The sequence below is a fragment of the Bacillus yunxiaonensis genome, assembly GCF_037104695.1.
Lineage (GTDB): Bacteria > Bacillota > Bacilli > Bacillales > Bacillaceae_G > Bacillus_A > Bacillus_A yunxiaonensis.
The window spans coordinates 1-57,671 of sequence record NZ_JBAWSV010000008.1 but is presented as its reverse complement, the minus strand read 5'-3'; the positions used below and the strand labels follow the sequence as shown (position 1 = coordinate 57,671).

The 57,671-nt window shown below is 36.3% G+C and carries 53 protein-coding genes, 1 rRNA gene and 1 pseudogene (1 of these 55 running past the window's edge); 34 read left to right on the top strand and 21 right to left on the bottom strand.

Going from position 1 to position 57,671, the window contains the following annotated elements:
• Positions 1-1,312, top strand: the 3' portion of a protein-coding gene (gene rlmD / locus WAX78_RS20140) for a 23S rRNA (uracil(1939)-C(5))-methyltransferase RlmD (protein WP_336483788.1). Its footprint begins 74 nt before the window's first position; only the last 1,312 of its 1,386 coding nucleotides appear in the window; its start codon lies beyond the left edge, outside the window; it ends in the stop codon at positions 1,310-1,312.
• A gap of 211 nt (positions 1,313-1,523) precedes the next feature.
• Here rlmD and WAX78_RS20135 read toward each other — a convergent pair whose 3' ends face one another.
• Positions 1,524-2,696 carry an MFS transporter gene (locus WAX78_RS20135; RefSeq protein WP_336483787.1) on the bottom strand — a complete coding sequence of 391 codons (1,173 nt, stop codon included), beginning with the start codon at positions 2,694-2,696 and terminating at the stop codon, positions 1,524-1,526.
• 81 nt (positions 2,697-2,777) lie between these two features.
• On the opposite strand from WAX78_RS20135, the gene yeiL reads away from it, so the two are divergent.
• Entirely contained in the window at positions 2,778-3,449 is a 672-nt protein-coding gene (yeiL, locus tag WAX78_RS20130; RefSeq protein WP_336483786.1) for a transcriptional regulator YeiL, read from the top strand.
• A gap of 231 nt (positions 3,450-3,680) precedes the next feature.
• On the opposite strand, the gene WAX78_RS20125 is transcribed toward yeiL, so the two are convergent.
• Complete coding sequence (locus WAX78_RS20125; RefSeq protein ID WP_336483938.1) at positions 3,681-4,112, bottom strand: MarR family winged helix-turn-helix transcriptional regulator; 432 nt, start codon at positions 4,110-4,112, stop codon at positions 3,681-3,683.
• 117 nt (positions 4,113-4,229) lie between these two features.
• Between WAX78_RS20125 and WAX78_RS20120 the strand changes: the two genes are divergently transcribed.
• The gene (locus WAX78_RS20120; RefSeq protein ID WP_336483937.1) at positions 4,230-4,817 is read left to right on the top strand and encodes an NAD(P)H-dependent oxidoreductase; all 588 of its coding nucleotides are present in this window, start codon (positions 4,230-4,232) and stop codon (positions 4,815-4,817) included.
• Positions 4,818-5,180: 363 nt separating this feature from the next.
• Positions 5,181-5,951 carry a COG4705 family protein gene (locus WAX78_RS20115; protein WP_336483785.1) on the top strand — a complete coding sequence of 257 codons (771 nt, stop codon included), beginning with the start codon at positions 5,181-5,183 and terminating at the stop codon, positions 5,949-5,951.
• Between the two features lie 177 nt (positions 5,952-6,128).
• Here WAX78_RS20115 and WAX78_RS20110 read toward each other — a convergent pair whose 3' ends face one another.
• Complete coding sequence (locus WAX78_RS20110) at positions 6,129-7,577, bottom strand: L,D-transpeptidase family protein (RefSeq protein WP_336483784.1); 1,449 nt, start codon at positions 7,575-7,577, stop codon at positions 6,129-6,131.
• A 477-nt stretch (positions 7,578-8,054) separates the two neighbouring features.
• Here WAX78_RS20110 and WAX78_RS20105 point away from each other — a divergent pair, with 477 nt between their 5' ends.
• The 3 genes from WAX78_RS20105 (at position 8,055) to WAX78_RS20095 (ending at position 11,162) form a co-directional block, all read left to right on the top strand.
• Positions 8,055-8,741, top strand: a complete 687-nt coding sequence (locus WAX78_RS20105; RefSeq protein ID WP_336483783.1) for a DnaD domain-containing protein — start codon at positions 8,055-8,057, stop codon at positions 8,739-8,741.
• Positions 8,742-8,964: 223 nt separating this feature from the next.
• Positions 8,965-9,702, top strand: coding sequence for a tRNA pseudouridine(38-40) synthase TruA (gene truA, locus WAX78_RS20100; RefSeq protein WP_336483782.1), 738 nt, complete (start codon positions 8,965-8,967; stop codon positions 9,700-9,702).
• 176 nt (positions 9,703-9,878) lie between these two features.
• Positions 9,879-11,162: an acetylornithine deacetylase gene (locus WAX78_RS20095; RefSeq protein WP_336483781.1), complete on the top strand. Its 1,284-nt coding sequence runs from the start codon at positions 9,879-9,881 to the stop codon at positions 11,160-11,162.
• 90 nt (positions 11,163-11,252) lie between these two features.
• Here the strand turns inward: WAX78_RS20095 and WAX78_RS20090 are convergent, their stop codons facing one another.
• Entirely contained in the window at positions 11,253-12,668 is a 1,416-nt protein-coding gene (locus tag WAX78_RS20090; protein WP_336483779.1) for a sigma-54 interaction domain-containing protein, read from the bottom strand.
• A 282-nt stretch (positions 12,669-12,950) separates the two neighbouring features.
• Here WAX78_RS20090 and WAX78_RS20085 point away from each other — a divergent pair, with 282 nt between their 5' ends.
• Together WAX78_RS20085 and WAX78_RS20080 are read left to right on the top strand one after the other, a co-directional pair.
• Positions 12,951-13,205: a biotin/lipoyl-containing protein gene (locus WAX78_RS20085; RefSeq protein ID WP_336483778.1), complete on the top strand. Its 255-nt coding sequence runs from the start codon at positions 12,951-12,953 to the stop codon at positions 13,203-13,205.
• A gap of 329 nt (positions 13,206-13,534) precedes the next feature.
• Positions 13,535-14,956 (top strand): amino acid permease, encoded by a 1,422-nt coding sequence (locus WAX78_RS20080; protein ID WP_336483777.1) that lies wholly within the window; start codon positions 13,535-13,537, stop codon positions 14,954-14,956.
• 214 nt (positions 14,957-15,170) lie between these two features.
• Here WAX78_RS20080 and WAX78_RS20075 read toward each other — a convergent pair whose 3' ends face one another.
• Positions 15,171-15,839, bottom strand: a complete 669-nt coding sequence (locus WAX78_RS20075) for a DUF1232 domain-containing protein (RefSeq protein ID WP_336483776.1) — start codon at positions 15,837-15,839, stop codon at positions 15,171-15,173.
• 138 nt (positions 15,840-15,977) lie between these two features.
• Here WAX78_RS20075 and ytaF point away from each other — a divergent pair, with 138 nt between their 5' ends.
• Together ytaF and WAX78_RS20065 are read left to right on the top strand one after the other, a co-directional pair.
• The gene (gene ytaF / locus WAX78_RS20070; RefSeq protein WP_336483775.1) at positions 15,978-16,589 is read left to right on the top strand and encodes a sporulation membrane protein YtaF; all 612 of its coding nucleotides are present in this window, start codon (positions 15,978-15,980) and stop codon (positions 16,587-16,589) included.
• Positions 16,590-16,751: 162 nt separating this feature from the next.
• Entirely contained in the window at positions 16,752-16,910 is a 159-nt protein-coding gene (locus WAX78_RS20065) for a hypothetical protein (protein ID WP_020061179.1), read from the top strand.
• Positions 16,911-16,985: 75 nt separating this feature from the next.
• On the opposite strand, the gene WAX78_RS20060 is transcribed toward WAX78_RS20065, so the two are convergent.
• Together WAX78_RS20060 and glsA are read right to left on the bottom strand one after the other, a co-directional pair.
• Positions 16,986-17,327, bottom strand: a complete 342-nt coding sequence (locus WAX78_RS20060; RefSeq protein WP_336483774.1) for a DUF3969 family protein — start codon at positions 17,325-17,327, stop codon at positions 16,986-16,988.
• Positions 17,328-17,510: 183 nt separating this feature from the next.
• Positions 17,511-18,440, bottom strand: a complete 930-nt coding sequence (gene glsA, locus WAX78_RS20055; RefSeq protein WP_336483773.1) for a glutaminase A — start codon at positions 18,438-18,440, stop codon at positions 17,511-17,513.
• 344 nt (positions 18,441-18,784) lie between these two features.
• Here glsA and nagE point away from each other — a divergent pair, with 344 nt between their 5' ends.
• From nagE to WAX78_RS20035, 4 genes are all read left to right on the top strand, one after another.
• The gene (nagE, locus tag WAX78_RS20050; RefSeq protein ID WP_336483772.1) at positions 18,785-20,284 is read left to right on the top strand and encodes an N-acetylglucosamine-specific PTS transporter subunit IIBC; all 1,500 of its coding nucleotides are present in this window, start codon (positions 18,785-18,787) and stop codon (positions 20,282-20,284) included.
• A 277-nt stretch (positions 20,285-20,561) separates the two neighbouring features.
• Positions 20,562-21,761: a serine hydrolase domain-containing protein gene (locus WAX78_RS20045; RefSeq protein ID WP_413789216.1), complete on the top strand. Its 1,200-nt coding sequence runs from the start codon at positions 20,562-20,564 to the stop codon at positions 21,759-21,761.
• A 90-nt stretch (positions 21,762-21,851) separates the two neighbouring features.
• Positions 21,852-22,670, top strand: coding sequence for a sugar ABC transporter ATP-binding protein (locus tag WAX78_RS20040; RefSeq protein ID WP_336483771.1), 819 nt, complete (start codon positions 21,852-21,854; stop codon positions 22,668-22,670).
• Between the two features lie 93 nt (positions 22,671-22,763).
• Complete coding sequence (locus WAX78_RS20035; protein ID WP_336483770.1) at positions 22,764-23,414, top strand: DsbA family oxidoreductase; 651 nt, start codon at positions 22,764-22,766, stop codon at positions 23,412-23,414.
• An 84-nt stretch (positions 23,415-23,498) separates the two neighbouring features.
• Here WAX78_RS20035 and pyk read toward each other — a convergent pair.
• Positions 23,499-24,908 (bottom strand): annotated as a pseudogene (pyk, locus tag WAX78_RS20030) (pyruvate kinase); the annotation flags it as partial.
• A gap of 598 nt (positions 24,909-25,506) precedes the next feature.
• Between pyk and pflB the strand changes: the two are divergent.
• The 3 genes from pflB (at position 25,507) to WAX78_RS20015 (ending at position 30,130) form a co-directional block, all read left to right on the top strand.
• Complete coding sequence (pflB, locus tag WAX78_RS20025) at positions 25,507-27,756, top strand: formate C-acetyltransferase (protein WP_336483769.1); 2,250 nt, start codon at positions 25,507-25,509, stop codon at positions 27,754-27,756.
• A 66-nt stretch (positions 27,757-27,822) separates the two neighbouring features.
• A complete protein-coding gene (gene pflA, locus WAX78_RS20020) occupies positions 27,823-28,554 on the top strand; it encodes a pyruvate formate-lyase-activating protein (RefSeq protein WP_336483768.1) in 732 nt (243 codons plus the stop codon).
• 412 nt (positions 28,555-28,966) lie between these two features.
• Positions 28,967-30,130, top strand: a complete 1,164-nt coding sequence (locus WAX78_RS20015; RefSeq protein WP_336483767.1) for a diglucosyl diacylglycerol synthase — start codon at positions 28,967-28,969, stop codon at positions 30,128-30,130.
• 224 nt (positions 30,131-30,354) lie between these two features.
• Here WAX78_RS20015 and WAX78_RS20010 read toward each other — a convergent pair whose 3' ends face one another.
• Positions 30,355-31,824, bottom strand: a complete 1,470-nt coding sequence (locus WAX78_RS20010; protein WP_413789215.1) for an MDR family MFS transporter — start codon at positions 31,822-31,824, stop codon at positions 30,355-30,357.
• Positions 31,825-31,983: 159 nt separating this feature from the next.
• On the opposite strand from WAX78_RS20010, the gene WAX78_RS20005 reads away from it, so the two are divergent.
• Positions 31,984-32,559: a TetR/AcrR family transcriptional regulator gene (locus WAX78_RS20005; protein WP_336483765.1), complete on the top strand. Its 576-nt coding sequence runs from the start codon at positions 31,984-31,986 to the stop codon at positions 32,557-32,559.
• A 629-nt stretch (positions 32,560-33,188) separates the two neighbouring features.
• Here WAX78_RS20005 and WAX78_RS20000 read toward each other — a convergent pair.
• The 4 genes from WAX78_RS20000 to WAX78_RS19985 form a co-directional block, all read right to left on the bottom strand.
• The gene (locus WAX78_RS20000; RefSeq protein WP_098306877.1) at positions 33,189-33,311 is read right to left on the bottom strand and encodes a YfhE family protein; all 123 of its coding nucleotides are present in this window, start codon (positions 33,309-33,311) and stop codon (positions 33,189-33,191) included.
• Positions 33,312-33,378: 67 nt separating this feature from the next.
• Positions 33,379-33,936: a GNAT family N-acetyltransferase gene (locus WAX78_RS19995; RefSeq protein WP_253628525.1), complete on the bottom strand. Its 558-nt coding sequence runs from the start codon at positions 33,934-33,936 to the stop codon at positions 33,379-33,381.
• A gap of 250 nt (positions 33,937-34,186) precedes the next feature.
• Positions 34,187-35,311: an amidohydrolase gene (locus WAX78_RS19990; RefSeq protein ID WP_336483764.1), complete on the bottom strand. Its 1,125-nt coding sequence runs from the start codon at positions 35,309-35,311 to the stop codon at positions 34,187-34,189.
• Positions 35,312-35,366: 55 nt separating this feature from the next.
• Positions 35,367-36,269 carry a TIGR01777 family oxidoreductase gene (locus tag WAX78_RS19985; RefSeq protein ID WP_336483763.1) on the bottom strand — a complete coding sequence of 301 codons (903 nt, stop codon included), beginning with the start codon at positions 36,267-36,269 and terminating at the stop codon, positions 35,367-35,369.
• Between the two features lie 80 nt (positions 36,270-36,349).
• Between WAX78_RS19985 and recX the strand changes: the two genes are divergently transcribed.
• The gene (gene recX / locus WAX78_RS19980; protein ID WP_336483762.1) at positions 36,350-37,162 is read left to right on the top strand and encodes a recombination regulator RecX; all 813 of its coding nucleotides are present in this window, start codon (positions 36,350-36,352) and stop codon (positions 37,160-37,162) included.
• An 8-nt stretch (positions 37,163-37,170) separates the two neighbouring features.
• On the top strand, positions 37,171-37,491 hold the full coding sequence (locus WAX78_RS19975) for a YfhH family protein (protein ID WP_336483761.1): 321 nt from the start codon (positions 37,171-37,173) through the stop codon (positions 37,489-37,491).
• Positions 37,492-37,553: 62 nt separating this feature from the next.
• Here the strand turns inward: WAX78_RS19975 and WAX78_RS19970 are convergent, their stop codons facing one another.
• Positions 37,554-37,706 (bottom strand): YpzG family protein, encoded by a 153-nt coding sequence (locus WAX78_RS19970; RefSeq protein ID WP_336483760.1) that lies wholly within the window; start codon positions 37,704-37,706, stop codon positions 37,554-37,556.
• 38 nt (positions 37,707-37,744) lie between these two features.
• On the bottom strand, positions 37,745-37,903 hold the full coding sequence (locus WAX78_RS19965; protein WP_242220646.1) for a small, acid-soluble spore protein K: 159 nt from the start codon (positions 37,901-37,903) through the stop codon (positions 37,745-37,747).
• Between the two features lie 114 nt (positions 37,904-38,017).
• Between WAX78_RS19965 and WAX78_RS19960 the strand changes: the two genes are divergently transcribed.
• Entirely contained in the window at positions 38,018-38,284 is a 267-nt protein-coding gene (locus WAX78_RS19960) for a YfhJ family protein (RefSeq protein ID WP_336483759.1), read from the top strand.
• Positions 38,285-38,310: 26 nt separating this feature from the next.
• Here the strand turns inward: WAX78_RS19960 and WAX78_RS19955 are convergent, their stop codons facing one another.
• A complete protein-coding gene (locus WAX78_RS19955; protein ID WP_336483757.1) occupies positions 38,311-39,291 on the bottom strand; it encodes a metal-dependent hydrolase in 981 nt (326 codons plus the stop codon).
• A gap of 146 nt (positions 39,292-39,437) precedes the next feature.
• Between WAX78_RS19955 and mutY the strand changes: the two genes are divergently transcribed.
• On the top strand, positions 39,438-40,532 hold the full coding sequence (gene mutY, locus WAX78_RS19950) for an A/G-specific adenine glycosylase (protein WP_336483756.1): 1,095 nt from the start codon (positions 39,438-39,440) through the stop codon (positions 40,530-40,532).
• Positions 40,533-40,583: 51 nt separating this feature from the next.
• Here mutY and WAX78_RS19945 read toward each other — a convergent pair whose 3' ends face one another.
• A complete protein-coding gene (locus WAX78_RS19945) occupies positions 40,584-40,769 on the bottom strand; it encodes a hypothetical protein (protein WP_336483755.1) in 186 nt (61 codons plus the stop codon).
• A gap of 121 nt (positions 40,770-40,890) precedes the next feature.
• On the opposite strand from WAX78_RS19945, the gene WAX78_RS19940 reads away from it, so the two are divergent.
• From WAX78_RS19940 to WAX78_RS19925, 4 genes are all read left to right on the top strand, one after another.
• A complete protein-coding gene (locus WAX78_RS19940) occupies positions 40,891-41,187 on the top strand; it encodes a gamma-type small acid-soluble spore protein (protein WP_336483935.1) in 297 nt (98 codons plus the stop codon).
• Between the two features lie 418 nt (positions 41,188-41,605).
• Complete coding sequence (locus WAX78_RS19935; protein WP_336483754.1) at positions 41,606-41,851, top strand: YgaB family protein; 246 nt, start codon at positions 41,606-41,608, stop codon at positions 41,849-41,851.
• A gap of 166 nt (positions 41,852-42,017) precedes the next feature.
• Positions 42,018-42,548, top strand: a complete 531-nt coding sequence (gene ntdP, locus WAX78_RS19930) for a nucleoside tri-diphosphate phosphatase (protein ID WP_336483753.1) — start codon at positions 42,018-42,020, stop codon at positions 42,546-42,548.
• Between the two features lie 56 nt (positions 42,549-42,604).
• Positions 42,605-44,362, top strand: a complete 1,758-nt coding sequence (locus WAX78_RS19925; RefSeq protein ID WP_336483752.1) for an ABC transporter ATP-binding protein — start codon at positions 42,605-42,607, stop codon at positions 44,360-44,362.
• 20 nt (positions 44,363-44,382) lie between these two features.
• Here the strand turns inward: WAX78_RS19925 and WAX78_RS19920 are convergent, their stop codons facing one another.
• From WAX78_RS19920 to hemL, 3 genes are all read right to left on the bottom strand, one after another.
• Positions 44,383-45,471 (bottom strand): FUSC family protein, encoded by a 1,089-nt coding sequence (locus WAX78_RS19920; protein WP_336483751.1) that lies wholly within the window; start codon positions 45,469-45,471, stop codon positions 44,383-44,385.
• A 347-nt stretch (positions 45,472-45,818) separates the two neighbouring features.
• A complete protein-coding gene (locus tag WAX78_RS19915; RefSeq protein ID WP_336483750.1) occupies positions 45,819-50,258 on the bottom strand; it encodes a glutamate synthase-related protein in 4,440 nt (1,479 codons plus the stop codon).
• A 263-nt stretch (positions 50,259-50,521) separates the two neighbouring features.
• Entirely contained in the window at positions 50,522-51,811 is a 1,290-nt protein-coding gene (gene hemL / locus WAX78_RS19910; protein ID WP_336483749.1) for a glutamate-1-semialdehyde-2,1-aminomutase, read from the bottom strand.
• Between the two features lie 256 nt (positions 51,812-52,067).
• Here hemL and WAX78_RS19905 point away from each other — a divergent pair, with 256 nt between their 5' ends.
• From WAX78_RS19905 to perR, 6 genes are all read left to right on the top strand, one after another.
• Positions 52,068-53,081 carry an ABC transporter ATP-binding protein gene (locus tag WAX78_RS19905; RefSeq protein WP_154709357.1) on the top strand — a complete coding sequence of 338 codons (1,014 nt, stop codon included), beginning with the start codon at positions 52,068-52,070 and terminating at the stop codon, positions 53,079-53,081.
• On the top strand, positions 53,074-53,865 hold the full coding sequence (locus tag WAX78_RS19900) for an ABC transporter permease (RefSeq protein WP_336483748.1): 792 nt from the start codon (positions 53,074-53,076) through the stop codon (positions 53,863-53,865). Before WAX78_RS19905 ends, WAX78_RS19900 begins: the two co-directional genes overlap by 8 nt.
• A 6-nt stretch (positions 53,866-53,871) precedes the next feature.
• The gene (locus WAX78_RS19895) at positions 53,872-54,657 is read left to right on the top strand and encodes an ABC transporter permease (protein ID WP_336483747.1); all 786 of its coding nucleotides are present in this window, start codon (positions 53,872-53,874) and stop codon (positions 54,655-54,657) included.
• 141 nt (positions 54,658-54,798) lie between these two features.
• Complete coding sequence (locus WAX78_RS19890) at positions 54,799-55,203, top strand: ion channel (protein WP_336483746.1); 405 nt, start codon at positions 54,799-54,801, stop codon at positions 55,201-55,203.
• A 46-nt stretch (positions 55,204-55,249) separates the two neighbouring features.
• A complete protein-coding gene (gene bcp / locus WAX78_RS19885; protein ID WP_336483745.1) occupies positions 55,250-55,705 on the top strand; it encodes a thioredoxin-dependent thiol peroxidase in 456 nt (151 codons plus the stop codon).
• Positions 55,706-56,271: 566 nt separating this feature from the next.
• Positions 56,272-56,697 (top strand): peroxide-responsive transcriptional repressor PerR, encoded by a 426-nt coding sequence (gene perR, locus WAX78_RS19880; protein ID WP_336483744.1) that lies wholly within the window; start codon positions 56,272-56,274, stop codon positions 56,695-56,697.
• A 68-nt stretch (positions 56,698-56,765) separates the two neighbouring features.
• On the opposite strand, the gene WAX78_RS19875 is transcribed toward perR, so the two are convergent.
• Positions 56,766-57,122: a YgzB family protein gene (locus WAX78_RS19875; RefSeq protein ID WP_336483743.1), complete on the bottom strand. Its 357-nt coding sequence runs from the start codon at positions 57,120-57,122 to the stop codon at positions 56,766-56,768.
• Positions 57,123-57,547: 425 nt separating this feature from the next.
• Between WAX78_RS19875 and WAX78_RS19870 the strand changes: the two genes are divergently transcribed.
• A 16S ribosomal RNA gene (locus WAX78_RS19870) occupies positions 57,548-57,671 on the top strand; the annotation flags it as partial.

Sequence of the window (57,671 nt, the reverse complement as noted above, 5' to 3'; positions counted from 1 at the left end):
TAACGGAGAGGGCGTAGGTTACTTTAAGAGACAAGTTGTCTTCATTCCAGGAGCATTACCGGGAGAGGAAGTTGTTGCAGAGGCAACGAAAATGGGGCGTGGTTTTGCAGAAGCAAAAGTGAAAAAAATTCGTAAAGCTTCACCGCACCGCGTGAAGCCGCCATGTCCTGTATATGATGAATGTGGCGGTTGTCAGCTGCAACATTTAGATTATCAAGAGCAGTTGAATCAAAAGCGTGATATTGTTGTACAAGCATTTGAAAAGTATATGAACGGAAGTATGGAAGCGGATATTCGTCCGACACTTGGTATGGGAGATCCGTGGCATTATCGCAATAAAAGTCAATTGCAAGTAGGGCGTAAAGACGAAAAAGTCATTACAGGCTTATACAAACAAAACTCACATCAATTAATTGATATTTCTCATTGTATGATTCAGCATAAAGCAACAAACGAAGCAACAAAAGTTGTAAGACGTATATTAGAAAAACTGAACATTTCTATTTACAATGAGAAAAAACAAAAAGGTCTTGTACGTACAATTGTGACACGTGCTGCGGTTCAAACAGGGGAAGTACAAGTCACATTAATTACAACAAAAGAAGAATTGCCAAATAAAGATCAATTTATCGCAGAAGTACAAAAACAGATGCCAACTGTAAAATCGATTATGCAAAATGTGAACTGGCGTAAAACATCAGTTATTTTTGGTGATAAAACATTCCGCTTAGCTGGAAAAGAAATCATTCAAGAAACGCTTGGTGATTTATCATTTGAATTATCTGCGCGCGCATTTTTCCAGTTGAATCCTGAACAAACAGTTGTTTTATACAACGAAGCGAAAAAAGCAGCTGCTTTAACAGGAAAAGAAAAAATTGTAGATGCTTATTGCGGCGTTGGTACAATTGGACTTTGGCTTGCAAACGATGCAGCGGAAGTACGCGGAATGGATGTTATTCCAGAAGCGATTGAAGATGCGAAGAAAAATGCGAAGCGTCATGGATTTACAAACACGAAGTACGAAGCTGGAAAAGCAGAACAATGGTTACCAAAATGGGTGAAAGAAGGATGGCGTCCAGATGTAATTGTTGTTGATCCACCGCGTACAGGCTGTGACGATAAATTACTTGAAACAATTTTAAAAGTAAGCCCTAAAAAAGTTGTGTATGTATCGTGTAACCCATCATCGCTGGCGCGTGATGTGAAAACATTAATGAAGAGTTATGATGTGGAGTATGTACAACCAGTTGATATGTTCCCACATACGGCACATGTGGAGAATGTGGTTAAGCTTGTTAGAAAAGAAAAGTAAATGAATAATAGGTCTTATCGAAAAAACGATAAGGCCTAATTTTTATTTAGGATTGATTACGCTGAATAGTATCATAAGTAAATGTGGTTTTCTTATACGCAGCAAAGTTCCGTTAAAAAATGACTAGGCTTATCCACAACGGATAAGCCTGTTTTATCCCGCACTAACAGGCAGTAAGACTCCAACCTCGAGATTCTGAGAAAACAAAGAACTAAATAGAAACTAAAATTTCCTTTCTAAGTTCCAGTTTTCGATATAAAAGTGCAAGCAGCATCGACGGTATGGTACAAACAATCATCCCGATAAAGGCGTATCTTGGCTCGATTTCGTATAAATAACCGCCGAACATCGTGAACACCGCAGTACTCCAGCTAAGTGCCAGTGCTGAATACATGCCTTGTGCTTTTGGAATCTGCGCATGTGGAATATTTTTGATTAAATATTTCATAAAGGCATAATGCCCCATTGCAAATGAGCATGCATGCAATGTTTGTGCGATACAGAAAACAATAACATTTGGAAAGGAAAATACTAATATCCAACGTACGGATGAACCAAGTGCCGCTAGTGTCAGTAAGGAGCCTACTGAAAATTTATGAAAGCTCTGATCTGCGATTGAGAAGAAAATGATTTCTGCGATCACGGCAATGTTAATAATTAACCCAATTAAATATTTGGGTGCGTGAATATCTTGTAAAAAAATATAGCCATAGCTGTAATAAGAAGCGTGTGCCGCTTGCAGTAAAATCACAATGACGAGCACCAAACCAAAGTGTTTGATGCGAAATAATTCCAGCATACCGCCTTTTTTTGTTTGATTCGCTTGCGGTTTTTTAGATAAAACAACGGGTGCACGCATAAAACCAAGGCACACGAATACCAATGTGCCGAGTAACAGTGCCCATAAAATCACTTCATCCCCAAACGCTCCTGTAAAGATGGTTAAGATCATACCTGCCACGACAAACCCAATGGATCCCCATGAGCGGCTCTTCCCATAATGTCTTAATTGATTACTTTGTGCAAGTACGCCAGCTGTGCTATCTAAAGCAGGCATCAGCGCTGGGTAAACAAAATTCAAAAGTAACGTTACCACAAGTAAGCTAACAAAGGAACTCGCTGGAATACAACACAGAATAGCAATTAGTGTGCCGATTGCCATCCCATTTAATAAGATTTTACTACTAAATTTCCTCGATAAATAAGGAAACGCAATTAATGTAGAAAGGCCTCTTGCAACCAAACCTAAGCTCATAATCAAACTAGTTTGTGAAAGCGTAAGCCCTTTTGTATGAATCATCCATCCTGTCCAATAGGGTAGAAAAATGCCCCATGTCATATAAAAACTAAAAAACTGTCTACTCATCCAGCGTTGTGTGTCCATTCTGTATCCCCCTCATTGTTTGCATGATAACATGGAGATACGTACAATAATATGAGATATCTCACATTTTTGAGGTGGATTATGGAAATTTATAAAAATGAGAAAAGGAAAAGATATTTGAATGAGTACTCCATTGCGCATTTATTTTCTTTTCCGATTGAAGAGTTTATAGAAGTGCATGAATATAAACGCGATGAATGGATTATTCAAGAAGGCATGCGACCGGATTTTTTATTTTATGTCATTGAAGGAAAAGCAAAAATTTATGTAACGCATCAAAATGGGAAAGTTTCCTTAATTAATTTTATCAATGCGAATGATTATATTGGGGAAATGGAATTATTAAATGAGGTGTACTATACAAAAGGGATCCAAACCTCCACTAAGACCATTTGCTTTGCGCTTCCTTTTCATCGCTGTCGCACACAAATGTTAGAAGATGCAAAATTTCTACGTGAACTAACCAAATTTTTAAGTGTAAAAGCAACACAAATGGCTGCAAAGTATTCGTATAGTCTCGCCTTCCCGCTTGAAAACCGGCTTGCGGATTTTATTTTGCAAACCTCGGATGAAGAGGTCTATAAGGAGAAACACGTAACTGTTTGTGATTTTTTAGGCGTCTCCTATCGACATTTATTACATGTGCTTGCACAATTTTGCGACAAAGGGTATTTGCAAAAGGAAGGACGATACTATCAAATTAAACAGTACCATTCCTTATATGAACTTGCAGAGATGTTGAAGAATAAGTAACGTGGGAAGATATTACTGAATTTACTATTTTGCCAGCTTAAAGCTTTGTTGGGTGTTATTAATTTAGAAAACACCTGAAAAATTGATTTTTGTAAAAGAATACTTATATACAAGGGTTTCCTTGATTGAAAGATGATTAGTTGTGAACAATCAATTTTCAATTAAGGGAGCCCTTGTCGTGTAATTTATCCTGCTATTCGTATGTAGTGAAGCCCCCCGCTGATGGTATGCTTATTCATAAAATAGTTTTGTTTGAAGAATATTTATTGCACGTTCAATATCATCTAAATCTTCTTTCGAAGCATTTTGTATTCGTTTTAGAAAATTTGATTCTATAGTTGCAAAAGCTTCGTTCATCATAGTTTCTCCATCATTCGAGAGACGAATATATTGTTTTCTTCGATCTTGGCTATCATTTATCTTTTCAATTAATTTTTTTTCACTTAACTTTCTAAGCTCACGACTTGTGTTCGGCATAGACATATTCTGACAATCATTAATCTCACTTGGAGTGATAGGTTGATTAACTGCAACGCATTCAAGAATGTTGTATTGAATTTGCGAGATTGAATCTGACTTCGCATTTTTTGTTAATTCATGTGTTACACGATGAACAGAAGTTGTAAATGATACAAGTTTATAAAAAAGAGCATGTTTGTCTATTTTTCTCACCTCTCATAGACAAGATAACAGAATTATTATCATGATACAATTATCATTTGATAATAAAAGTGAAGGGTGTTACTATTTAGTTATCAAATGATAATTAAGGGGTGCGTTATGAAGGTACTAATAATTTATACATATCCTAATCATACAAGTTTAAACTATGCATTTTTACAAAATGTTATAAAAGGAAGTAAGGAAAATTCTAATATAGAGGAGTTACAGGTCTTAGATTTATATGAAGAGGGTTTTAATCCACTTCTAGTGTTTAATGAGCAAAGACGAAGACGTGATATGCATACTGACCCTAGTATCGAAAAATATAGAAAACAAATTATGTGGGCTGATAAGCTTGTTTTTATCTATCCAATTTGGTGGGGGAGACCTCCTGCAATGCTTATGGGATATATTGATCAATTATTTGCTGCCAATTTTGCCTATAAAGATAAGGAGGGACTTTTCCCAGAAGGGCTTTTGACAGGAAAGTCCGTTGTGTGTGTGTCTACTATGAAGGGGCCTACTCACTATCCACTTTTCTGGTTAAATAATGCACATAAGATTCTAATGAAAAGAGCCTTATTTAATTTTGTGGGAATCAAAAAAGTGAAGTTTTTTGAATTTGGGAATATGGAAAGTCCGAAGGGAAACCAAATGAAAAAGCTAGAAAAGATTTATAATTATTTCAAAAAAATAGACCAGTAAGAAAAACATTTTTTCTTTGTAATGTAGTGAAACTTCATTTAGATATACCGAGGAGAATCATGTCACAAGTAACAGTAAACGATATTCTTTTTGAGTAAATGAATTTTATTTAATAAATTTTTAATATAATTCTCATTTTCCTTTCATGCAGTGAAGGGGGTTTCCATGTAACATATTTTTATGTTCTGATGCAGTGGTAGTTGTACAAATGATTATTTCTGCAAATCCGTTTGTTGAACGGCTAACAGACTGGATTATACAAAAATCCCAATTCAGAAAAAATAATAGACTTTAAAAATAATTTCTTTTGCATCCAAATTGTTTTTTGTAAAGGAAAGAATCATTGGAGGGAAAAGTGAGCATATGAATAAGTCCTTATCGGCCGCTAAGCCGATCCTTTCGAAAGTTCCGGAAGTTACAGTCTATTTCTGGATTACTAAGGTGCTGACTACTGGAATGGGCGAGGTGTTTTCTGATTACCTAGTCAATCATATGAACCCGTTCATTGCAGTTGCTCTTGGGGGAATTGGTTTAGCAGCCTCATTGGCACTGCAATTCTTAGTACGAAGATATGTGCCGTGGATCTACTGGCTCGTTGTCGTTATGGTCAGTATCTTTGGTACGATGGCTGCTGATGCTGTGCATGTTGTGTTGGGAATCCCCTACCTTGTATCAACCGTGTTTTTTGTAACGACACTGGTAGTTATCTTTGTCATCTGGAACGCGTTCGAGAAGACTCTGTCTGTCCACAGTATTTATACTACTCGTCGTGAGGTTTTTTACTGGTGCACCGTACTGTGTACGTTCGCCCTCGGTACTTCTGCAGGTGACATGGCCGCGTCAACGATGCACTTAGGTTACTTTTCCGCTGGGGTGTTGTTTGCCGTCTTACTTGCTATTCCAGCTCTAGGATATTGGTTGTTTGGTCTAAATGAGATATTTGCCTTCTGGTTCGCCTATATCATGACTCGTCCAGTAGGCGCCTCGTTTTCGGACTGGATCTCGACGTCTCACGGTGGTCTTGGGCTGGGAGAAGGTCCGGTCAGTCTTGTTTTAACGATTATTATTGTTATTCTTGTCGGCTACTTGACGATTAGCAAAAAAGATCGTAAGGATGAGTCTGCCGCGGCATAGGAGCGGCAGAAAGCTCACTCGCCTATAGTTTTTTATTGTAATTGAATATAAGTATATAAATGTTTCTCACCTGCACACGAGAAGTGCGTATCACAAATAATAAAAAAGAAGCAGAAAATCACTTAGGATTTCCTGCTTCTTTTTTTATAAAGAAAATACTTGAGAGACTGCTACTCGCTAGTATACGATAACCGGTTCATAAGTACTTAGATTATCATACACAGTTTTAGCAACGCTAGGAGGGAGATTGACACATCCGCCCGAACCTGCCGTTAAATAGGCATTATTTGCCCAGTTTGTCCGCCAGCCGGCATCGTGGAACCCTTGTCCGCTGTTTGTAAACGGAGCCCAGTAATCTACCTTAACAGAATAATCCGGTTTACCTACTGCGCTGCCTCTGAGTGTGTACGGTGATCGTTTATAGAGGATATACCACACACCTGGTGATGTATCTTCACTGGTACTATGTTTACCAGTCACTACACTCGTTGTGACTGCCAATTGTCCGCCTTTGTAAATCCAAATTTGCTGTTCTGCAATTGACACTTCAGCATACGTATCTCCAATGCCATTATTTGCTGTTGTTTCATAACCGATGCCTTTATTTTCCCAGCCATTTCCGTAAATATTAGAAGCAGAAAGTGATTTTTCCCCTTTTTCGAAGGCTTCTTGGATTTGCTTTGCTTCTTTTTCAACATCTATTGCCCAGCCATAGCCTTGTCCTTTTACTGATATGACCGAACCAGAATGGGTTGTAAATGTGAAGTTTTTATTTAATGTCGATTGAGATTTATTAATTTCAGTAATCTTGTTCTTAATGTCACTCGGGTCGATTGTAACCTTCATATCCTTTGACATAGAGGCATTTTTAATTAGATCTTTCGCTTTTAAAGAGTAAACTTCATTTTGTACCTTATAATCAATGGTTTGTTGAAGAAGATCCTGTAGCGCTTTCTCCTCTTTTTTTACAATCGGATTGTTTTCTTTAATAGGCTGTATGTATACAGGATTCAAATGGATTTCACTTTTATATTTCTGCTTGTCGTAATCTTTCAATAGATTAGCGACATCATACTGTTTTCCGTCAATGCTTTTTGAGATAACAACTTTGCCCTGCTCCAACTTCGCCATAGCATCTTGAGGCGCTTTTAAATCTTTATTCATAGATATGAGCTTTTCTTCTACAAGCTTCTTCATCGTTTCGCTTCGATACTGATCCGCCTTTTCCGGTATCAGCCAATAATTTTTTTCCTTTGAGGAAGGGAAAAATGTCCACTGGCTTTTTAATAGTTTCTTAATTTTAGGCAAATCTTCATCCGTAAATCCTATTTGTGTATCGTTTTCATCTAAAATTTGTTGCTGGCCGACATAGACTTTGTTTTTTAATACAGATGTTTTTAATTTTTTTATTGCCTGATCAGCAGTCAGACCGCCAACTTTTGTGTCATTAATCGTAATATTTGAGTTGAAGTGGGTTGTCTGATAATAACTAATTCCCGCAATTAGGAGTACAATCATAACGATGACACCCGTTGTGATAAACTTCCAATTTTTAAAACGCTTGTTTGAGTTTCCCCGTTTTTTATCAATTTCTTCAACTGATTCAGTTACCGCGTTGTTGTTCATACATCATTCCTCCGCATACCTAATATAACCTCGGTATTAACGTCAACCGACTTTAAACTAGTATTTTTGCATACAAGACCATTGATTAGTTTACCTTATTATTCTTAAATTTTCATTCTTTTTTTACCAGATTTTACAGTGGTTAATTGGTCAAAATTGGATTTTTGTTATAATGATAGCCAAATTCTTTCGATTCACAATGAATAGCCCCTTACAAGCCCCTTGTAAGCCCCTCCCAAGTCCCTTGCAAGTAATAAATCATTACAAAAACAAAAACAAAAACAAAAACAAAAACAAAAACAAAAACAAAAACAAAAACAAAAAAAACTACTACTACAAGAATCGCTTCGAGGGAAATAAAACCGTAGAAGTAATTTTTTATAAAATAAAACTACCAAATTTCCTCACTTATCTTTATATCTATTAAGGAAACGCCAGGGAATTTTATATGTGTCGCTAAAGATGGGAGGAAGAGACATGGCAGTATACCGTAATGTACAGATGAATTTTTGGCAGGATGATTTTGTATTGGACTTAACGCCGGAGGAGCGATACTTTTACATATACTTGCTAACATGCTCTAAAACGACGCAATGCGGCATTTATCCATTGCCAAAACGTTTAGCGGAGATGGAAACAGGTTACAACAGAGAGACTGTCGAGAAGCTGCTGCAGCGGTTCATCGATTATGGAAAAATATTATATGATGCAGAAACGAAGGAGTTATATATTCTGAACTGGGTGCGCTATAACCCAGTTACGAACGCGAACGTCGAGAAATGTGTATTGCGTGAGCTAAAGACTGTGAAAAACAAAAAGTTTGTACATATGTTTCTGCAAAAATGTTTGGAGGAAGAGCTGAGCATTCCACTGTTATTAGAGCATTTTGGTATGCCATTCGGAGAGTCTCAGGCTGAAGATATCGAAAGCTGTGAAATTGATGAAAAAGAAGAAGAAATAGATTCTGACCGCAATGTATTCACGTTTTATGAACAAAACTTTGGCAGCTTATCACTGTATACGGCAGAGGAACTGAATGCGTGGATGGATGATCTGTCAGAGGAGCTCATACTCAAAGCACTCCAGATTGTTCATAAAAATAACAAGCCGACGCTTGCTTATGTGGAGGACATTTTACGAGGTGGATATGAAGGGTATACGTAGCTTAGTGAAGTAGAGGAAGCGCCTGTTATGGAAACGACACTAAGGAATTTTGTATTCCTTATCTATCCCTGTTCTCTATAACGTGGTATTTTTAAATATGCAGGTGAGAAGAATTATATATGATACGGATAGGTACAGTGATTGTATTTTCTAGGTATAAGAAAGGCGGTGAGTCTGTTAATAAAAAATAGGCAAATGTCTATGTTTTTAATAGCAGAAAACAATGAACAACTACAAATTAACAATTCAATATGACGGCGGCCGCTATAAGGGTTGGCAGCGTCTTGGTAATAACGATAATACCATTCAAGGAAAAATAGAAAATGTATTATCTGAAATGCTAGGAAAAGAAATTGAAATCATTGGATGCAGCAGAACAGATGCTGGTGTACACGCTCTTAATCAAGTAGCTAATTTTACGATTGATGAGAATGTAACGGAACTTAAAGTTAAAAAGTACTTAAATCAATACTTACCAAATGATATTAGTATTACTGATGTGGAATTAGTTCCAGAGCGTTTCCATGCTCGCTATAACTCGAAGGCAAAAACGTATTTATATAAGATTTGGAATGAAGAACATACAAATCCATTCATGCGAAAATACAGCATGCACGTTGGAAAAAAATTAAATATTGAACATATGAAAAAAGCAGCTCAATATTTAATCGGTTCACATGATTTTACTGCTTTTTCAAATGCTAAATCTAAGAAAAAGTCTATGGTTCGAGAAGTATATAAGCTTGATATCGTTGAAGAAGAAGGCTTTATCCAAATTAGAGTAAGCGGAAACGGATTTCTTCACAATATGGTGAGAAAAATTGTTGGAGCGTTAATAGAAGTTGGATTAGGCCAGTTAGACGCTGAAGTAATACCACAAATTTTAGAGGCGAAACAACGAAATCAAATCAATTGTCTTGCTGATGCAAGTGGTTTGTATTTGGAGAAGGTTGATTTTTAATTGGATAATAAGGAACATAAACATCCCAGTAAGTAAATGGAGTCACTTACTGGGATTTTATTGTTTCGGTTGTAAATAAAGGTTTAGAATAAAAATATAACTCGTTGAAAGTTTGTAGACACTAAATTGTTTATGTGAAAATAAAAATTTACTATACATGCAAAGGGGAATTTGCAATGAATGAAACGATTTCAAAGCTACTAGAACAAATTGATGTAAGAAAAGATGAACTAGTAGAACTGGCAAAAACATTAATTCGTTTTGAAACTCCTGCACCACCAGCAAGAAATACAAATGAAGCGCAGCAGTTTGTTGCTGATTTTTTAACGAAGCGTGATTTTAAGATTGATAAATGGGACGTGTATCCGAATGATCCAAATATTGTTGGAGTGAAACAGGGTACAGCAGGAGACTTACACAAAAGTTTAATTATTAATGGGCATATGGATGTAGCAGAAGTTTCAGCAGATGAACCATGGGAGACTGGACCATTTGAACCTTTTATAAAAGAGGGATGGCTTGTTGGCCGCGGTGCTGCTGATATGAAAGGTGGACTAGCTGGGGCTCTATTTGCCATTCAACTTTTGCAAGAAGCTGGTATTGAACTGCCCGGGGACTTGATTTTTCAGTCGGTAATTGGAGAAGAAGTAGGGGAAGCAGGAACACTTCAATGTTGTAAGCGTGGATATAATGCTGATTTTGCAGTTGTTGTGGATACAAGTGATTTACATATGCAAGGCCAAGGCGGGGTTATTACAGGATGGATTACTGTGAAAAGCCCGCAAACATTTCATGATGCAACGCGCAGACAAATGATTCATGCTGGTGGTCGCTTGTTCGGAGCGAGTGCAATTGAAAAGATGATGAAAATTGTGCAAGGATTACAAGAGCTAGAAAGACACTGGGCTGTTATGAAAACATATGATGGCTATCCAGTAGGGACAACGACAATTAATCCAGCAGTCATTGAAGGAGGACGTCATGCGGCATTTATTGCGGATGAATGCCGATTATGGATTACGGTACACTTCTATCCAAATGAAACACATCAACAGGTGATTGAGGAAATTGAAGATTACATTGGCAGACTTGCGGCAGCTGATCCATGGCTGCGTGAAAATCCACCACAATTTAAATGGGGCGGGGAATCTATGATTGTGGATCGTGGTGAAATCTTTCCTTCATTAGAAGTTGATCAAGATCATCCAGCAGTGCGACAACTTGCTGCTGTACATGAATCAACATTACACCGCAGTGCCATTCTTGATATGTCTGCTACAGTAACGGATGGAGGATGGTTCAGTGAATTTAACATTCCAGCAGTGATTTATGGGCCAGGTACGTTAGAAGAAGCGCACTCAGTGAATGAAAGAGTTGAGATAGAACAGCTTGTTGAGTTTACAAAAGTGATTCTGTCATTTATTTATAAGTGGTGCCATACAAAAAAGGGCGTTCTTTAAGAACACCCTTTTTGCTGTACTTATAGAAATTTCAAAGAGATCCATGTGATGTATATAAACTCCTATGGATTAATGACAGAGCGATAATCTTTACGTGTTTAGCCCGTACTTTTTTAATCGATATTGCAGGTTTTGCCTGCTTAATCCTAAGTATTTTGCGGCCTGTGAGATATTACCATTATGTTCGTTTAGAATTTGAATAATATATTCTTTTTCCGTTTCTTTTATTGTGTTCTTTAAAGTTCTAGATGTGTGATCTGAGTTATCAGTTTCCCACCTAGCTAGAGGAGGGTGAATATTTAATTCATTTTTTGCTAGCTCGTAAAAACGTGTTGGAATATGAGATGTTGTAATCATTTCTTCATCTTCTATTAAATTCATAGACCCTTCAATTATATGTTCTAATTCTCTTATATTCCCAGGCCAATCGTGTTTATAGAAAAAGTCTCTGACGTTGTTATCTATACCTTTTACTTTTAAGCCAAATTGCATATTATATTTTTCAATAAAGCTACGAAGAAGTGGTAAGATGTCTTCTTTCCGCTTTCTTAAAGGCGGAAGAAATAAAGTAACAACACTTAATCTATAGTATAGGTCTTTTCGTAAGCGATTGTGTGTCATGGCTTCAATTGGATCTTCATTAATAGTTGCTATGATTCGAACGTCTACTTCTTTTTCTTGTGTTCCTCCGATTCTTCGTATTGTTTTATCTTGTATTGCACGCAATAATTTAGCTTGAAGCGCTGGGCTTAATGAGTTAATTTCATCTAATAATAAAGTTCCCCCGTGTGCTTCTTCAAATAAGCCTGGTTTATCTATTGCGCCTGTGAAAGCTCCTTTGTTTGTGCCAAATAATAAGCTTTCCATTAGGGTTTCAGGTATAGCAGCACAATTTTGTGAGATAAAAGGCTTACTTGCACGGTGACTTTCATTATGAATACTTTGTGCAAATAATTCTTTGCCGGTTCCTGTTTCTCCCATGATAAGTATAGAGGAAGAGGTGCGTGTTGCTCTTTTTGCTTCTATAATAACCGATTGAATGGCTTTAGAATTGCCTATTATATGATTAAAGGTAAATTTAGTATTATGCCCTCGAAGGGCATTCGCTTTACTTGTTTGTCTTATCTGGGGAATCTCTTTTACTATTTCAATAGCGCCTTTTACTTTTCCGTTTTCTACTATGGGAAAGGTATCATTAATTGTTGTAATCTCTTGCCCTTTATTATTGAAATAAGTTTGCTTTATATTTTTTCTCGCTTTTCCCAGCTTTAGTGCTTCTATAAGTGTACTATTTTGATTTTCTTCAAATGCAAATACCTCTAAAAGATCTTTATATAGTACCTCCTTATGATTCATTGATTCAATTTCCATCATTTTGCGGTTGTAGATGATTGTTTTACCTTCTTCGTTAATCATGTGAATCCCAATATCAATTTCATTGAGTAAGGTTTCATATAGCATATTCATTTCGACTAATTTTTTGAGATTGATTTCTTCTGTGTGCATCGTTCATCTTCTCCTTGTTATACCCTATGAAGACTGATTTTTCTTAATTTTAATAAAATTATTGCAAGTATGCAAAAAAAATTTGCGTTTTTTGGTTAAAAATCTTTAAAGGAGAAGAAAAATTTTGCGCATATTAAAATTTTTTCAGTACTAACTCTTAATTCCACGTAAGAAATTAGGTTGGTACATATCTTGCATATTAATAGTTGAATGCTCTGATTTTTTTAGGAGGTGAATTGGAAGATTTACATGTTTATTTAATAAGAAAGAGGGGTTTAAAAGATGAAGACAGTCATAGAAAACGTGTACAGTCCTTGTTATGGTAAGGTTGAAAAATTATTTATTAATGAAAGTTCCTATGTGTATGAGTGGGAGAAATTAGCTTTAATTGAAACTATGGATAAGCAGAAAGTAGAAATTAAAGTGGGAATCAGTGGCTATGTTGAAGGACTGGAAGTAGAAGAAGGACAAGCTATCACAAATCAAACATTATTAATAACAGTCAGGGATGATCTGTTGATCACAGGAAGTGATTAATACAAAGCCTTCTGGATTATGTACCGTTTTCTAATGCTCTTTTAAACAATTGCTTAATTTATATCACTATCAAGTGGAGCCTAAGAAAGTTTTCGTATGAACTATCTATCGTATTTTGACTTTTTTCTTGTATTGGGAGATTTTCTTTTGAAAAATCTCCCTTCTAGTACAAATCTATAGTAACGATGAAATAAAAATGCACTTTATTCATTTTTATTTTTCATATTAAATTTAAAGCGTTTACATTTTGGGGTGCTTATAAAGTGAAGCTTCCATCAGCGGGGTCTTACTGTCCGCGAATAGCGGGATAAAATTAAAGGGGGGTTCATATGGAAAAGCAAAATCAGGAGTTAAAGCGGGAGTTAAAAAGTAGACACATATTTATGATTGCACTTGGAGGGGTTATTGGTACAGGCCTTTTCTTGGGATCAGGTTACACCATTCATGAAGCTGGACCAGGCGGAGCAATTGCTGCGTATCTTGTTGGGAGCTTTGTTATGTATTTAACGATGCTTTGTCTTGGAGAGTTAGCTGTTGCTATGCCGAATGCAGGATCTTATCAAGTGTATGCTACAAAGTATATTTCGCCTGCAGTAGGTTATGTAGTTGGTTGGATGTCATGGTTAAACTGGGCTGCTACGATAGGGATTGAGTTGATTGCAGTAAGTATTTTAATGAAGCGGTGGTTTCCACATGTACCATCTTGGATATGGTGCATCGTGTTTGCAGTCCTTCTTTTTTCGATTAATGTATTATCCTCACGGAGTTTTGCAGAGTTTGAGTTTTGGATTGCCGGTATTAAAGTAATTACAATTATTGCATTTATTATTTTAGGCGGGGCAGCGATGTTTGGATTTTTACATATGAAAGGAAATGACGCAGCACCGATGCTTTCAAACTTTACTGATCACGGGGGACTGTTCCCGAATGGACTGAAAGCGATTCTAATTACAATGATTGCCGTTAATTTCTCCTTTCAGGGGACCGAAATTGTTGGGATTACGGCCGGTGAGAGTGAAAACCCGGAGAAAACCATTCCGAAAGCAATTAGAAATACAGCTTGGCGTATATTCATTTTCTTTATACTTTCTATGTTCATACTCGCTGGGTTATTCCCATGGGAAAAAGCGGGATTAGTAGAAAGTCCATTCGTAGTTGTATTTGATCAAATTGGGATTCCGTATGCCGCAGATATTATGAACTTTGTTATTATTACAGCGGTGTTATCAGTAGCAAATTCAGGCTTATATGCAACTTCTCGTATGCTTTGGTCTATGGCGAATCAAGGGATGATTAGTCCAATTTTTGGGAAGTTATCTAAAAAGGGTGTTCCTATTTATGCATTAATTACAAGTTTGATTTTTGGTTGTCTTTCTTTATTATCCGGTATATATGCAGAGGATACAGTTTATTTATGGCTTCTTTCTATTGCAGGATTCGGTGGAATACTAGTCTGGGCATCGATTGGTTTATCAAATTTTCTAGGGAGAAGAGCATATATAAAACAAGGCGGGGATATTAAGGATTTGAAATTTAAAACGCCGTTGTATCCGATTGTGCCACTTCTTTGTTTCGGATTAAATATGGCCGTAATTGTGAGTATGGCTTTTATTCCAGATCAACGTATGGCATTGTATTGCGGTATTCCGTTTACGATTGTTTGCTTACTGTTTTACCGTGTTTCTAAAAATAAGAACAACAAAATGAAACAGGTTGAAGAAGCAAATACGAGAGAAGCGCAAAGTTTATAATAAAGTGAAACTTTAATCAGTAGGGGGATGAAAAAAACACTGATGAAAGTTTCACTTTATCCTCCGCCTAAATTTTTGTTTTTGGCGTAATTTTAAGGTGACAGTATTACCGCTCACCAATAGCAGGATAAAAATTTAGGTTAAGGTAAAGAAAAGGGATGCATGTTAGCTAAGGACATGCATCTCTTTTCTTTATAGTGTGGAATAATAGGTTTTATTTTTCTTTCTCCGATTTATTTTTAATCTCAGTTAACTTTTCCTTCGTTAATTCTACTGCAATTGCATCATCTAAGTATCCAATCGGAAATACGTAATCTGGAATAATATCGGTTGATAAAACAAAATATAGCAAGGCGCTTCCGATAATTGCTCGTTCTTGCGGCGTAATAGATTCTTTGCAAAATTGATGATACATATCTTTTAGTTGATCGATGAAAGGACCTGTGCTATCAAGTTGTTGCAACTTTGTTGAAAATCCATCGTGAATGAGGCGTTGTCCTTCTGTTGTTTTCGCATAGCGTTCGTAATTTTCAAGTTCTTGTTTTACACGAGTTGTTGTGTATTCGTAGTCAAATAAGTTAGAGGATTGTAATGTATTTTGAATGGCATCAATTGATGTATACATTTCTGTTTGGGATTCAGCTGTTTGTTGAGGATGTTTTACGTACATTGCATCATATAAGTACTGTATAGGAATTTGCAGACATTCGGCAAACCTTTGAAGATGTTTTTGCTTCGCTTGTTGCTTTCCATTAATAATTCGTGAAATGGTAGAGGGATCGATGTTGGTTAGCGTTCCAAACTGCCGCATAGATAAAGCACGCTCTTGTAATAATTTTTTTAATACCGTACCGAGTTGATGATTTATATTTTGAGTAGACATAGTTTTCGGCGCTCCTTTTTGTTGCTGAAATGTTGAAGAAATGTTGAGATTTTATTAGAAGTATATGAAACAGACAGGCACAGTTGCTCAATATTTGCATAAGATACAATAAAAAATGCAATAAAGGAGCGTTTGTTGATGTATATAACAAGTTTATTTTCAATTCTATTTATTGCGATAGCTTCAAATTTAGATAATGCGGGTGTAGGAATTGCCTATGGAATTCGAAAGATTCATATTTCGTGGTTCAATAACTTTATCATAGCTTTCTTTGGCTTTTTATTTACACTTGTTGCAGGTTTTTTCGGTAATTGGCTTTCCTTGTTTATTTCAAATGCTACAGCTAGTGTTATTGGTGCCATTGTAATTGGGAGTATTGGAGTATTGGTACTATGTCAGCCGTTGCTTAGTAAGGAGACAGAACAGGGAAGGAAGCAAAGTAATGTGTTAATGCGCATTTTACGCAATCCAGAAGCAGCTGATTTCGATGGATCGAAATCAATTGGTTTTTCAGAAGCAATTGTACTTGGAATTGCACTATCCATTAATAATATTGCAGGTGGTTTTGATGCAGGTATAACAAATTTGAATCTGTGGATGACGGCTATTATTTCTGGTTTCTTCAGCTTTTTAAGTGTTAGGCTCTTTTCTTACGTAGGTAAAAAGTATTTAGCGGTGTATTTAGGGAAATGGGCAACTATAATTGCAGGTGCTTTGCTTATTATAATTGCAGTGGATCAACTCTTATAAGAGAAAGGTGGGCTTCCATCAATAGGCGGAGACTCACTGCTCGTTAAGCGAGGAATCAAACAAACTTCTGCAATTTCCTCGGAAATACAACAAACCATTGCATATGTCGACGACCTTTTATTTATACTAACATAGACTTTATTTAATGGAAGGGGTGTTAGTATGGGACGCGGTAAATCTTTTGATCATAAGAAAAAAGGACACGATCATCAACCTCCAAAGGGTGCTTACATTCACAAAGATGTAAATGAACATACGTTAGAAGAGGAAGAGTTACCAGTAAATATTGAAACATATAAAAATAGTTTAAAAAAACATTAAAAAGCACCTAAAGAGGTGCTTTTTTTACCGCTTTAACGGGAAGAAGGGGAGTGTTATTTTACTGGAATGTTCACTTTACCGAATATCTTCAATCAATTGCTCGGTTTCCTCATACATTTCATAATCACTTAGCACTTGAATACAGCGCCATTTTAACTCTTCAATATTTTGTTCTAAATCTTCTGGGATTAGGTTTTGAATGTCTTCTAACTCTATGCCAAAGTGAATGACTTCCAGTACTTTATCATCAATGCTTCGGTCCATTAACAATTCCAGTACATCTAAATTAAATATGTATCGATAGGCTTCATCAAGGGAAACAACTTTTAATTTTAAACTTTCGACGATGCTTAATACAAAAAGAAGAATGGTTTTCTCGAGAATTGCCTGATCTTCTGTTTGAAGGATAAGTTTCATAAGCACCTCCATTTTATCCCGCTATTCGTGGGCAGTAAGAACTGATTAGTGAACGATTTAGAAAGAAAGGTATTCTCTGACTGGAAGTTTTATGTGATAAAACACTGGGTTGTACTATACTATTCGAAGGTGTATAGAAAATATGCAAGATTATACAGAAAAAAGCGCCATTTTAGACGCTTTTTAAAAAATACTCCAGCCTTCTTGTTCAGAAAGCAATTCTAATATTTTAAACCCAGCAAGGCTATTGCCGTTTTCATCTAGTGCAGGACCGAAAATACCAATACCCAATTCACCTTTTACACAGCCAAAGATTCCACCAGCTACACCGCTTTTTGCTGGAATTCCAACACGAATTGCAAATTCTCCAGACTCGTTGTACATACCACACGTTACCATGAAGGTTTTACAAATTTTCGTAATGTGTTTGGGAATAATTTGTTTGTTTCGATATGGATCATAACCATCCATCGCAAAGATAAGTCCGATACGGGCTAAGTCGATGCAGTTTACTTCAATCGCACATTGGCGTGTATATAGATCCATTAATTCTTCAATATCACCATCGATAATGTTGTTTTGCTTCATATAGTAGCAAAGAGAGCGGTTTAAATAAGCAGTTTCTAATTCAGATATGGCAACTTTAGAAGAATAGTTAATGGAAGGATTATCTGTAATATCACGAACAAAGTGAAGGATGCGTTCCATTTTTTCTTCATTGCATTCACCTGCAATCATACTTGTGATAGCTAATGCCCCAGCATTAATCATTGGATTTAATGGTTTAGAGGGACTGGTTGTTTCTAATTTAATAATAGAATTAAAAGGATCACCTGTTGGTTCCATGCCAACTTTAGAAAATACATACTCTTCACCGCGGTCTAAAAGAGCAAGAGCAAGTGTAATTACCTTTGAAATACTTTGAAGCGTAAAGAGTATCTGGGATTTTCCTGCATGAACGTAATGACTTTCTTTATGATAAATCGCGATACCTAAATCATCGGGATTTGCATTCCCTAATTCGGGAATATATGTTGCAAGCTTTCCTTGTTTTGTATAGGGCTGAACTTGATCTAATAACTGTTGTAAGTTGTTAGTCTCGATACACTGCATAATAAACACTCCTAGTATAATTAGTTACTAAATTTAACTTTCCCGACAATCCAGGAAATAAATAATAACATGAAAATGAGGAATGATAAAATGAAACTTCTATTCATGAGGGCGCTTCGTTATTTGTAAAAATGGTATGTTTAATCAATTTGTTTTTAGTGATTAGAATAAGGAGAAATATTACATGTAACAAGGATTAAGGAAGATAAATCCATAAAAAGCTCGGAAACAATAACTACACATCTATACAACTATATGTTATTATGATTATGTTAATAGAAAGCGTTTTCTAAAAATTGTTTGAATTTGGAAACGATTTCATAATTTGGATAGGAGGAATTCAGATGTTGCAGTTTTTACAACGTATTGGTAAAGCATTAATGCTTCCAATTGCAGTATTGCCAGCAGCCGGGTTATTGCTTCGTCTAGGACAGCCTGACGTATTTAATATTCCTGTTATGGCACAAGCCGGTGCAGCAATTTTTGATAATTTAGCACTTATTTTTGCGATTGGTGTTGCAGTCGGTTTGTCTGTTGATGGTAGTGGTGCCGCAGCTCTTGCGGGTGCGATTGGTTATGAGGTTTTGAAAAATACGACGGATACTTTAAGTAAAGGGTATTCAGCAGCGGAGTTAAACGATAAATTAAGCAGTGTGCAACATTTAGTTGGTTCTGTGGATCCTTCTAAAATGGCAGATACTTTAGGTCAGGTTGCGAAAGCGGCAACGTTAGCACCGAAAATTAATATGGCCATTTTAGGCGGTATTATTGCAGGTGTGGTTGCAGGATTGTTATATAATAAATTCCATAAAATTAAATTACCAGAATGGCTAGGATTCTTTGCTGGTAAACGTTTTGTACCGATTATTACAGCTGTAGTGATGCTTTTATTAGGTTTAGTATTTGGAGAAATTTGGCCAACAATTCAAAGCGGTATTGATGCAGTAGCGCATGGTATCGTTAACTTAGGAGCAGTTGGTGCAGGAATTTTTGGATTATTAAACCGTTTATTAATTCCAATTGGTTTACACCATGTAATGAACACATATTTCTGGTTTGTGCTTGGTGATTTTACAAACTCAGCAGGAAATGTTGTAAATGGCGATATCGCTCGTTTCTTTGCAGGAGACCCAACTGCAGGTATGTTCATGACTGGTTTCTTCCCAATTATGATGTTTGGTTTACCGGCAGCATGTTTTGCGATGATTGCAGCAGCAAAACCAGAAAAGCGTAAAGCAGTTACTGGTATGTTAATTGGTCTTGCATTAACTTCATTCTTAACTGGTATTACAGAACCAATTGAATTCTCATTTATGTTCTTATCACCAGTATTATATGGTATTCATGCTGTATTAACAGGTCTTTCTTTATTTATCACAACAACGCTTGGCATTCATGATGGATTCTCATTTAGTGCCGGTGCAATTGACTATGTTATTAACTTCGGTATTGCAACAAAACCAGTATTATTAGCAGTTGTAGGTTTAGTTTATGCAGCAATTTACTTCTTTGTCTTCTACTTCTTAATCAAGAAATTAGATTTAAAAACACCTGGTCGTGAAGATGATGATGAGTTAGTGGAAGAAGGAACGGTTGAGGCAGGTGAAGCTGGTTCTATCGGTGAAACATACGTAGCAGCGCTAGGTGGAAAAGAAAACTTAGCAGTAATTGACAACTGCGCAACTCGCCTTCGTTTACAAGTAAAAGATGCAAATTTAGTAAATGAATCAGCATTAAAACGTGCTGGTGCAAAAGGTGTCATGAAATTAAGTAATACAAGTGTACAAGTTATCGTTGGTACAAACGTTGAGTCTGTTGCTGATGATATGAAAAAACATGTATAAATAATAAACAAGAAATCCCTCATTGATAAAAATGAGGGTTTTTTTTATCCCGCTATTCGCGACCCACCTCAAGATTCAGAGAAAAACGCAGAAGATAGGGGGGATAACTGCCCGATTGGTAAAGGCTTTCTATAAATCGAGGATGAAGAAAATACCATTGACGGAAGTGTTATTTCATTACAAATGTAACGACTATCTTGCATTTTAGATGCTCTTTTTTATTTTTTTATGCATGACGTTGGTAAACTACTCATTGCATGATAAAGTAGGATGTAAAATGAGCAACTATGCAAAAAGGCAGGTTTTTATTGTTATGAAATCTCACAGACCGATTGTATATATAAAGCGAACGATTATTCTCAGTCTGTTGTTTACCCTTATATATTGGGGATATACGAAAATTACTTCTCACAATAAAGAAAAGGAAACGTTGCAAGCGGTGAAAGAAGTAAAGAAGGAAGATGTAGAGAAACATCCAAACCCGAATCCAAATCCAAAAGAATTGCCAGCTGAGCAACCTACGCAAGATATAAATAATAATGCCCAATTGGATGCGTACTTAAAGAGTAAAAACTTCAGTGGTACAGCTGTTGTTGTGAAGAATGGAAAGGTTCTTTTGAATAAAGGATATGGATTTGCCAATCAAGATGAAAAAGTTGCTAATAATTCAGAGACGTCCTACTACATCGGATCAATTACAAAAGCTTTTGTCGCGACTTCCATTATGCAATTGAAAGAACAAAATAAATTAAACATAGAAGATACTGTCGCGAAATATATTCCTGATTTCCCAAGAGGCCGGGAGATTAAATTAGTACATCTCCTTACACATACATCAGGTATTCCAGAGTATCCAGAGGGAGCAGAGAACATTACTCATGATGAACTCATCAAAAGAATAGGACATCAAAAATTAGCATTCCCTCCCGGATCGAATTGGAAATACTCTGATTCTAACTACTCTGTGCTTGCGTATATTGTAGAGAAAGTGAGTGGAGAATCCCTTGAGGATTATATTCAAAAGCATATATTTGACGTAGCTGGTATGAAGCACTCAGGATTTGGTGACAACTTTCAACAAGAAAACTATCCTTCTACTGGATATAAAATTGTAGATAATAAGATGACAACACCAGCTTTACCAAGCATGTCGCAATTGTTTGGATGCGGTGATATATACATGACGTCATATGATTTATATTTATTTGATCAAGCTTTATTTACAGGAAAGCTCATTTCAAATGCAAGTTATCATCAAATGTTTACAGCAGTTAAAAAAGATTATGGTTTTGGTTGGTATGTGGATCCTGGTAGTTACTCAAATCATGGCGTTATGCCAGGGTGGGACTGTTTAAATAGTTTTAGTAAAAATGGAAGTACGTATGTGGTTTTATTATCTAATATTCAAAATAACATTAAATCGTTTGGTGTATTAAGTAATGATATTTATACGATGACTCGGCATGTAGAAGGTTAGAAAGCTATCTTATGAGATAGCTTTTTTTATTTGGATAAATAATCGAGAAATGAGATAATAATAAAAATATGTAAAAAAGTGGGGTTGAATATGGGGATTCATGAACACCATGCCCGGAATGGGAAAAGGTTATTTCTTCTTTCTAGCTTTATATTTTTTGCTGCTATTATAGCGTTTATACTTGATTATATTCGGACACCTTATTTTCAGTGGGGCAAGGATACTGTAACTTTTATAAGTATGATTATAATGGCCCTTCTTTTTATGATTTATAGTTTCGTAGAAAAAGAAAGGGCTAAGAAAATTGGAACAACTATTCGTATTGAAGAGCCATTACCGATGCTGGAGCAACAGCGATTTGTTATAAGAAGAGAAACGTCTTTAATCACTTCAATTACATACTTTTCAATGGATGGAAATACAATGGGCATTTTAAGAGAAGAATATGAAACAAAAATGCAAAAGGTTTGGAAAATTTTCGTATCCCTTTTCTTAAAATCATTGAATGAAAAGCGCTTTGTTTTGTACAACGAATTGGGAGAAGCAATGTTGATTGTAAGGCAAAGAGCAGGCATGCACCTTTCTTATACGTTTCATGACTTAGCGGGAGATAAGATTTGTGAACTGAAACAGACATGGAATTTAAAAAAGCTGGAATGGCTTTTGCGGTCTGAACATGATGAAGAAATTGGAGAAATTACTGGGGATTTGCATGCGAATATCCAAAAGGGAAACTGGAAAGATGGCAGCTATATTGAAGTAAAAGAAGATGCGATTCCAGTAGAAGCGATTGAATATTTTTCTGCGAGCGGTGGTTCGCTCGTTAATTTATCAATTGCGGAACATGCAAAGTATGAGAGAGCCTTATATTATGCGGTAGCTGCAATATTGACGTTGAAAAATCGTTAGACATCTTCCTTTGAATGGAAAAGGGTTTTAGTTGACAGGAGTGTCTTGTTGTAACTATAATCATTACAACAAAGAGCGCAAAGGAGAAAAATAATGACATTACAAATAAAAGTATATTCCGATTATGTTTGCCCATTTTGTTTTATTGGTGAACAACCATTACAAGAAGCAATTCAAGGAAAAGATGTAGAAGTAGAATGGATGCCATTTGAATTACGTCCATATCCAGCGGAACGTATTGATCCATGGAATGAACCAGACAAGTTAGGGATGTTCCAAAGTACAATTGCACCGTGGGCAGAGCAAATGGGTGTTGATATAAAATTACCTCGGTTGTCACCACATCCATATACACATACTGCATTTGAAGGATATCAATATGCAAAAGAAAATGGAAAAGGAAATGAATATCAGCATCGTGTGTTTACTGCATTCTTCCAAGAGGAGCGTAATATTGGAGAAGTAGATGTGCTTGTAGAAATAGCTGGAGAAGTGGGATTAAATCAAGATGAGTTTCGTCAAGCGCTTGAGAATGGTACGTATAAAGAGGCGCATCAAAAAGCTGTTCATCACGCTTATTATGAACAAGGCGTACAAGCTGTGCCGACATTTGTTATTGGAGAGAGTGTGGTACAAGGTGTACGTAACAAAGAAGCGTTAGAAGCTATTATTGAACAGGAACTAAAAAAAGAAAAAGTAACAGTTTCAGATGGTATGACATGTAATATAGATGGTTGTGAGTAAAAAAGGCAGATGCGTAGTGCATCTGCCTTTTTTACTTTATTAGCGGGCAGTAAAGTACTTACGGATGGAAGTTTCACTTCATTTTACAACCTCAATTTTCATGAGATTTGTCGTTCCGCGTTCGTTAACAGGGACACCTGCTGTTACAATGACAATATCTTGCGTAGAGACAAGCTGTTGTTCTTTAGCATTACATAATGCTTGTTCAATTACTTCATCTGTCGTTTGTTTTGATGCAGTGAAAAATGGATGTACGCCCCATACGAGTGCGAGTTGCTGCATAACAGATTGTTCAGCTGTTGTTGCGATAATAGGAGTGTGCGGGCGATATTTTGAGATCATTTGCGCTGTATAACCACTTTTGGTTGGTGTTAAAATCGCCTTTGCTTGTAAGGAATAAGCTGCTTGAACAGCAGCGGCACTGATTGTTTCTGTTATTTGTTTATGGTTATCATGAAGCAATTGCTTTTGATTTTGGAATAAAGAAGACTCCTCTACTTGCAGAGCGATTTTATTCATCATTTGTACGGCTTCTATTGGGTAGTCACCGGCAGCTGTTTCTCCTGAGAGCATAATCGCATCTGTGCCATCAAAGATTGCATTTGCTACGTCTGAAGCTTCTGCTCTGGTTGGTCTTGGATTTCTTTGCATAGAATCCAACATTTGTGTTGCCGTAATGACTGGTTTTCCGAGCAAATTACAGGTATGAATTAATTCTTTTTGAATAATTGGTACATATTCTGCTGGAATTTCAATGCCCATGTCACCGCGGGCAACCATAATTCCATCCACAACTTCTACAATTTCTTTTATATTATCAATTCCCTCTTGATTTTCAATTTTTGCGATGATGCGAATATGTGAGGCATTATGCTTTGCTAATATGTCGCGTACTTCTAAAATATCAGCAGCTTTACGTACAAAGGAGATTGCGATGTAATCAACACGTTGCTCTATTCCGAAAAGAATATCTTGTTTATCTTTTTCCGTAATACCAGGCAGGCGGATTTTTACATTTGGCACGTTCACACCTTTATGATCTTTAATTATTCCGCCATGTATAACTTTTGTTTGTAACTCACCATTTGTCTTTTCTGTTACTTCTAGCTCTAATAGTCCATCATCAAGTAATAGATGGGACCCTACTTCTACATCATCGTATAGACCTTCATATGTGACAGAAAACTGTTTAGATGTTCCGAGTACCTTTTTCATTGAAACAGTAACAGGCGTACCTTCAAGCAGTTCTGCTTGTCCGCCTTCAAATTCATCGATTCGAATTTTAGGTCCTTTAATATCTTGTAAGAGTGCAATGTTTTTTTTAGCTGCCGCTGCGGCTTTTCGTATCGTATTGATACGTGCTTCATGTTCTTCGTGTGTTCCATGAGAAAAATTTAATCGAGCCACATTCATTCCAGACTCTAGTAAAGAAAGTAATGTTTCGTATTGGTCACTTGCAGGTCCAATTGTGCAAACGATTTTTGTTTTTCGCATATAAAATTCCTCCTTTTTTAAACCACATATTAACGGACGATAAATCCTCCTACTGCTGGAAGTTTTCGCTATTCGTGAGCAGTAGACCTCTTCAGAGAAAACGAAGAAGATAGGCAGGGAAAAGGCCTGTAAAAGCACGATTGGCGAGAGCTTTCCATCCGGCGGGGATAGAATTTTCACTTTATGAGAAGTTTATCCCTACCGTGGAAGAAATATTATTTTCACCGCGGTTTACAATGTATATAGCCATCTATACAAAAAAGGTGTGCCAAAACAGGCACACCTTTTTTCATTCTGTTTCAAAAATACTATAACAGAATAGGGAGGGAAAGTATTACAGTTTAAAATGGATACGACTCTTATACTGCAGAAAAGGATTCCTTCATTAAGAATACCAAAAAAAATGAAATTATTAAAAGAGGTTAATTAAATCAAGATTTAAGTAGTGTTTTCACTATGTCCATAGTGGTTTGCTCACTATTTCACAAACATGTCACAACTGTAACGTTCATTTTTTCAAAAAAGTAGTATTCTAAATACGTAAGCTGTTATATAAAAAATCTTAGTCCTGTACTAATCAAAAATGGAGGAGATTAGGATGACTGAAGTATTAGAAAATGTAAAAAATGCATGGGAAAACTTTAAAGGTGAAAAGTGGAAAGCAGAGATTGATGTCCGCAACTTCATTTTAAATAATGTAAACGTATACGAAGGTGATGAATCCTTCTTAGCTGGAGCAACAGAAGCGACGAAACAACTTTGGGATCAAGTAATGGATTTAACAACACAAGAACGTGACAATGGCGGAGTCCTTGACATGGATACGAAAATTGTTTCTTCTATTACATCACATGACCCAGGATATTTAAATAAAGATATTGAAAAAGTAGTTGGTTTCCAAACTGACAAGCCATTTAAGCGTTCATTACAACCATACGGCGGTATTCGTATGGCAGAGCAAGCTTGTGAATCTTATGGATATGAAATGGACAAAGAATTAAGCCGTATTTTCAGAGACTGGCGTAAAACGCATAACCAAGGTGTATTCGATGCTTATACTCCTGAAATGAGAGCAGCTCGTAAATCAGGCGTTATTACAGGTCTTCCAGATGCATATGGACGTGGTCGTATTATTGGTGACTATCGCCGCGTTGCATTGTACGGTATAGATCGTTTAATTGAAGCGAAAAAAGAAGATTTGAATTTAACTGGCGGTGTAATGAGCGAAGATACAATGCGTTTACGCGAAGAATTATCTGAGCAAATCCGTGCTCTTCAAGAATTAAAACAAATGGCAGCTTCTCATGGCTTTGATATTTCTAAGCCAGCAACAAATGCACAAGAAGCATTCCAATGGTTATATTTCGCTTATCTTGCAGCAATTAAAGAACAAAATGGTGCAGCAATGAGTCTTGGCCGTACATCTACTTTCTTAGATATCTTTATTGAAAGAGATTTAGCAAACGGTACATTAACAGAAGAAGAAGCACAAGAAATTGTGGACCACTTCATTATGAAATTACGTCTTGTGAAATTTGCAAGAACACCTGATTATAATGAATTATTCTCTGGTGATCCAACTTGGGTAACAGAATCTATCGGTGGTATTGCACTTGATGGTCGTCCATTAGTAACGAAAAACTCATTCCGTTTCTTGCATACATTAGACAACTTAGGACCAGCTCCAGAGCCAAACTTAACAGTTCTTTGGTCTAAACAATTACCACAGAACTTTAAAAACTACTGTGCGAAAATGTCTATTAAAACATCTGCAATTCAATATGAAAATGATGACATTATGCGCCCAGAGTATGGCGATGATTACGGTATTGCTTGTTGTGTGTCTGCAATGAGAATTGGTAAGCAAATGCAGTTCTTCGGAGCTCGTGCAAACTTAGCTAAGACACTGTTATATGCAATTAATGGCGGTAAAGATGAAAAATCAAAAGAACAAATTGGACCTGAATTTGCACCTATCACTTCTGAAGTATTAGATTACGAAGAAGTTATGCGTAAATTTGATATGACAATGGAATGGCTAGCAGGTTTATATTTAAATACATTAAATGTAATTCACTATATGCATGATAAATATAGCTATGAACGCATTGAAATGGCACTTCATGATACAGAGATTCTTCGTACAATGGCAACAGGTATTGCTGGATTATCTGTAGTAGCTGACTCTTTAAGTGCAATTAAATATGCGAAAGTAAAACCAATCCGTGATGAAAATGGTATCGCAGTTGATTTTGAAATTGAAGGAGACTTCCCTAAATACGGTAACAATGATGATCGCGTTGATGAAATTGCGGTAAGTCTTGTGAAAACATTTATGAACAAGCTTCGTAAACATAAAACATACCGTAATTCTGTTCATACAATGTCAATCTTAACAATTACATCTAACGTTGTATACGGTAAGAAAACTGGTAATACTCCAGATGGTCGTCGTACTGGAGAACCATTTGCACCAGGCGCAAACCCAATGCACGGTCGTGATACAAAAGGTGCACTAGCATCATTATTATCTGTTGCGAAATTACCATATGAAGATGCACAAGATGGTATTTCTAATACATTCTCAATTATTCCAAAAGCACTTGGTAAAGAAGATGATGTACAAGTTCGCAACTTAGTATCTATGCTTGATGGATATGCAGTAAAAGAAGGACATCACTTAAATATTAACGTATTTAACCGTGAAACATTAATGGATGCAATGGAACATCCTGAAAAATATCCACAATTAACAATTCGTGTATCTGGTTATGCGGTTAACTTCATTAAGTTAACTCGTGAACAACAAATTGACGTTATTAACCGTACAATGCACGAAAGCATGTAAGTAAAAAGTTTCCCTCTGTTTTTCATAAAGACAGAGGGGAGCTGTTTTAATAGAGGAGGAAGTAATATGGTAACAGGAAGAATTCATTCTGTTGAGTCTTGTGGTACTGTTGACGGCCCAGGAATTCGTTATGTCATATTTACGCAAGGGTGTTTACTACGTTGTCAATATTGTCATAATGCGGATACGTGGGAGATTGGTAAAGGGAAAGAAATAACAGTTGAAGAAGTGATGCAGGATGTTACATGTTATCTTCCTTTTATTGAAGCTTCCGGCGGTGGTATTACAGTAAGCGGCGGTGAGCCACTACTGCAGTTAGACTTTTTGATTGAGCTGTTTAAGAAATGTAAAGAGGTCGGCATTCATACGACAATTGATTCTTCAGGAGGGTGCTATTCTGAAGATGAAGAATTCCAAAGAAAATTAGACATTTTGATGGAATATACTGATTTGGTATTACTTGACTTAAAACATATTGATTCAAAAAAACATCGTAAATTAACAGGAAAACCGAACGAACATATTTTACAATTTGCTCGTTATTTATCAGATAAAAAGAAATCAATTTGGGTGCGCCATGTACTTGTACCTGGAATTACTGATGGTACAGAGGACTTAGAAAATTTGGCAGCCTTTATTCAAAGTCTTGATAATGTACAAAAGGTAGAAGTCTTACCGTATCATAAGTTAGGCGTTTATAAATGGGAGGCGTTAGGGCATAAATATCCTCTTGAAGGAGTAGAGCCTCCAACGGAAGAAAGCATTCAAAAAGCAAAGAATACTTTAGCAGCAGTCTAATCCAATTGTGGATTAGACTTTTTGCTTTCCATTGATAAATAGTAGAGCAAACATAAGGAAAAGAGTATACTATGATTACACAATGTCTATTTTTGTAAAGAAACGATATGGATAAATTTACAAAAATGTAAAGGGAAAACGAAACAATAGAAAGAATTAAGAAATAATGTAAGGCGTATCATGGAGTATAGATAAAAGTCAAGTTATTGCGAAAGCAGTTATAGGAAAGTATAATGTTAAGATATGAGCAGATGGGATTAAGGGGTCAATAACATATGCTTTGCATATCCACGACAGGTACAGATCCAACGAAAAACCGTTGGAATTCAAACATGCAAAATTATAAGGGAATTGTTTTTTATATTGTGACAGATACAATATGAAAGACCGAAAAAGCTAGGAGTGGATTTGTTTGATAAAAAACCCCAAGGTTTTAATATTAACAGCACATTACGGTAACGGTCATGTACAAGTAGCAAAAACATTAGAACAAACATTTCGTCAAAGAGGACTTGAGGATGTAATCGTATGCGATCTTTTTAGTGAATCGCACCCTGTCATAACAGACATTACAAAATATTTATATTTGAAAAGTTATACAATTGGGAAAGAGCTATACCGCTTATTTTATTATGGTGTTGAGAAAATTTACGATAAAAAAATTGCATCATGGTATGCTAATTTTGGTCGAAAACGCTTAAAAGCGATATTGCATGCTGAAAAACCCGATATTGTTATTAATACATTTCCAATCATTGCAGTGCCAGAGTTGAAAAAGCAAACAGGTATTTCTATTCCTGTTTATAATGTAGTTACTGATTTTTGCTTGCATAAAATATGGATTCACCGAGAAGTAGATCGTTATTTTGTTGCAACAGATTATGTGAAGGACATTATGATAGAGGTAGGAGTACCTGCTGAGCAAATTGTAGCAACAGGGATTCCGATTCGTAAAAATTTTGAAGCAGTCATCAATGTAGAAGCATTGTATGACAAGTATGATTTGTCACGGGACAAGAAGATTTTGCTTATTGTAGCAGGAGCGCATGGAGTGTTAGGAAGTGTAAAAGGGTTATGTCAGTCCTTTATGTCAGTTCCTGACCTGCAGGTAGCCGTAGTTTGTGGGAAAAATAAAGTATTGCAAGAGGACTTGCTTCAATTACAAGAAAGCAATCCAGATGCATTAAAAGTATTCGGTTATGTAGAGAATATTGACGAGCTGTTCCGTATTACCTCTTGTATGATTACAAAACCAGGAGGAATTACATTAAGTGAGGCAGCAGCTTTGCAAGTACCTGTCGTTTTATATAAACCAGTACCAGGGCAAGAAAATGAAAATGCGAATTACTTTGAAAAACAAGGTGCAGCAGTTGTTATTCGCGAAGATAATGAAATTTTTGAGAAAACGAAAGAATTATTGCAAGATGATATGAAGTTATTGCAAATGAAAGAAGCGATGAAACGCATTTATCATCCGGAACCAGCGTTTCATATTGTAGATTCTATTTTAGAAGAAAATCATGTGCGAGTACATTCACCAGTACATCCACCGGCCCTTGTACAGTCTTTTACTTAATATAAGAACCTCTTTTCTATCTGAGTAGAAGGAGGTTTTTTTCGTTATTTTGTTTAAATGGATAGTAATATATACAAAAATCAACATGAAGGACTTTAAAATTTACTGTTATACCTATATTCAATCCAACGGAGGTTATAACGAAAGACATCTTTAACTAGTAAAGATGTCTTTTTGATGTTTTTATTTAATCAATCTACAGCTAATACAAAATTTAGGTTCTTCTAATTTTCATTGTGTAAGAGCTGGGTGGTTTTTGCTTTCTTTTTCTGTCCTTTTAAGAAAAACGATACAACGAGGGCAACAATTACCAAGGTTAACCCAAGCGTAAATGCCCCTTGGAAGCCGGATGTTAAGCCATTTAACTTTTCTGCTGGATCCATTGGATTTACTGAGTTTTCCATATATTTAGTTGTGCCTGAAGACATTTTAGATATAAATATAGCTGTGCCAAGCGCGCCAGCTACCTGTTGTAATGTATTAAAGAGTGCTGTACCGTGTGGATAAAGTTCTGGTGTCAATTGATTTAAACCATATGTTTGTGCTGGCATTACAAACATGAGTCCAATCATTAATACGCTGTGCATCAAGATGATTTGTGTCAATGTTGTTTCTGGATTAATGCCTTTAAATAGCCACATTGCAATGGCCACTAATACAATGCCAGGGATGATAATAACCTTTGGGCTCAATTTATCAAATAATTTACCTGCAATTGGTCCCATTATGCCACTAATCATACTCCCTGGTAGCATGATTAACCCTGATTTAAAGGCTGTAACAAGTAAAACCGTTTGTAAGAACATTGGTAATAATGTCATTGTTGAGAACAGCGACATCATGACGATGAAGATTAACCCAACTGATAAAGTAAACATTGGAAATGTAAATGCGCGTAGTTCTAAAATTGGATTACTGATTTTTAATTGACGAACAACAAAAATGAATAAGGATATAGCCCCGATAATTAAAGAGCAATAAACTTTAGGATCTGACCATCCTAAATCACCTGAAGAACTAAAGCTATACACAATACCACCGAAACCTAATGTTGATAAAAGAATGGATAAATAATCAACTTTTGGTCGTGTTAACTCTGTGACATTTTGAATATACTTCATTCCAATTAAAATGGAAATGATTACGATAGGAATAACAATGTAGAATAACCAGCGCCAATTAAGAGAATCGACAATAAGTCCAGATAAAGTAGGACCAATTGCTGGAGCAGACATCATAACAAGTGCTATTAAGCCCATTGTGGCACCACGTTTTTCAGGTGGACAAATAATTAAAATCGTATTCATTAGTAAGGGTGAAATTAACCCAGTAGCGATTGCTTGGACAATACGTCCAATTAATAAAACGGCAAATGTCGGTGCGAATCCAGCAATCAATGTACCGACTAAAAATGTTAACATGGCGGCTAAGAACATTTGTCTTGTTGTAAGCCATTGCTGAAGTAAAGCTGTAATCGGCACTAAAACCCCAACAACTAACATGTAGGATGTAGAAAGCCATTGAATTGTTGAAGCTGTTACATCAAAATCTTTCATTAATACGGTTAAAGCATTACCAAGTAATGTTTCGTTTAATAATGCGACCATTGCACCTAAAATTAATGCAATTAAAATGGGTGTATGTCTACTATTAGAAGTATTAATTTTGCTGCTTGTGGAACTCGTGGCTGTCATATTCATTTATCGATTTTCCTCCTATTTTTTGTATCTCTCTTTTTAATACATTTGTATCTAAAAGATCATGTGTAATATAATATACAGGTGTAGATTAAAAGTAGGGAGAATCAATTTTCGCCAGTTGTATAATTAATCTACAGAAAAGGAGAAGTGTAGATGAATAGTAATGAGGGGCAGCTGGATTTACGTATTAGACGTACACATAAATTATTGTGGGAGTCTTTATTTGAATTAATGACGCAATCAAAGCAGAAATATAGTTCCATTACCATCAACCAAATTTGTGATCGTGCGATGGTGCATCGAACAACATTTTATAAACATTTTGAAGATAAAGACGCGTTATTGGCATTTGGATTTAAACAATATCAAGGGGAAGATTTTATCATCCCGCTTTTAGATCGATTAACTAAGCCATTTCAAATGATGGAGCAATTCTTACATCATGAAGAGATTGGTAAAATATTAGAGTCACAAATGGATGATGAACAATTTATTAGCTTTATACATTATCAAACTCGTGAAATGAAGAAACAGGAGAATCAAGAACTAAGTCGACTTTGTAAAAATCATACGATACCCAATGAGTTAATTATCGAATTCTATTCGGGTGTAATTACAACGTTAAGTACATGGTGGCTACAAAATAGAAAAAGTGTTTCAGCAGAAGAAATGGATAAATATTTTCATCAAATGATCAATCAAGATATTTTTCAATTTGAAAGGGAATGAATAGAGGCGTTTTTGGTGCGGAAAATTAATGGAATTTGAATATATTTGTATTATCCACATTTAATATTCTCACCTTCGAAAGAGACAAGTTGTGTGATGTCAGTGGAATTCTTAGTAGCATGGTTTGCTATCATTTACATACTCATAAGTTTGTTGAAAATATCAGACAAAATGATCAATCTTTTTTATAAAAATAACCTAGCAATATTAAAAAGCGGCCTCATTTTGATTAAACTTTGTTCAAAATGAGGTCTTTTTCTTTATATTAAAATCAATGTGTGTGCAATCTTTAATCAAACTGCAGTCTAATCCAACATTTGGTTGTATCTCACTACTTGCGGGGATAGATGTTTTCGTCAGGATTTTGAGAAAATAAAGAAGGTGAATGTAAATTTCACTTTATCCACAAAAGAATCCGCTTACAATATACAGTAAACTTTAAATATTAACAAAAGTATCCACAATATCCACAATTTTTAGTAAATATATCCACAAAATGAACAAGATAACTGTGGTTAAAGTCCCCTTTTATAGAAAAGATATTAGAATTTATACACAATTTCATTATTTTTGTGGATAAAGTTTTCCACAAAAAAAGCTACCTCTTCTGAATAAGAGGTAGCTTTATGTTAATAAATTCCTTTTGGTTTATATCCAGCTGCACGATCTGCTCTTTTAAATTCACGTTGATAGAGAACTTCTTGTGTGCTAGATAATGTATTTCTTGATTTTTCACGTTTTTTCTTATCCATTACAGTTCACCTCGTGTCATAAAGTCATTACCTATCGTTACCAATGACAGAGGGAGATATACATAGATTATGCTTCTTTTAAATGATGAGCGTCTTGGAATGTTGCTTCGCGCATTGTGTGTAGTGTGTATTGATCTTTTGGAATTTCATATAAGTTATATACTTCACCATTCGCGTTAATTTGATCATATACACATTTTCTTGTTTCATTTGCTAGATTAACGTATGGCAATTTTTCGGCAGCTTTAATAGAGCGAGTATTTAATTTGCGAATTCGCATGAAAATAGTCTCAATATCTAATTCATAGAAAAGTTCACTAAAGAAAGCATCTTTTGCTGGTTTATTATAACCTTTTCCGTGATACGGTTTGCCAAGCCAAGTGCCAAGAAAACCTGCTTTTTCTTGCACATCAAATAAAGTTATTGTTCCAATAGGGTTTCCCCATTCATCAACAATTGTGCGTGAAATTAGTTCTCCGCGCTCTTCAGCTTCAATTGTTTGTTTTGTTAAAAACAAAAATTCTTCATAAGAAGATGCCTTCTGACGCACAAAGGGGAAGACATCAGGGTGAATCATCAAATCATATAGAACGTGGCTGTCATGTAGGTCACGTTTTTTTAACATACTATCTCCTCCTAAAAAGAGGGCAGCATGACGACAAAAAACACCCCACCCTCGAAATTTTTATATAAAACTTAAAAAAATTTCGGGGTGGGAATCGAACCCACTAGAACCAGTCTATAATGCTGGTGGCGCACCATTTGCCTTCCCCATTCATCAATTTGAAATTACTCAACACGACACAAATTGATCATGGTTTCATTCAGTTTATAATCGTATAATACTTTATCTAGTCAAAAAAATAAACTAGTTTTTATGATTTTTTTGTATGAATAATTTTTCCATCTATCATCGTTAATACAGGCTTGGCTAAATAGTGAAAAGGATGATGAGTCCATAGGACAAGATCAGCGTCTTTCCTAGGCTCGATACTACCAATTTTCTTTTCTAAACGTAAGTTGCGAGCAGGTATAATCGTAATTCCTTCTAGAGCTTTATGTTCATCTAATCCTTCCCTTACAGCGATAGCCGCGCAAACATTTAAATACTGAATTGGTGTATAGGGGTGATCTGTCGTAATAGAGACTTCAATCCCATGATTCGATAAGACATGATACGTTTGCCAAGATTTGTTCTTTAATTCAATTTTTGAACGACGTGTTAATGTTGGACCGACAGATACTTTTAAATCGTGGTTTTCTAATTTATCAGCAACAAGATGACCTTCTGTACAGTGTTCAATACGTAAATCAAGATTAAATTCTTTTGCAAAGCGAAGAGCAGAAAGAATATCATCTGCACGGTGGGCGTGAGCGCGTACAGGAATTTCGCGGCGGAGCGCTTGCAAGATAGGAACCATTCGAAAGTCCGCATCATTCCCATAATGCTTTGCTTCATAAAAAGCTTCGCGCAGCATCCCCATAATTCCCATACGGGTAATGGATTCTTTATTTCCATTACTATGCATTCCTTTTGGGTTTTCTCCAAACGCAATTTTCAGACCTGCGGGCTCTTGAATGACCATATGATCAATACTATTTCCTGCTGTTTTTATGACGCATGTTGTTCCGCCAATTACATTTTGACTTCCAGGCATAACGTGTACGGTTGTAATACCGCTTTGTACAGCATCTTGAAAACCCATATCCAAAGGGTGAATGCCATCTAAAGAGCGAATATGAGGAGTTAGCATTTCTGCTGTTTCATTTGCATCATTTCCAGCCCATCCAGTTCCTTCATCATATAGGCCAAGATGTGTATGCACATCGATAAAGCCTGGAAGAAGATGAAGACCACGTGCATCAATAACGGTCATATCTTCGCTAGATTCAATAGATCGTTCTAATGCAGTAATCTTGTTATTTTCTACTAATACATCACCTTGTAACTTAGGAGATGTAATAGGGTAAACAGTGGCTTGCTTAAATAATATTTTCATAATAACCTCTTTATTCTGCATACGAGTTTTTTCTCTTGAGAAAGTTTAGAAATTATTAGTGCGATACAATGTTTTGAAGCGCGTGTTCTAAAGTATCATAAGAATGTGTATATCCATGTTGTATTGCTTTTTGAGGTAATACATTTTGTCCTTGCAAAATAAGGGTGCTCATTTCACCGAGAAGGATTTTGAGTGCAAATGCAGGTACTGGTAACCAATGCGGTCTATGCATCACTTTTGCGATGGTTCTTCCGAATTCTTCCATTGTCACTGGGTGAGGAGCTGTAATATTTAATGCACCGTTCACTTCTTTTGTATGAATAGCAAAATCAATCATTCGGACAACATCTTCTAGATGCACCCAAGAAAGCAATTGGTCGCCTGATCCAATTGTTCCTCCAATAAACAATTGATAGGGAAGTAGCATTTTCGGTAGTGCCCCTCCATCTTTTCCGAGAACAACACCAAAACGTGTATAGACAGTGCGAATACCAAGTGCTGCGGCTTTGCTTGCTTCTTCTTCCCATAGCTTTACTGTAGTAGCTAAAAAATCATTACCTGATTTTGGGCAGTCTTCTGTAAATATTTCTGTCTCTGATGTACCATAATAGCCGATTGCACTTGCATTTATAAATGTATGCGGAGATTGGGGCAGCGTTTGTAGTTGCTTAATTAATCCTTTTGTCGTTTGTAAGCGACTATTGATGATTTTTTCTTTTTGTTTTTTAGTCCAACGTCCATTGTTTATAGATTCCCCGGCAAGATTAATAACAACATCAATGGAAGGAAGGGGGAATTTTGAATCGGCAGCATCCCATTTTATATATTGGATAGTTGAAGGTGAATGATTTTCTCTCAGTTGACGCGTCAAAATGTATACGGTATGTCCGTTGCTTGCTAAATATAAAGTGAGTGCTTTTCCAATAAAACCTGTTCCTCCAGAAATAGCAATTTCCAAGAGAAGTCCCTCCTTATTATGTATATTCAAGAAATTTAAATTTGTTACATATATGTTAAAATGATGTTGAGGTGAATTTTATGGCTGTCATTACAAAAATAGAAGTACAAAAGCGAACAAAAGAAAGGTTTAATATTTATGTTGATAAAGGTCATGGAGAAGAATATGGTTTCAGTGTAGATCAAGTGACCTTAATTAAACACGGACTTCAAAAAGGTTTAGAATTTGATGATGTTGAATTAGCAAATATTTTATATGATGAAGAAGTACAAAAAGCGTATTTATACGCCATTAGTTATTTATCGCATCAAATGAGAACGAAACAAGAAGTAGAAGAGCAATTACGGAAAAAAGAAATTGGACAAGCCATCATCTCTGAAGTTATTTCAAAGCTATTGCGTGATCGTTATATTAATGATAAAGAGTATGCAATTGCATATGTACGTACTCATAGCAATGTGAGCCAAAAAGGACCGATTGTTATTAGACGTGAACTGCTAAGTAAGGGTGTTTCGGATATAATTATTACTCATAGTTTACAGGAGTATCCACAAGAAAAACAAATTGAAAATGGTCTTGGACTTATAGAAAAAAAGAAGAGGTCTTATCAAAAACATTCTTTTCTGCAAATGAAACAAAAATTAGAAGAAATGTTAGTACGTAAAGGGTATGGACGTGATATCATTCAAATTTGTTTAGAGGAACTACAGGATGAAAAGGATGATAAAAAGCAAGAAGAAGCCCTTATATATCATGGTAATAAATATCATGAAAAATATAAGAAGTATGATGGCTGGACGTATGAAAATAAGATGAAGCAAGCGTTATATCGAAAGGGTTTTTCGATTGATGAAATAGAAGTGTTTATTCAAATGAAACGTGAAGAGGGATGAGGGAAAATATGAGAAATATGCCAAAGCGCTACAGCGAGATGACACCACACGAGTTAAGAGAAGAAATTGGCATTTTAAAAGAACAGGCAGTGAAGGCAGAACAGCTTGGAATTGTAAATGAATTTGATGTATTAATGAGGAAAATTGCAATGGCTCGTGCTTATATGACAGACATAAATACATTTGAGATTGGTGAAACATATGAACTTATAGAAGAGCCAGGGGTATCTTTTACCATAACGTATTTTAATGGAGTATTTGCTTGGGGTCACAAACAAAATGAAACAGAGGAAATTGGTATTCCTATTTCGCTATTGCAACAGAAATAAAAACCAGAGAGCCTTGGCTGCTCTGGTTTTCACTTTTCATAGTTGTTAAAGGAGATGGACGGCTAATATTGGCGTTTTCTCATCTCATTTGCCAAAATAATGAGAGATTGAGTTTGCTGCGTTTGTCCATTCACTTGTGCTTTTGCATGTTTTGGACGGGCCCATGTAGGGTTAAATAATTCGGAACGATGGTCTAAATGATCACGGTAGCTCATCTTATCACCTCGTATAAGAAGTTATCGATAGATATTTATTATGCTTCGTCTTGATTAGCGGCATGCATTCGCTCTTGCGGATGCGTATTAATAGTGCCGTTAGGTCGTTTTGACGCAAAACGAGCTTTTGCTTTTGGTGAACCGTCTAACTTATTGTTATTTCTAGCTTCAGACCAAATTTCAGATTGTTTACCCAAGAGGAACTCCCCCTCGCTACAAATTGATACAAAAAGTATCACTTATAGAATGTGCAATGTGAGAGAAAATATTCTATAACGTAAAATGGATAAATTGACTAAAGGAGACATAAAATGAACGATATTTTTGAAAAGTTAACGAAAGAACTTCTTGAAAAAAATGCTACCCTTTCTTATTCTCAGGCGCGTACTTGGGTTGAGTTGTTATGGGAAGATTTTGGAGCGACATATGCAAAAACAGGAACGTATCAAGGGATTGAAATGACAGAGAAAGTTGTACGAGCATGGATTAATAACCAAGGGGCGCGTTTGCATGAAATTCAAACGAATAATCCAAAGTATAGTCATTTAATTAACAAAGACAATCATTTAAAACATTAAAAAAACGACCAATTGCGGTCGTTTTTTTAATGGGGAAGTAATTCTAATTTTTTTCGTAGTTTTTCTTCACTGAAAATCCATCCTGTGTATGAACTCATAATCTCGAGCTCTTTATTAAGCTGAACGATTGCAACAAATGGATAATAACCTTTGCTGCGATAGCGCAGATCAATAAATCGAACTTCATAATAATCGTTGTATTCAAAAATGTCCCAGCGATAGACAGGAGAAAACGATAAGAATGCTGAAATGTTTTCATCTTTTTGAGCGGCACGAATGACATCATTATTAGGTAATGGAATGCGCTCGAATTTATCATGAACCATAATATGACCGCGATGCCAATGAGCAACGAAGTAATGATCTTTTGTCACAATAGCTAGGCGGTAATGATAAAAGCGGTATGACGGTGAAATAATGACTTGTTCAACATCACGAAACCGTTTATTTACGACACTTTTTACATTTTGGCGCATCATAATTCGGCCAATATAATAAACGGTCATTAATATATAAGCAGCAGCAGCCGTATAACCTTTATTTGCACCGACAAGCATACATGCAATCGCTAATGTATGAATGAAGAAAATAACTGCATCAAATGTATTAATGACGCCTAATGCCACCCATCTCTTAGTAAAGGGCCGCAGCGCTTGTGTACCGTATGCATTAAAAATATCAACAAAAACATGAATGAAAACAGCAATAAATGACCATAGAAGAAGATGAAGATAAGGAGTTCCTTGAAATATTGCAAAGGTAATCCCGCTAATCAGAAATGACCAAAGCATAACAGCCGGGATAGAGTGAGTAATTCCCCGGTGGTTTCGAATGTATTTCGCATTGTTTCGTAATTTTAAGACAGTGTCAATATCAGGGATATTCGAACCAACAATTGTTGCAAACATCACAGCTTGTGGTCCTAAGTCACTTTGGCTGAGCGCTGGATCTAGTGTGGCTAAGCTTCCTAATGTAACGCCCATGACAAGATGAGTGGCTGTGTCCATGAAAACCACCTCCGTTTTTTATTAATGTAACTCTTTTTGTTTTATATCACAAGGCATTTACCTTTTATTTCTTTAATCATCTTACTTAAATTTTCTCCTAAATTCTTTATAATAGTACGTATATGTAAAAATGAGGGGGATCAAGTTTGAAGCTTGAGATATTAGATGATTTTAACATAGAAAAATTTCGACATGATTTAATCAGTTGGTTTGAAACAGAACAGCGCGATCTACCATGGCGCATCAATAAAGATCCGTATCGTGTTTGGGTTTCGGAAATTATGCTTCAACAAACACGAGTTGAAGCTGTAAAACCATATTACGCAAACTTCATGGAAAAGTTTCCAACGCTAGAAGCGTTAGCTGATGCTGAGGATGAAGAGGTGCTAAAAGCGTGGGAAGGACTTGGTTATTACTCAAGAGCACGTAATTTACATGCTGCAGTAAAAGAAGTAAAAGAACAATATGGTGGAAAAGTCCCAAGCGATGTAAAACAAATTGAAAAGTTAAAAGGTGTGGGACCGTATACAAAAGGAGCAATTTTAAGTATTGCTTACGGAATTCCAGAGCCGGCTGTTGACGGAAATGTGATGCGTGTATTATCACGAATTTTATCGATTTGGGATGATATCGCTAAACCAAAGACACGTAAAGTATTTGAAGATATTGTTCGTGAAATCATTTCAAAAGAAAATCCCTCTTATTTTAACCAAGGATTGATGGAATTAGGTGCACTTATTTGTATTCCTAAAAATCCATCTTGTCTTCTATGTCCTGTTAGGGAGCATTGCCGCGCGTTTGCGGAGGGAGTACAAAAGGAATTACCTGTGAAAAGTAAAGCGAAAGCACCGAAGATGGTTCCGATTGTTGCTGGTGTATTGCGTACAGAAGATGGTAAATATGTGGTTAATAAAAGAGAGAGCACAGGGCTACTTGCTAACATGTGGGAATTTCCTAACGTAGAAATTGGAGAAGGGATTCGTAACCACAAACAACAATTGACAGATTATATGAAAGAGAAGTTTGCTCTTTCTGTTTCTATTGATGATTATGCAATGAATGTTCAGCATACATTTACGCATAGAACGTGGGATATATTTGTATTTTATGGTACAGTAACAAATTCAATTGTTGAAACAGATATTTTAAAGGTGATAACGGTTCAGGAATTTGAACAGTTACCAATTTCTAAATCGCATCGAACAATTTTTGAAGAGTGTGTGAAAAAACTCCAGCCGTAGCGGCTGGAGTTTTTAATCATAGGATATTTTTGTCCTGTGTGTCTAGCCAGCTTATTGCCGCTGCAGGCCACCGCGTGCTTCAATTTCTTTTATAATCTCTTTATAAATAGTTTGGCCTTCTACATTTAAGTATGGCATCATTTGCTGCAAAGAATGATGAAAATAAGCGAGTTCATGTTTTTTCCAATGATCTTTCGGAGTCATTGATAATTCTGTCATATCACGTCCAAGATACATATATTTACACCTCCATCACAGTTAGTTTGAATGAACGTTTTTGTCTGTATACGTAAAAAAATAATTTTCTTTTCACACTTTTTACGGATATGTTCAGTGAAGGATGGTTACATTATGTTTTGTGGAGGTGAGAAAGATGAACAAACAACAAGGTTTTGGAAAAACAACTTCTGGTGCTAGTGTTCAAAGCGCGAAACAACAAAGCGCTAGCTATGGCACAGAATTTGCAACAGAAACAAATGTACAAGCAGTAAAACAACAAAACGCACAGGCAGAAGCTAAGAAAACACAAGCTTCTAGCGCTAGTGCAGCTCAAAGTGCGGCTGCTAGCTATGGTACAGAGTTTGCAACAGAAACAAATGTACAAGCAGTAAAACAACAAAACGCAAAATCAGCAGCTAAGAAATCACAATCTTAATAAAAAAGAAAAACACTCCTTTCATGTAAGAGGAGTGTTTTTCTTTTTTATCCCGCATGAACAGGCAGTAAGCCCCCACTGATGGAAGTTTCACTTTGTTTGTAAGGGCCGACACAACTTCTAATAAGTCAACAAATATAGTCAAAGGAGAAGCACCGTCTTTATTCGAAACTATGTAATAGTATTTTTAAGGCTCATCACCGTAACGTGGGGTTGATTTTTTGAAAATGAATCATTGTTTAATACATGGAACGGAGAGTGGCGACTCCTGCGGGAATAGCGAGGAAAGTGAGACCCCGCAGGCTTGCCGAGGAGGCTCGCTCTCGCCCGCGGAAAGCGTCCACTCGGAGTGGAGTGTACATCTATCTATATGTCACCCCCGTCTTTTGGTGATGAACCATTTTTAAGGAGGTATGAAATGAAACGGTTTGATGAACTAGTTGAAGAACAATTGAGGACGATGGACGAATTGTTAAAGTTACAGGTTCATCTAGAGAAATACCAAAACCTTGAAATGGATAAGCTAGATATGAAAGAACTTCATTTTATTCGGCAGGAAATTCAAAGAACAGAAAAAACTTTAAAAGCTTTACAGCAGAAATTTGAGCAGCAAACAGCAGCGGTAATTCATTCCTTTGAAAATGAGAAAATGCTTTCGAACTAAGAGACGATTTTGTAAATCGGCTCTTTTGTTTTAAAATTTCGACAGAACCGTTATAATAAAAAGAAAAGTGAATTCGACTCAATATGTTTTGAGAAAAAAGTAAAAATGAAAAGTATACCAGGTAACAACCTTAGAAGAGCGTTCACGACGAAAGAAGGGAGAAAGTATGGGGTTTCCCAAAGAAGGAGAAAAAGTACAAATACATAGTTATAAACATAATGGCTCTATTCATAGAATGTGGGAAGAGACAACGGTTTTAAAAGGGACACAAAGTTTTGTTATTGGAGCAAATGATCGAACGATGGTAACAGAAGCAGATGGAAGAACGTGGATTACTCGTGAGCCGGCTATTTGTTATTTTCATTCGAATTATTGGTTTAATGTTATTGGAATGCTGAGGCAGGAAGGTGTATACTACTATTGTAATTTAAGTTCGCCATTTGCCTACGATTATGAAGCGCTAAAATATATTGACTATGATTTAGACATTAAGGTTTATCCTGATATGACGTATACATTGTTAGATGAAGATGAGTATGAGAAACATCGTGAGCTTATGAACTATCCAGCTGTAATTGATACGATATTAAAACGAAACGTTGAGTATTTAACGCAGTGGATTCATCAACGAAAGGGCCCATTTGCTCCTGATTTTATTGATATGTGGTATGAACGATATTTAATGTATAGAGACTAGAGAAAAACCTGCTAGGAAATCCTGCAGGTTTTGTCTTGTTAGAACGGGGGAGTGGCATGAAAGGAATAAAACGGTATCTGCAATTCGTAAAGCCGTATCGGTGGTCCATTACAATTACTATTGTAATAGGTCTCATTAAATTTGGTATTCCGCTTATTATGCCGTGGTTATTAAAGTATATTATTGACGATATTATTCAAGGGGGAAGTTCACTAGAACAGAAAACATCTCAATTATTTACAGCTATTGGGATTGCATTGTTTATTTTTGCGGTGCTACGGCCTCCAATTGAATATTATCGTCAATATTTTGCGCAGCGTATCGGAAATGAAGTGTTGTATGATTTGAGAAAATATATTTTCGCGCACTTACAAAAATTAAGCTTACGTTATTACTCTAATACGAAGACCGGTGAAATTATTTCTCGTGTAATTAATGATGTTGAGCAGACGAAAGACTTTGTTATTACTGGGTTAATGAATGTTTGGCTGGACACAGCAACAGTTTTTATTGCAATTGCGGTTATGTTTTCGATGAATGTGAAATTAACGCTTGTTTCCTTACTCGTATTGCCTGTTTATGTAGTTGCAGTCAAATATTTTTTCAGTCGTCTTCGAACATTAACACGTGAGCGTTCACAAGCATTGGCGACGATGCAAGGGTATTTACATGAACGTATTCAAGGTATGCCAGTGACACGTAGCTTTGCATTAGAGGAGTATGAAGAAGAGCAATTTCAAGAGAAGAATAATAGATTCTTAACGAAGGCACTAACACATACGAGCTGGACAGCGAGGACATTCTCTACTGTAAACACATTAACGGATCTTGGTCCTTTAATCGTCATCGCTTTTGCTGCTTATGAAGTCATTCATGGATCGTTAACGCTCGGTACAATGGTAGCCTTTGTTGGATATATGGATAGTTTATATAGTCCGTTACGCCGTCTTGTAAACTCTTCGACCACACTTACGCAATCTTTTGCCTCTATGGACCGTGTTTTTGAATTGCTAGATGAGGAGTATGATATTATAGATTGCCCAGATGCTATCGTAAAGGATTCACTTCGAGGTGAGGTCGTATTTAAAAATGTTTCATTTCGCTACAATGAAGATGACCAAGATGTACTTCGAAATATTTCTTTATCTATTTCACCAGGTGAAAAAGTAGCACTTGTCGGTTTAAGTGGGGGTGGAAAGTCTTCACTTGCAAGTTTAATCCCTCGCTTTTATGATGTTTCGAAAGGATCAATTTGTGTAGATAAGATTGATGTTAGGAATTACGCTGTGCGTAATTTACGCAGTCATATTGGTCTTGTGTTGCAAGATAACATTTTATTTAGTGATACAGTTGGAGCGAATATTTTATACGGAAAGCCTGAAGCAACAGAAGAAGAGGTAGTAGAAGCAGCTAAAGCTGCACATATTCATGATTTTATTACGAGTTTACCTGACGGATATGAAACAGTGGTCGGAGAAAGAGGTGTGAAATTGTCAGGTGGACAAAGACAACGCATCGCGATTGCACGTGTATTTTTAAAAAATCCGTCATTGCTTATTTTAGATGAAGCTACATCTGCGTTAGATTTAGAAAATGAACGTTATATTCAAGAAGCCCTGCAAACGCTAGCTGCTGATCGAACTACAATTATTATTGCGCATAGATTATCAACAATTACACATGTAGATACAATCATTTATTTAGAAGACGGTGAGATAAAAGAAAAGGGTTCTCATCAGCAATTAATGCAAAAGCGTGGTCATTATTATAATTTATATCAAATTCAACATATAAAAGAAACGACCCCTTCGTAATGTGAAAGGGTCGTTTTTTATTATTCATCTTCTTGTTTATCTTGAATTTGTAGTTCATTTTCTGGATTATGATACGTATAGAAACTGTCTACAAGTAAATCTAAATGTTCTACTTCCTCGCTATAATTAATAATAGCTGAAACGAGAGGGAATAGATGAAGCCATATTTTATAGCTTTCTTCATCTTCTTTATTTTGATAGTTCATAAACATATCGATTAGTTGTTGTTTACCAATAGAAATCTCGTCAAGAAATTCAACAGATTGTTGTTTTTTGGATTTTCCGATAAATTTCAGCAATACTTGTTCATGATAATGTGTTAATGAATCAAGTTCATTTTGAATCGATTCTTGAAACGATTCTGGCATATAACGTAATTCGTTTTCTGTTCGATGTAATGCTTTTAATGTGCTCAAAGCACGATTAGTTGTCGTTAACATTTGTCTAAATAAAACTAGCTTACGAATTTTAGCAACTTGTACTTTTTTCGTGTAGCTTCTTTCTTCCTTATACAGTAAGTAGTAATGATTTAGACGAATCATTTTTTCTTTCATATGGTCAATATCTGTTTTCAATGTTGTGAAATCAGATGCTTGCCTGCTGCTCATACGAATCCATTTTACAATTTCTTCTGTACTATCAACGATTTTGTGATAAAGTTTTGTTTCGTATTTTGGCGGCATAAATATTAGATTTACGAGAGATGCCGCGATAATCCCAATCATAATTGTTGCAAAGCGTAATAGGGCAAAATCAAAGAAATTTGCACCTTGATATTCCATAATGGCAATAACAGTTACGAGAGCGATAGAAATTGTATTTTCTAAATGTAATTGTAAAGCAAGTGCAATAACTAATATACATGTTAATCCAATAATAAAAGGGTTGTTTCCAAAAGCAAACACAAAGACAATGGCAAAAATTGCTCCAATTACATTTGCTTGAATTTGTTCTAGAGCTGTTAAATACGATCGGTATACAGAGGGTTGTACAGCAAAGATTGCTGAGATCCCAGCGAATACAGGGCTTGGTAATCCAAGCAATAAACAAGCAAATAAAGCTAATGTAATGGCAATACCCGTTTTTAAAACGCGAGCACCAAGTTTCATACTCTTTTTTATATCCTTTCTTTCTTGTCATAATGAATGTACAACATGATACTATACATTCATTAACTTATGTTAGCAAGTAATATTTTAATGAAAAAACCTGCTGAAATTCAGCAGGTTTTTTTATTTGTTATAGAGTACTACGAGAATCATAAGTCGTCAATTAGAAAACTGTTATTCTCAAATAATGAAAATTTTATTCCGCTATTTGCAGGCAATAAGCCCCGCCTCAAGATTATGAGGAACCCTAAGAATCTTGAGGTGGGGAACTGGTCTGTGCTTGATTGATTTAACTAACCATCAGTGGGGGTAAAGAATCCCCCCGCTGATGGAAGTTTCACTTTATTTTATTCTGTTGAAACAGACGGGTCTGCTTGCTCTTTTGCTGGAATTACTTCGTAAAAATGCGAATTCATATCTTCTAACAAAGGTGAAAGAAGAGCAACTTCTTCATATTGTTCATGTTCATTTAATATACGAAGATAGTCTAATAATAACTCTTTCACATCAGATTCTCCTATTTTGCTGAGTGGACGAAGAGTAACATTCGCTCCTTTTGCAATTCGTCGCTCTAATGCTTGTTCTGTTAATCCGAGATCAGGCTCATGACGTAAGTATACAACTCCTCCTGTCATTCCGGCACAAATCCACGGGCCAGGGTCACCGAGGACGAGCGCGCGGCCGTTTGTCATATATTCAAAAGCAAATCCTTTTATATTAGCGTGAACACCAATATTTCCATACTCTTCTTTTGGGAGTGGTTTTGTCATTCTTCCGCCAATAATCATATCAGCCCCTGATAGACGAATCCCAGCTCTAGCGTCAGCATTTCCTTGTACGTATAATGATCCTTTTTGCGCTCCGTATCCGAATCCTTTTCCAGCAGAACCGTTATAGTATTTATCGTCTTTTCCTTTTGTTTTTGTAATGTAAATACCGCCTCCAAAAGCTGTTTTTCCGATGCCGTCTTGCGCGCCGCCATTGACATGAATGAATAGATTTTCACTATTATAGGCACCTAAGCCATTTCCGGGAATGGAACCATTTGTGTACTTTAATGTAATTGGCTCTAATACATGATTTTCGTACAATTTACTACGCACGCGGTAGCAAGATTCCATGCCGCCCATTACGCGCTGTTCAACGCCAACACTAACAAGCTCTTTTGATTCAATGGCATAAGGGGTTTCATCGCATTTTTGCTGTGATGTTGCTTGCAGGGCATGGTATGTTACATCTTCTAATGTTTGTAATAGGTAATGTAAATTAAGTGAATGCTGGCCGCTTACTTGTTCTAATAAATCGGAACATCCGACAATTTCTTGTAAGTTTGTATGACCAAGCTGCCCTGTTAATCGCTTTAGTTCTGTTCCGAAAGCTGTGAATAAATTTAATAATCCTTCTACAGCACTTTCAAAATTTCGTGGTACAAAGCGGCGCAGACCATGTTCTTTCGCTTGTGCTTCTGATTCAATTTGCGTTGCAATTCCAACATGACATGTATCTAAATGACAACCGCGGCATGTTGTACAACCAATGGCAATCATAGAAAGTGTACCAAAGCCAATACGGTTTGCACCAAGAAGCATTATTTTTAATACATCTGCAGCGCTGCGTATACCACCATCAGCCCAAATTTCTACGTGATGTCTCATACCGGCTTCTAATAGAGCGTTATGGGCCGCTTTTACACCAATTTCAACAGGAAGGCCAACGTGTTGTAAGGCGTGAATACGTGCTGCACCTGTTCCGCCGTCGAAACCGCTAATGTTGATAAAATCAGCACCAGCTTTGGCGATGCCGACTGCAATGGTTCCGATATTAGGGACAACAGGAACTTTAACAGCTACTTTAGCATGTTGATTAGCCGTTTTAATTTCTGTAATCATTTGAGCTAAGTCTTCAATCGAATAAATGTCATGGTTATTAGAAGGAGAGATTAAGTCGGAACCAATTGTTGCATTTCGCGCTTCTGCAATTTTTGCTGTTACTTTTGAGCCTGGTAAATGTCCGCCTTCTCCCGGTTTTGCTCCTTGCCCGATTTTAATTTCAATTAAGTTAGAGGAATTAAGCAGTTCAGCATTGACGCCAAACCGTCCTGACGCAACTTGTTGTCCGCGTGTATGCGGATATTTGCCAATCATATCTTTAATTTCGCCGCCTTCACCGTTTAAACTAATCATATTTAAGCGGTCGGCAGCCTCAGCATAAGCACGGAAGGCAATTTCATTTTGTGAGCCGAATGACATCGAACTAATAATAAATGGCAGGCTATGATTTTTTACTCCAATTGAAACTCGCTCAATTGGAACTTTATGATTTGTTTCCTTTATCTTTATAAGATGCCGAATTGTTGTTGGATTTTTTTCTTCTAATTCTTCTAGTTTTTCACGATAATCATCGTAGGCATTTCCTTTTGCGATGTCCCCGATTGCTTTCCAAATGCGCGGGAATAGATGAAATGTTTTTCTTATTTTTGCTTTTTCATTCGCATAATCTATTGCTCGTGCTGTTGCATCCTCAGCTAGTGCTTCTAGTGAAAAATCTAACGTGTCAGATCCAAGGAAGTTTGTAATATCCAGTATACATGCGATTTCTTCATGTAAACCAATGGAAGAGAAGAGTCGGCCGTAGCCGCGTAATTCATGAATTCCAAGTGTTGAAATAACTTTTTCAAGCCCTTTATTGAATGCAGTATATAAATTTAGAATAGGCTTTTCTGTTCTGTCATTTACTGTTGCAAATGTAAGGTATGGATTTATAACGTCTGCTCCTAAACCATATAACGTTACAATATCATGTAAAGAACGAAGCGCTCCAGAGCGTACGACAATTGCACACTCACGACGGAGTTTGTGTTTTGTAAGTTCTTGATGGATTTTTGCTGTGATTAAGTGTGGATCAATCCATAATTGGTTATTTTGATGAGCCTTTGCATCGTCGAGTACGAGAAGAGAGGCTCCTTTTTTTACTGCTGTTACAGCTTCTGATCCTAGTCGATTCAGTGCAGTATATAAAGTTTCATCCGCTGTAAATGTTCCAGATAATTTATAGACAGTGCTATGCAGAGCAAACGTACGGATGAGTTGTTCATATGTTACTGTTTCTAGATGCTTTGTTGCTTGCTGTCCGGATTCTCCTTCTAAGACAATAGGACTTGGAAGTTCTACAACAAATGGTTGTTCTTCTGTGGCATACAGATTTGGACGTGTTCCTACAATTGTACGTGTAGAGAAGTGCTCTATTTCTCGATCGCGATCAATAGCAGGATTTGTTACCACAGCAACGCTTTCCTTTATAAAGTCAGCAATATTTCTTCTTCCTATATCGAGTCCTGCAAGAGGAGCATCATGTCCGAGAGAACGGATTGGCTCAGCGCCTTTTTCAGCCATTTGTTCGAGAAGCTGAATATGCTCGCGGTCCCAGCCAAAGGCTGCGTATTGTTCTGTTTTGACTTCAGTAATTGAAGCAAGATTATCCAGCTCTTCTGTTGGTGGAACATGTAGATGATGACGATAGTCGGTAAAGTCAATTCGTTGTTTCATACGTGTATATACTTCCTCTTGATATACATCGTATTCGTATAAAATAAGCTCGCCTTGTGAATTCCGCTTTAACCCTATTTTTTCTCCAGGAGCAAGTGATTTTGGTTCCGCGACATATTCTGATGGAGAAATAACACCTGGTTCAGAAGAGAAGATATAAGAATTTTCTGTTTCTGTTTTCCAAACTGGTCGTAAACCGAGAGAGTCTACACTAAAAACAGCTTCATCTTTATGCCTTGAAATAATTCCAGCCGGTCCTTGAGCAAAATGTCCCCAAGCTTCACGCATATACGTATATAAGTCTTGCATATGCGGCTTGTATAACTTAATTTCATTAATAATTGGTGGAAATAATATATCCATCGCTTCGAATAAACTGTAGTTGTAATGAGTGAGAAGTGTTTCTAGGGTGCGGTTTAAGTCTTGAGAGTCGCTGCCTCCGATTGTAAGTGGTACATCAATCATTTCAGCTTGATCACGCAGCTTAGCAATTGTGTTAATTTCTCCATTATGCCCAAGTATACTAAATGGCTGAACGCGAAAAAAATTAGATAATGTGTTAGTAGAATAACGGTTATGTCCAAGTGTCATTGTAGATGCGATAAGTGGATTTCGCAGGTCAGCATAGTATGCCACAAGTGTATCACCAGCTCCGAGTACTTTATAAACAACATAATCCTGACTGAATGACGCGACATGAATTGCTTCGTTTTTTTCAATTTCTATCGTTAGAGAGAATAATAATTGATCAATCTTTTTATGTTGATTTTCTGGAACAACAGCAATTTGCCAAAATAGTGGTTCTTCTTGTTTGCCGAGAGGTCCGAGTGCATCAGAGTTTGTTACGGTGCTAGTTTCAAATACGATAGTTAGATTTTCTTTCTGCAGCAAGGAACGAATATCATTTTGTAAGGAGTTTGCATCTCCTTTTTGGTGTAGAAAAAAATGTCCAACGATAAAGTGGGGATGGTCCACTAATGCTGGATTATAACCATTTTGATTTAATTTTTCTTTCCAAAGTGTTTTTGGAAGATCGATATGAATTCCAATCCCGTCACCTTCATTATTAATAAATCCAGCACGATGATTCATTTTTACCAGCGATTCTATACAAAGATTAATATTTTCTTTCGTTGGAATGTTTCGTTTTTCCATTACGGAAACGATTCCACACGCGTCATGTTCTGCATTTGCATAATTTTGAAATAAAGACGGTGTCCATCTATTTGTTTTATTGAGCATCCGTCAATCCCCCCTTGATATGGAATTAGAATAATCAAAATATTAAAGGTGTACGACACCTAATATTTAAAATAATGAATCGTTATTTAGGAATAAAAAATAGATAATTTTGAATAATTATACTATTAATTCATGATTTATGAAATAGTAAAAATAAAAAAACAGAGGAGATCCTCTGTTTTTATTTTATTCCGCTTAATTAGGCGATATGTTTTTACTGTTGATCAGTGGGGGATGAAGCCCCCACTGATGGAAGTTTCACTTTATTTTAATGCAGCAAATGCTCTGCCAACAGCTTCGATTGTGTATTCAATGTCTTCTTTTGTATGCTCTGTTGTTAAGAACCATGCTTCATATTTAGATGGCGCTAAGTTAATTCCTTCATGAAGCATTAGCTTAAAGAATTTACCAAAAATTTCACCGTCTGTATTTTGTGCAGCATCGTAGTCTTCGATTTTATTTTTAGTAAAGTATACTGTTAAAGCGCCTTTTAGACGATTTACTGTAATATCAATGTTGTGTGCAGCTGCTTGTTCCAAAATACCTTTTTCAAGCATTGCTCCAAGTTCATCTAGTTTTTCGTATACTCCTTCTTGCTTTAGTACTTCTAAGCATGCGATACCAGAAGCCATAGAAGCTGGGTTTCCAGCCATTGTGCCAGCTTGGTAAGCAGGGCCAAGTGGTGCAACTTGTTCCATAATTTCTTTTTTACCACCGTAAGCGCCAATTGGAAGACCGCCGCCGATTATTTTGCCAAGAGCAGTTAAGTCTGGTGTTACACCGAGTAAGTCTTGAGCACCACCATACATAAAGCGGAAAGCTGTGATAACCTCATCATAAATGACTAATGCACCTGCTGCATGAACAAGTTCATTTACTTTTTCAAGGAATCCAGGTTTTGGTTCTACAATTCCGAAGTTCCCAACGATTGGTTCTACAAGAATCGCTGCTACTTCATGTCCCCATTTATCTAATGCCTCTTTTAATGTCTCTACATTATTAAAAGGAACTGTGATTACTTCTTGTGCGATGCTCTGTGGTACACCCGCAGAATCAGGAGTACCAAGTGTAGAAGGACCAGAGCCAGCTGCTACAAGTACTAAATCAGAATGTCCATGGTAGCAACCAGCAAATTTCATAATTTTCGTGCGCCCTGTATAAGCGCGAGCAACGCGGATTGTTGTCATAACAGCCTCTGTTCCAGAGTTTACAAAACGTACTTTATCCATTGCAGGCATGGCTTCTTTTAGCATTTTAGCAAACTTTACTTCTAAAGCTGTTGGTGTTCCGTATAATACACCATTTTCAGCAGCTACTTTAATTGCTTCTGTTACGTGTGGATGAGCGTGACCTGTAATAATTGGTCCGTACGCTGCTAAATAATCGATATATTTGTTGCCGTCTACATCCCAAAAGTAAGCGCCTTTACCGCGCTCCATTGCAACAGGTGATCCACCGCCAACCGCTTTATAAGAGCGAGAAGGGCTATTTACACCACCAACGATATGTTCTAAGGCTTCTTTATGTAGTTCTTCCGATTTTGTGAATTTCATGAAAATTCATCTCCTTACAAAAATCTATGTATTATTTTAACACGTTTTTGGAAAAGACGTATTGTTTGTGATAGTTGTTACTGTTGGGTAAACTATTCGTTGTGCTAAACTGAAACTTTCGTCGGCATTATCTACTTCATTGTTAGTTAAATGAAGCGAGTTCATAGGAGGAATCCTGCAAAAGCTCGCTGTCTTTATATTATAGGAAAATGAAAGGTGCTGCCTATTAGAGAGAGAAACAGAAAGGAGAATGAGTATGGAGACGGTTATTGAAGTAAAAGATTTACGAAAAGAATTTACATCGTACTCAAGTCGCTCAGGATTAAAGGGAGCGTTTCGGGATTTATTAAATCGTAATTATAAGATTGTACCAGCAGTAAATGATATTTCTTTTACTGTAAAGCAAGGGGAGATGGTTGGATATATTGGTGAAAATGGTGCTGGTAAATCCACTACTATTAAGATGTTAACAGGTATTTTAACACCGACTGCTGGACAAATCACTGTGAATGGCATGAATCCTCACAAACAAAGGGAAGAATTTGTGAAAACGATTGGTGTTGTGTTTGGGCAGCGTTCGCAGCTTTGGTGGGATATTGCTGTACAAGAGTCATTCCGTTTATTAAAAAAAGTATACGGTGTTTCTGATCAGCAATATAAAGAACATATGGAGCATGTGATTGAAACGTTAGATATTGGTCCGCTCTTGGACAAGCCAGTTCGGAAGCTATCTCTTGGACAGCGGATGCGCTGCGAATTAGCGGCAGCGTTAATTCATAATCCGCCGTTATTGTTTTTGGATGAACCAACAATTGGACTTGATGTTCTTGTTAAATTGAAAATCCGTGACTTTCTAAAAGAAATGAATGAGCGATATAAAACAACAATTTTATTAACGACACATGACATTACAGATATTGAGGCGCTTTGTGATCGTGTGGTTATGTTAGATGAAGGAAAAATAATGTATGACGGATCTTTAGACAAGCTAAGATCGCAGTGGGGAGCAGAAAAGGAAATACATTTTCAATTTGGAACTCCTGTTACTTATCAGCAGCTTGCGATGTTAATGCCTGATAATGATGTAGTTTGGTCGCAAGGAAAAGAACAAAATACATGGATCGCCAAGATTCCGAATGAAGAAATTATTATTTCCACTCTTATATCAAAAGTTGTACAAACTTTTGCAATTAAAGATTTAAAAATTAATGAAGTATCTACGGAGGAAATCATTCGTAATATTTATGAAGAGGGCATAACTCATGGGTAAGTATATTGAAATGATTCGCGTCCGTTTTTTAATGATGCTTGCTTATCGATCAAACTATTATAGCGGTATTATCATTTATACGATTAATATCGGAGCATATTATTTTTTATGGCAAGCGATTTATAGTGGGAAAGAAAATATCGAGAGTTTATCAGTTACACAAATGACAACCTATATCGCAATTGCATGGATGGCTCGTGCTTTTTATTTTAATAACATCGACAGAGAGATTGCGATGGAAATTACAGAAGGGCGGGTTGCGGTTGAGTTAATTCGTCCATATAACTATTTAGGTATGAAAGTGATGCAAGGGCTAGGAGAAGGGATTTTTAGATTTGCTTTCTTTTCTATTCCAGGTATGGTGATTGTTACATTGTTGTTCTCACTGCAAATTACAACGAATTTCCAAACATGGTTGTACTTCTTCTTATCGCTATTATTTAGTTTTATCATTAATACACAAATTAATTTAATGACAGGGATGTTAACGTTCTTTTTATTTAATAATAATGGAATTATGTATGCAAAACGTGTCGTTATCGATTTGTTTTCCGGACTGTTACTCCCAATTAGCTTCTATCCGTTATGGGCTCAAAAAGCAATGACGTTTTTGCCGTTTCAAGCGATTAGTTACATTCCGAGTATGATTTTTTCTGAAGGAATACAAGGTGAGGCAATTTATAAAGCTTTATTATTTCAAATAACATGGGCGGCTTTGCTCATTATTCCAATTGTTATGATGTGGAAAACAGCGAGAAAACGGCTGATTGTGCAAGGGGGATGATGAGGAATGTTATATTTTAAGTTGTTTTTACAATATGCAAGTCAATATATAAAAACGAAGCTAGAATACCGTGGTGATTTTATTGTTGGTTTATTATCAGATTTATTGCTACAAGCAGTAAACTTAATCTTTATTCTTGTTGTATTTGGACATACACAAGAATTGAAAGGATGGAATAAGGAGGAAGTTATTTTCATTTATGGGTTCTTCTTAGTTCCATTTGCAGTTTTTTCAGCGTTCTTTAATATATGGGACTTTAATGATCGTTATATCGTAAAAGGTGAAATGGATCGGATTTTAACACGTCCCATTCACAGTTTGTTTCAAATTATATTAGAACGAATGGAGTTGGAGTCACTTCTTGGTGCGATAACAGGTTTTGCGGTAATGGGATATGCTGTAGTACAACTTCAATTAACATTTCATTGGTATGATTTCTTTTTATTTATATTAATGGTACTAGGCGGTGCGCTGGTGTATGGGGGAATTTTCATAACACTTGCAAGCATTGGTTTTTGGTCAGATGCAAGAAGTTCCATTATGCCGCTTATGTATAATATCGGAAACTATGGACGTTATCCTGTTAACATTTATAATCGCGTCATTCGTTTTATCTTAACGTTTGTATTGCCATTTGCTTTTGTTGGTGTGTATCCAGCATCTTATTTTCTAGGAAAAACAGAATGGAATTCTTACGCATTTGCAACACCTGTTGTTGGGATTATTTGCTTCTCAATTGGTTTTTTCGTTTGGAATATAGGAGTAAAACGATATCGCGGTGCTGGAAATTAATAAAGTTAATTTGTTTATCCCGCTATTCGTGGGGGATTCAGAAAACTCCCAATGATGGGAGTTTTTCTCTAGGTTTCATTGTCCATTGAGGATGGGATAAAACTACCTTTGTCCTCATACAAATAAAATGAGGTGGAGGACATGTTATGGGGAATTATTTTATTTATTGCTGCGATTGCTGTGTTACGAAGTATCCAATTGTTATGGAGTTCGGCGGGGGGATCAAATCGTTTTTTTTCTTTGTATAATCTTATTTCATTATTTCTTATTTATACAACCATACTAATTGCATTTGCGTTAAGTTATGTTGTTCTAGAAGAAAGTGGATTTTCGGTATTACAGGAAGACGGAAAGATGATAACGAGTCATTCATTTTCACTTGTAGAGGTATGTTTATATTTTAGTGCGATTACATTACTCTCAGTTGGATATGGGGATGTAACTCCTATTGGAATTGGCCGTTGGATCGCGATTGTAGAAGCGCTAATAGGGTATACGATGCCATTTGCGTTTGTTGTACGAACAGTTATGGAAACTGAAAAATGATATGATATTTGATATAGTGGAAGAAAAAGACAAGGAGTGATTATACGTGGTTGCAGTAGGACAAATGGCACCAGATTTTACGCTAGAAGCAAGTAACGGAGAGCAAGTGAAATTATCTGATTTTCGTGGGAAACATGTTGTACTTTATTTTTATCCGAAAGATATGACACCAGGGTGTACAACAGAAGCATGTGATTTTCGTGATGCCTACGGAGTGTTTCAAAAGAAAGATACAGTTATTCTTGGCGTGAGTCCTGATCCAGCAAATAGGCATTTGAAATTTATTGAAAAACATGATTTACCATTTTTACTTTTAGTGGATGAGCAACATGAAGTAGCAGAACTATATGATGTTTGGAAGCTAAAAAAGAACTTTGGAAAAGAATATATGGGTATTGAGCGTTCTACTTTTCTCATTAACAAGGAAGGGGAACTCGTTAAAGAGTGGCGCAAGGTGAAAGTAAAAGGTCACGTAGAGGAAGTTTTGTCTTATATAGAGTGAAACTTCCATCAGTGGTGGGGGCTTCATTCCCCACTGATGGTTAGTTGAACCAATCGGGCTTTTACGGGCAGTTAGCCCTCACTTAGCTTCTTTGCTTTTCTTCGAATCTTGAGGTGGGGGTTTTACTGCCCGTTAATGCGGGATAAAGTGAAACTTCTATTAATAAAGGCGGGGTTTTACCCACTTGTGCAGCACAAAATAATAAGTGAAATATTACAAGGTATATGTCTATACACTTTTGGGGATTTCTCATATGTTAGTAGTGTAGGGCATACCTCCTCAGGTGATAGTTTTCCAAGTGCGAGTTTTTCTCGCACTTTTTTTATGTATATGTATAAAAAAAGGCAGCCTCATATAAAAATAAAATGAAACTGCTATCAGTAGGATCGTCCATTGATAGTTAGTTAAATCATCCGTACTTTTACCGCTTATTAGAGTGAAATGAATGTAAGATCAAGAATAAAACACATAGTTATAGTAGAAATATTGACGAGTGAAAGGAAAAGGAGTACACTCTTTATAAGAATTATAAAATAATAATCCGTATAGAATCGGGGTGCATGACGGTGGTCAAAGAGGAATTAAAAGAAGCGCTGGAAATGTTGAAAGATACGGGTGTACGCATTACTCCACAGCGTCATGCTGTTTTAGAGTACCTTGTGGAATCTATGGCGCACCCAACAGCGGATGAAATTTATAAAGCATTAGAAGGTAAGTTCCCAAATATGAGTGTTGCGACAGTTTATAATAACTTACGCGTATTTAAAGAAGTAGGGCTTGTAAAAGAACTTACGTATGGTGATGCATCTAGCAGGTTTGATTACGTTACAAGCCAACATTATCATGTTATTTGCGAAAAATGCGGTAAAATTGTAGATTTTCCGTATGCAGGTTTAGAGAAGATTGAAGATGAGGCTGCGAAAGCAACTGGCTTTGTAATCAATAGTCATCGTTTAGAAATTTACGGTGTTTGTCAAGAATGCAATAAGTAATAAGAACGATTAAGAGGCTGACATTTTAAGTCAGCCTCTTTTTTTATAGAAGTAACATATATTCTTCATTAGGCTTTGTAATTCTTTCGGTTGTATTTTTCATCAAATTCTTTTCCTTCTAAATTACGATCGAGCGTTAGAGGTTGGTTGCAATGCATACAAGAGTCGACTCGTCCAAGTACTTTAGTTGGTTTATTGCAAGATGGACAAACAACTTGGACAGTCTTTGTTGATAACATACCAATCCAGAAATAAACAACTGTACTAGCGATGACAGCTAAAAAACCAACCATCATGAAAATGGTCATAATAATCATATGTTCCCGAAAAAAGACCCCTAAGTATGCAATAAAAAGCCCGATGAATACTAAACTTAGTGCAAAGGTTCTAATCTTATTGATTTTATTTGAGTATTTAATGCTCATTCCCTTCACCTTCCTATAAGGATAATATATCATATATTTCTGAATTTTTGGATGATTGATATCTTATTTGTTGAATGCTGTATAAAGTTACAGAGATGTATTTTTTATAATAAGCTAATGATGTGAAGGAATAGCGGTCTTCTTGTGTAGTGATTTAACTATAATTGTGGAGTGTTTAAACGGGATGTGAAATTTTTTATAAAAAGTATTGACCCTCTGTAATGTCCGTGTTATATTAATAAACGTCGCTGATGCACGAAAGCAGAAAGCGAAAAGAAAAAAGAAGTAAAAAACAATGTTGACATCGAAAAACAAAGATGCTAACATGAGGAAGTCGCAATTGAGCGGCAAACAAGTTCTTTGAAAACTGAACGAAACAAACAACGTGAAACGTCAATTTTTATTTATGATGCTAGACAAACACTTTATTGGAGAGTTTGATCCTGGCTCAGGATGAACGCTGGCGGCGTGCCTAATACATGCAAGTCGAGCGAACCGATTAAGAGCTTGCTCTTAAGAAGTTAGCGGCGGACGGGTGAGTAACACGTA

Coding starts and splice junctions, on each gene's coding strand:
- WAX78_RS20135 (WP_336483787.1), bottom strand. CDS start 2,696: ATGGACACACAACGCTGGATGAGTAGACAGTTTTTTAGTTTTTATATG.
- yeiL (WP_336483786.1), top strand. CDS start 2,778: ATGGAAATTTATAAAAATGAGAAAAGGAAAAGATATTTGAATGAGTAC.
- WAX78_RS20120 (WP_336483937.1), top strand. CDS start 4,230: ATGAAGGTACTAATAATTTATACATATCCTAATCATACAAGTTTAAAC.
- WAX78_RS20115 (WP_336483785.1), top strand. CDS start 5,181: ATGAATAAGTCCTTATCGGCCGCTAAGCCGATCCTTTCGAAAGTTCCG.
- WAX78_RS20110 (WP_336483784.1), bottom strand. CDS start 7,577: ATGAACAACAACGCGGTAACTGAATCAGTTGAAGAAATTGATAAAAAA.
- WAX78_RS20105 (WP_336483783.1), top strand. CDS start 8,055: ATGGCAGTATACCGTAATGTACAGATGAATTTTTGGCAGGATGATTTT.
- truA (WP_336483782.1), top strand. CDS start 8,965: ATGAACAACTACAAATTAACAATTCAATATGACGGCGGCCGCTATAAG.
- WAX78_RS20095 (WP_336483781.1), top strand. CDS start 9,879: ATGAATGAAACGATTTCAAAGCTACTAGAACAAATTGATGTAAGAAAA.
- WAX78_RS20090 (WP_336483779.1), bottom strand. CDS start 12,668: ATGCACACAGAAGAAATCAATCTCAAAAAATTAGTCGAAATGAATATG.
- WAX78_RS20085 (WP_336483778.1), top strand. CDS start 12,951: ATGAAGACAGTCATAGAAAACGTGTACAGTCCTTGTTATGGTAAGGTT.
- WAX78_RS20080 (WP_336483777.1), top strand. CDS start 13,535: ATGGAAAAGCAAAATCAGGAGTTAAAGCGGGAGTTAAAAAGTAGACAC.
- WAX78_RS20075 (WP_336483776.1), bottom strand. CDS start 15,839: ATGTCTACTCAAAATATAAATCATCAACTCGGTACGGTATTAAAAAAA.
- ytaF (WP_336483775.1), top strand. CDS start 15,978: ATGTATATAACAAGTTTATTTTCAATTCTATTTATTGCGATAGCTTCA.
- WAX78_RS20065 (WP_020061179.1), top strand. CDS start 16,752: ATGGGACGCGGTAAATCTTTTGATCATAAGAAAAAAGGACACGATCAT.
- WAX78_RS20060 (WP_336483774.1), bottom strand. CDS start 17,327: ATGAAACTTATCCTTCAAACAGAAGATCAGGCAATTCTCGAGAAAACC.
- glsA (WP_336483773.1), bottom strand. CDS start 18,440: ATGCAGTGTATCGAGACTAACAACTTACAACAGTTATTAGATCAAGTT.
- nagE (WP_336483772.1), top strand. CDS start 18,785: ATGTTGCAGTTTTTACAACGTATTGGTAAAGCATTAATGCTTCCAATT.
- WAX78_RS20045 (WP_413789216.1), top strand. CDS start 20,562: ATGAGCAACTATGCAAAAAGGCAGGTTTTTATTGTTATGAAATCTCAC.
- WAX78_RS20040 (WP_336483771.1), top strand. CDS start 21,852: ATGGGGATTCATGAACACCATGCCCGGAATGGGAAAAGGTTATTTCTT.
- WAX78_RS20035 (WP_336483770.1), top strand. CDS start 22,764: ATGACATTACAAATAAAAGTATATTCCGATTATGTTTGCCCATTTTGT.
- pflB (WP_336483769.1), top strand. CDS start 25,507: ATGACTGAAGTATTAGAAAATGTAAAAAATGCATGGGAAAACTTTAAA.
- pflA (WP_336483768.1), top strand. CDS start 27,823: ATGGTAACAGGAAGAATTCATTCTGTTGAGTCTTGTGGTACTGTTGAC.
- WAX78_RS20010 (WP_413789215.1), bottom strand. CDS start 31,824: ATGACAGCCACGAGTTCCACAAGCAGCAAAATTAATACTTCTAATAGT.
- WAX78_RS20005 (WP_336483765.1), top strand. CDS start 31,984: ATGAATAGTAATGAGGGGCAGCTGGATTTACGTATTAGACGTACACAT.
- WAX78_RS20000 (WP_098306877.1), bottom strand. CDS start 33,311: ATGGATAAGAAAAAACGTGAAAAATCAAGAAATACATTATCTAGCACA.
- WAX78_RS19995 (WP_253628525.1), bottom strand. CDS start 33,936: ATGTTAAAAAAACGTGACCTACATGACAGCCACGTTCTATATGATTTG.
- WAX78_RS19990 (WP_336483764.1), bottom strand. CDS start 35,311: ATGAAAATATTATTTAAGCAAGCCACTGTTTACCCTATTACATCTCCT.
- recX (WP_336483762.1), top strand. CDS start 36,350: ATGGCTGTCATTACAAAAATAGAAGTACAAAAGCGAACAAAAGAAAGG.
- WAX78_RS19975 (WP_336483761.1), top strand. CDS start 37,171: ATGAGAAATATGCCAAAGCGCTACAGCGAGATGACACCACACGAGTTA.
- WAX78_RS19970 (WP_336483760.1), bottom strand. CDS start 37,706: ATGAGCTACCGTGATCATTTAGACCATCGTTCCGAATTATTTAACCCT.
- WAX78_RS19960 (WP_336483759.1), top strand. CDS start 38,018: ATGAACGATATTTTTGAAAAGTTAACGAAAGAACTTCTTGAAAAAAAT.
- WAX78_RS19955 (WP_336483757.1), bottom strand. CDS start 39,291: ATGGACACAGCCACTCATCTTGTCATGGGCGTTACATTAGGAAGCTTA.
- WAX78_RS19945 (WP_336483755.1), bottom strand. CDS start 40,769: ATGTATCTTGGACGTGATATGACAGAATTATCAATGACTCCGAAAGAT.
- WAX78_RS19935 (WP_336483754.1), top strand. CDS start 41,606: ATGAAACGGTTTGATGAACTAGTTGAAGAACAATTGAGGACGATGGAC.
- ntdP (WP_336483753.1), top strand. CDS start 42,018: ATGGGGTTTCCCAAAGAAGGAGAAAAAGTACAAATACATAGTTATAAA.
- WAX78_RS19925 (WP_336483752.1), top strand. CDS start 42,605: ATGAAAGGAATAAAACGGTATCTGCAATTCGTAAAGCCGTATCGGTGG.
- WAX78_RS19920 (WP_336483751.1), bottom strand. CDS start 45,471: ATGAAACTTGGTGCTCGCGTTTTAAAAACGGGTATTGCCATTACATTA.
- WAX78_RS19915 (WP_336483750.1), bottom strand. CDS start 50,258: ATGCTCAATAAAACAAATAGATGGACACCGTCTTTATTTCAAAATTAT.
- hemL (WP_336483749.1), bottom strand. CDS start 51,811: ATGAAATTCACAAAATCGGAAGAACTACATAAAGAAGCCTTAGAACAT.
- WAX78_RS19905 (WP_154709357.1), top strand. CDS start 52,068: ATGGAGACGGTTATTGAAGTAAAAGATTTACGAAAAGAATTTACATCG.
- WAX78_RS19900 (WP_336483748.1), top strand. CDS start 53,074: ATGGGTAAGTATATTGAAATGATTCGCGTCCGTTTTTTAATGATGCTT.
- WAX78_RS19895 (WP_336483747.1), top strand. CDS start 53,872: ATGTTATATTTTAAGTTGTTTTTACAATATGCAAGTCAATATATAAAA.
- WAX78_RS19890 (WP_336483746.1), top strand. CDS start 54,799: ATGTTATGGGGAATTATTTTATTTATTGCTGCGATTGCTGTGTTACGA.
- WAX78_RS19875 (WP_336483743.1), bottom strand. CDS start 57,122: ATGAGCATTAAATACTCAAATAAAATCAATAAGATTAGAACCTTTGCA.